This is a genomic window from Thermoactinomyces sp. DSM 45892, from assembly GCF_900107305.1.
Classification (GTDB): Bacteria; Bacillota; Bacilli; order Thermoactinomycetales; family Thermoactinomycetaceae; genus Baia.
The window spans coordinates 173,015-222,946 of sequence record NZ_FNPL01000004.1 but is presented as its reverse complement, the minus strand read 5'-3'; the positions used below and the strand labels follow the sequence as shown (position 1 = coordinate 222,946).

General features: G+C 43.8%; 54 protein-coding genes and 1 riboswitch (1 of these 55 running past the window's edge). Of the genes, 5 read left to right on the top strand and 49 right to left on the bottom strand.

From position 1 onward, the window contains the following. Positions 1 to 343: 343 nt before the first annotated feature. The 24 genes from BLU58_RS04985 to prfA all read right to left on the bottom strand — a co-directional run bounded on the left by BLU58_RS04985 (position 344) and on the right by prfA (position 19,515). A complete protein-coding gene (locus BLU58_RS04985) occupies positions 344 to 1,687 on the bottom strand; it encodes an Nramp family divalent metal transporter (protein ID WP_093291117.1) in 1,344 nt (447 codons plus the stop codon). Positions 1,688 to 1,888: 201 nt separating this feature from the next. Continuing rightward, a complete protein-coding gene (locus BLU58_RS04980) occupies positions 1,889 to 2,278 on the bottom strand; it encodes a F0F1 ATP synthase subunit epsilon (RefSeq protein WP_093291131.1) in 390 nt (129 codons plus the stop codon). An 80-nt stretch (positions 2,279 to 2,358) separates the two neighbouring features. After that, positions 2,359 to 3,765, bottom strand: coding sequence for a F0F1 ATP synthase subunit beta (atpD, locus tag BLU58_RS04975; protein ID WP_093291116.1), 1,407 nt, complete (start codon positions 3,763 to 3,765; stop codon positions 2,359 to 2,361). Positions 3,766 to 3,809: 44 nt separating this feature from the next. Beyond that, positions 3,810 to 4,676, bottom strand: coding sequence for an ATP synthase F1 subunit gamma (atpG, locus tag BLU58_RS04970; protein WP_093291115.1), 867 nt, complete (start codon positions 4,674 to 4,676; stop codon positions 3,810 to 3,812). Between the two features lie 86 nt (positions 4,677 to 4,762). Next, positions 4,763 to 6,277, bottom strand: a complete 1,515-nt coding sequence (atpA, locus tag BLU58_RS04965; protein WP_093291114.1) for a F0F1 ATP synthase subunit alpha — start codon at positions 6,275 to 6,277, stop codon at positions 4,763 to 4,765. Between the two features lie 33 nt (positions 6,278 to 6,310). Next, positions 6,311 to 6,856, bottom strand: coding sequence for a F0F1 ATP synthase subunit delta (locus BLU58_RS04960; protein WP_093291113.1), 546 nt, complete (start codon positions 6,854 to 6,856; stop codon positions 6,311 to 6,313). Next, positions 6,853 to 7,341, bottom strand: coding sequence for a F0F1 ATP synthase subunit B (gene atpF, locus BLU58_RS04955; RefSeq protein WP_093291112.1), 489 nt, complete (start codon positions 7,339 to 7,341; stop codon positions 6,853 to 6,855). The genes BLU58_RS04960 and atpF overlap by 4 nt, the downstream gene beginning before the upstream one ends. A gap of 80 nt (positions 7,342 to 7,421) precedes the next feature. Then, the gene (atpE, locus tag BLU58_RS04950) at positions 7,422 to 7,646 is read right to left on the bottom strand and encodes a F0F1 ATP synthase subunit C (protein WP_093291111.1); all 225 of its coding nucleotides are present in this window, start codon (positions 7,644 to 7,646) and stop codon (positions 7,422 to 7,424) included. A 54-nt stretch (positions 7,647 to 7,700) separates the two neighbouring features. Beyond that, positions 7,701 to 8,438, bottom strand: coding sequence for a F0F1 ATP synthase subunit A (gene atpB / locus BLU58_RS04945; protein ID WP_093291110.1), 738 nt, complete (start codon positions 8,436 to 8,438; stop codon positions 7,701 to 7,703). 26 nt (positions 8,439 to 8,464) lie between these two features. Further along, positions 8,465 to 8,845, bottom strand: a complete 381-nt coding sequence (locus BLU58_RS04940; RefSeq protein WP_093291109.1) for an ATP synthase subunit I — start codon at positions 8,843 to 8,845, stop codon at positions 8,465 to 8,467. A gap of 7 nt (positions 8,846 to 8,852) precedes the next feature. After that, the gene (locus BLU58_RS04935) at positions 8,853 to 9,068 is read right to left on the bottom strand and encodes an AtpZ/AtpI family protein (protein WP_093291108.1); all 216 of its coding nucleotides are present in this window, start codon (positions 9,066 to 9,068) and stop codon (positions 8,853 to 8,855) included. 244 nt (positions 9,069 to 9,312) lie between these two features. Continuing rightward, positions 9,313 to 9,942 (bottom strand): uracil phosphoribosyltransferase, encoded by a 630-nt coding sequence (upp, locus tag BLU58_RS04930; protein WP_093291107.1) that lies wholly within the window; start codon positions 9,940 to 9,942, stop codon positions 9,313 to 9,315. A gap of 126 nt (positions 9,943 to 10,068) precedes the next feature. Then, a complete protein-coding gene (gene glyA, locus BLU58_RS04925) occupies positions 10,069 to 11,316 on the bottom strand; it encodes a serine hydroxymethyltransferase (protein ID WP_093291106.1) in 1,248 nt (415 codons plus the stop codon). A 142-nt stretch (positions 11,317 to 11,458) separates the two neighbouring features. Continuing rightward, the gene (locus BLU58_RS04920; RefSeq protein WP_093291105.1) at positions 11,459 to 12,010 is read right to left on the bottom strand and encodes a TIGR01440 family protein; all 552 of its coding nucleotides are present in this window, start codon (positions 12,008 to 12,010) and stop codon (positions 11,459 to 11,461) included. Then, positions 12,007 to 12,453, bottom strand: a complete 447-nt coding sequence (gene rpiB, locus BLU58_RS04915) for a ribose 5-phosphate isomerase B (protein WP_093291104.1) — start codon at positions 12,451 to 12,453, stop codon at positions 12,007 to 12,009. Before rpiB ends, BLU58_RS04920 begins: the two co-directional genes overlap by 4 nt. 69 nt (positions 12,454 to 12,522) lie before the next feature. Further along, positions 12,523 to 13,002: a low molecular weight protein arginine phosphatase gene (locus tag BLU58_RS04910; protein WP_093291103.1), complete on the bottom strand. Its 480-nt coding sequence runs from the start codon at positions 13,000 to 13,002 to the stop codon at positions 12,523 to 12,525. Positions 13,003 to 13,027: 25 nt separating this feature from the next. Further along, entirely contained in the window at positions 13,028 to 13,768 is a 741-nt protein-coding gene (locus BLU58_RS04905) for a ZIP family metal transporter (protein ID WP_093291102.1), read from the bottom strand. Continuing rightward, entirely contained in the window at positions 13,759 to 14,322 is a 564-nt protein-coding gene (locus BLU58_RS04900) for a manganese efflux pump MntP (protein ID WP_093291101.1), read from the bottom strand. Before BLU58_RS04900 ends, BLU58_RS04905 begins: the two co-directional genes overlap by 10 nt. Positions 14,323 to 14,388: 66 nt before the next feature. Further along, on the bottom strand, positions 14,389 to 15,054 hold the full coding sequence (locus BLU58_RS04895) for an HAD family hydrolase (protein WP_072335215.1): 666 nt from the start codon (positions 15,052 to 15,054) through the stop codon (positions 14,389 to 14,391). A gap of 29 nt (positions 15,055 to 15,083) precedes the next feature. Further along, on the bottom strand, positions 15,084 to 16,145 hold the full coding sequence (locus BLU58_RS04890; protein WP_093291130.1) for an L-threonylcarbamoyladenylate synthase: 1,062 nt from the start codon (positions 16,143 to 16,145) through the stop codon (positions 15,084 to 15,086). A gap of 28 nt (positions 16,146 to 16,173) precedes the next feature. Beyond that, a complete protein-coding gene (locus BLU58_RS04885) occupies positions 16,174 to 16,638 on the bottom strand; it encodes a GNAT family N-acetyltransferase (RefSeq protein ID WP_093291100.1) in 465 nt (154 codons plus the stop codon). Positions 16,639 to 16,739: 101 nt separating this feature from the next. Then, positions 16,740 to 17,459 carry a stage II sporulation protein R gene (gene spoIIR / locus BLU58_RS04880; RefSeq protein ID WP_093291099.1) on the bottom strand — a complete coding sequence of 240 codons (720 nt, stop codon included), beginning with the start codon at positions 17,457 to 17,459 and terminating at the stop codon, positions 16,740 to 16,742. An 85-nt stretch (positions 17,460 to 17,544) separates the two neighbouring features. Continuing rightward, positions 17,545 to 18,420: a peptide chain release factor N(5)-glutamine methyltransferase gene (gene prmC / locus BLU58_RS04875; protein WP_093291098.1), complete on the bottom strand. Its 876-nt coding sequence runs from the start codon at positions 18,418 to 18,420 to the stop codon at positions 17,545 to 17,547. 21 nt (positions 18,421 to 18,441) lie between these two features. Beyond that, positions 18,442 to 19,515, bottom strand: coding sequence for a peptide chain release factor 1 (prfA, locus tag BLU58_RS04870; RefSeq protein WP_093291097.1), 1,074 nt, complete (start codon positions 19,513 to 19,515; stop codon positions 18,442 to 18,444). A gap of 152 nt (positions 19,516 to 19,667) precedes the next feature. Here prfA and BLU58_RS04865 point away from each other — a divergent pair, with 152 nt between their 5' ends. Beyond that, positions 19,668 to 20,639, top strand: a complete 972-nt coding sequence (locus tag BLU58_RS04865) for a CPBP family intramembrane glutamic endopeptidase (RefSeq protein WP_176786495.1) — start codon at positions 19,668 to 19,670, stop codon at positions 20,637 to 20,639. 126 nt (positions 20,640 to 20,765) lie between these two features. Here the strand turns inward: BLU58_RS04865 and BLU58_RS04860 are convergent, their stop codons facing one another. The 11 genes from BLU58_RS04860 to BLU58_RS04810 all read right to left on the bottom strand — a co-directional run bounded on the left by BLU58_RS04860 (position 20,766) and on the right by BLU58_RS04810 (position 29,667). Further along, positions 20,766 to 21,524: a hypothetical protein gene (locus BLU58_RS04860; protein WP_093291095.1), complete on the bottom strand. Its 759-nt coding sequence runs from the start codon at positions 21,522 to 21,524 to the stop codon at positions 20,766 to 20,768. 100 nt (positions 21,525 to 21,624) lie between these two features. Further along, entirely contained in the window at positions 21,625 to 22,203 is a 579-nt protein-coding gene (locus tag BLU58_RS04855; protein WP_369813683.1) for a thymidine kinase, read from the bottom strand. Between the two features lie 111 nt (positions 22,204 to 22,314). Continuing rightward, positions 22,315 to 22,515, bottom strand: a complete 201-nt coding sequence (gene rpmE / locus BLU58_RS04850) for a 50S ribosomal protein L31 (RefSeq protein ID WP_072335194.1) — start codon at positions 22,513 to 22,515, stop codon at positions 22,315 to 22,317. A gap of 150 nt (positions 22,516 to 22,665) precedes the next feature. After that, positions 22,666 to 23,691, bottom strand: coding sequence for a LysM peptidoglycan-binding domain-containing M23 family metallopeptidase (locus tag BLU58_RS04845; RefSeq protein WP_093291093.1), 1,026 nt, complete (start codon positions 23,689 to 23,691; stop codon positions 22,666 to 22,668). A gap of 98 nt (positions 23,692 to 23,789) precedes the next feature. Continuing rightward, entirely contained in the window at positions 23,790 to 25,070 is a 1,281-nt protein-coding gene (rho, locus tag BLU58_RS04840) for a transcription termination factor Rho (protein WP_093291129.1), read from the bottom strand. A gap of 66 nt (positions 25,071 to 25,136) precedes the next feature. Then, positions 25,137 to 26,102 carry a class II fructose-bisphosphatase gene (gene glpX / locus BLU58_RS04835; protein ID WP_093291092.1) on the bottom strand — a complete coding sequence of 322 codons (966 nt, stop codon included), beginning with the start codon at positions 26,100 to 26,102 and terminating at the stop codon, positions 25,137 to 25,139. Between the two features lie 221 nt (positions 26,103 to 26,323). Next, entirely contained in the window at positions 26,324 to 26,971 is a 648-nt protein-coding gene (gene fsa, locus BLU58_RS04830) for a fructose-6-phosphate aldolase (RefSeq protein WP_093291091.1), read from the bottom strand. A 143-nt stretch (positions 26,972 to 27,114) separates the two neighbouring features. Beyond that, entirely contained in the window at positions 27,115 to 27,969 is an 855-nt protein-coding gene (gene fba, locus BLU58_RS04825; protein ID WP_093291090.1) for a class II fructose-1,6-bisphosphate aldolase, read from the bottom strand. Positions 27,970 to 28,038: 69 nt separating this feature from the next. Then, entirely contained in the window at positions 28,039 to 28,842 is an 804-nt protein-coding gene (locus BLU58_RS04820; protein WP_093291089.1) for a 3-keto-5-aminohexanoate cleavage enzyme, read from the bottom strand. Between the two features lie 65 nt (positions 28,843 to 28,907). After that, positions 28,908 to 29,279 carry a 3-aminobutyryl-CoA ammonia lyase gene (locus tag BLU58_RS04815; protein WP_255404591.1) on the bottom strand — a complete coding sequence of 124 codons (372 nt, stop codon included), beginning with the start codon at positions 29,277 to 29,279 and terminating at the stop codon, positions 28,908 to 28,910. A gap of 22 nt (positions 29,280 to 29,301) precedes the next feature. Then, entirely contained in the window at positions 29,302 to 29,667 is a 366-nt protein-coding gene (locus BLU58_RS04810) for a response regulator (RefSeq protein ID WP_093291088.1), read from the bottom strand. 153 nt (positions 29,668 to 29,820) lie between these two features. Between BLU58_RS04810 and BLU58_RS04805 the strand changes: the two genes are divergently transcribed. The 4 genes from BLU58_RS04805 (at position 29,821) to BLU58_RS04790 (ending at position 34,383) form a co-directional block, all read left to right on the top strand. Continuing rightward, positions 29,821 to 30,744 carry a ketopantoate reductase family protein gene (locus tag BLU58_RS04805; protein ID WP_093291087.1) on the top strand — a complete coding sequence of 308 codons (924 nt, stop codon included), beginning with the start codon at positions 29,821 to 29,823 and terminating at the stop codon, positions 30,742 to 30,744. Between the two features lie 84 nt (positions 30,745 to 30,828). After that, a riboswitch (FMN riboswitch) is annotated at positions 30,829 to 30,966 on the top strand. Between the two features lie 210 nt (positions 30,967 to 31,176). Beyond that, positions 31,177 to 31,731 (top strand): ECF transporter S component, encoded by a 555-nt coding sequence (locus BLU58_RS04800; RefSeq protein ID WP_093291086.1) that lies wholly within the window; start codon positions 31,177 to 31,179, stop codon positions 31,729 to 31,731. Positions 31,732 to 31,992: 261 nt separating this feature from the next. After that, positions 31,993 to 33,783 carry a phospholipase D-like domain-containing protein gene (locus tag BLU58_RS04795; protein ID WP_093291085.1) on the top strand — a complete coding sequence of 597 codons (1,791 nt, stop codon included), beginning with the start codon at positions 31,993 to 31,995 and terminating at the stop codon, positions 33,781 to 33,783. A gap of 171 nt (positions 33,784 to 33,954) precedes the next feature. Continuing rightward, positions 33,955 to 34,383 (top strand): hypothetical protein, encoded by a 429-nt coding sequence (locus BLU58_RS04790; RefSeq protein ID WP_093291084.1) that lies wholly within the window; start codon positions 33,955 to 33,957, stop codon positions 34,381 to 34,383. 156 nt (positions 34,384 to 34,539) lie between these two features. Here BLU58_RS04790 and BLU58_RS04785 read toward each other — a convergent pair whose 3' ends face one another. The 14 genes from BLU58_RS04785 to BLU58_RS04720 form a co-directional block, all read right to left on the bottom strand. Beyond that, positions 34,540 to 35,184 carry a hypothetical protein gene (locus BLU58_RS04785; RefSeq protein WP_143123704.1) on the bottom strand — a complete coding sequence of 215 codons (645 nt, stop codon included), beginning with the start codon at positions 35,182 to 35,184 and terminating at the stop codon, positions 34,540 to 34,542. Between the two features lie 89 nt (positions 35,185 to 35,273). Further along, complete coding sequence (locus BLU58_RS04780) at positions 35,274 to 36,488, bottom strand: Tle-like phospholipase domain-containing protein (protein ID WP_093291082.1); 1,215 nt, start codon at positions 36,486 to 36,488, stop codon at positions 35,274 to 35,276. A 122-nt stretch (positions 36,489 to 36,610) separates the two neighbouring features. Next, positions 36,611 to 36,883 (bottom strand): WXG100 family type VII secretion target, encoded by a 273-nt coding sequence (locus tag BLU58_RS04775; protein ID WP_093291081.1) that lies wholly within the window; start codon positions 36,881 to 36,883, stop codon positions 36,611 to 36,613. A 239-nt stretch (positions 36,884 to 37,122) separates the two neighbouring features. After that, positions 37,123 to 38,745: a CTP synthase gene (locus BLU58_RS04770; RefSeq protein ID WP_093291080.1), complete on the bottom strand. Its 1,623-nt coding sequence runs from the start codon at positions 38,743 to 38,745 to the stop codon at positions 37,123 to 37,125. A gap of 284 nt (positions 38,746 to 39,029) precedes the next feature. After that, a complete protein-coding gene (rpoE, locus tag BLU58_RS04765; protein WP_093291079.1) occupies positions 39,030 to 39,536 on the bottom strand; it encodes a DNA-directed RNA polymerase subunit delta in 507 nt (168 codons plus the stop codon). 127 nt (positions 39,537 to 39,663) lie between these two features. Next, the gene (gene icmF, locus BLU58_RS04760; RefSeq protein ID WP_093291127.1) at positions 39,664 to 42,924 is read right to left on the bottom strand and encodes a fused isobutyryl-CoA mutase/GTPase IcmF; all 3,261 of its coding nucleotides are present in this window, start codon (positions 42,922 to 42,924) and stop codon (positions 39,664 to 39,666) included. 7 nt (positions 42,925 to 42,931) lie between these two features. Beyond that, positions 42,932 to 43,564 carry a TetR/AcrR family transcriptional regulator gene (locus tag BLU58_RS04755; RefSeq protein WP_093291078.1) on the bottom strand — a complete coding sequence of 211 codons (633 nt, stop codon included), beginning with the start codon at positions 43,562 to 43,564 and terminating at the stop codon, positions 42,932 to 42,934. After that, entirely contained in the window at positions 43,564 to 44,523 is a 960-nt protein-coding gene (gene meaB, locus BLU58_RS04750; RefSeq protein ID WP_093291077.1) for a methylmalonyl Co-A mutase-associated GTPase MeaB, read from the bottom strand. Before meaB ends, BLU58_RS04755 begins: the two co-directional genes overlap by 1 nt. A 12-nt stretch (positions 44,524 to 44,535) precedes the next feature. Beyond that, positions 44,536 to 45,678 (bottom strand): acyl-CoA dehydrogenase, encoded by a 1,143-nt coding sequence (locus BLU58_RS04745; protein ID WP_093291126.1) that lies wholly within the window; start codon positions 45,676 to 45,678, stop codon positions 44,536 to 44,538. A gap of 55 nt (positions 45,679 to 45,733) precedes the next feature. After that, positions 45,734 to 46,873, bottom strand: coding sequence for an acyl-CoA dehydrogenase (locus tag BLU58_RS04740; RefSeq protein ID WP_093291076.1), 1,140 nt, complete (start codon positions 46,871 to 46,873; stop codon positions 45,734 to 45,736). Between the two features lie 20 nt (positions 46,874 to 46,893). Next, positions 46,894 to 47,748 carry a 3-hydroxybutyryl-CoA dehydrogenase gene (locus BLU58_RS04735; protein ID WP_093291075.1) on the bottom strand — a complete coding sequence of 285 codons (855 nt, stop codon included), beginning with the start codon at positions 47,746 to 47,748 and terminating at the stop codon, positions 46,894 to 46,896. A 17-nt stretch (positions 47,749 to 47,765) separates the two neighbouring features. Then, positions 47,766 to 48,944 (bottom strand): acetyl-CoA C-acetyltransferase, encoded by a 1,179-nt coding sequence (locus BLU58_RS04730; RefSeq protein WP_093291074.1) that lies wholly within the window; start codon positions 48,942 to 48,944, stop codon positions 47,766 to 47,768. Between the two features lie 598 nt (positions 48,945 to 49,542). Then, positions 49,543 to 49,713: an AbrB/MazE/SpoVT family DNA-binding domain-containing protein gene (locus tag BLU58_RS04725; RefSeq protein ID WP_083426531.1), complete on the bottom strand. Its 171-nt coding sequence runs from the start codon at positions 49,711 to 49,713 to the stop codon at positions 49,543 to 49,545. Positions 49,714 to 49,762: 49 nt separating this feature from the next. Further along, positions 49,763 to 49,932, bottom strand: the final stretch of a protein-coding gene (locus tag BLU58_RS04720; protein WP_093291073.1) for a (Fe-S)-binding protein. Its footprint extends 1,900 nt past the window's final position; the window shows 170 of its 2,070 coding nt (coding positions 1,901–2,070); the start codon falls outside the window, past its right edge — the gene reads right to left on this strand; its stop codon occupies positions 49,763 to 49,765.

Genomic DNA, 49,932 nt, shown 5'->3' with positions numbered 1-49,932 from the left:
TAATTAACAGGTCTTGGTTCATTCACTCTTTAGTTTTCAAGGAACACTTGCTTATTTGTTTGTGCCACCGTATCGCGGCGACATGTAATAATATATCATGCTCTACAAAAGGAGTCAACAACTATTTTACACTTTTATTTTATCCACAAAACCCTTCTAATTATCCACAGCTTATCCACAGATTTTAGCATACTCATCAGACTATCAAAAGTGAATGCGAACTGCTAAACGTGAGGTGGAATCACAATCTGTCTGCTTTACATGAGCAGCCAGATACATTGTATAAACAGATCCTCTATTAACATCTCTGATAATGAGACGACCCAAAAGAAAATCTCTCTTATCAGTCGATAAATGTCCGGACCAACAGATACACGTTTAGAATCGCTATAACCACAGCGACAAAGTATGCCAACACTTTTGTAATCATGGAATTTACAAACAATCCCATCTTCTTCTTATCACTTGTAAAAAGGACAAGTGGGAATACTGCAAATGATAATTGGAAAGACAGGATCACTTGGCTAACAATGAGAAGTTCCATCGTACCCTTTTCTCCATAGAGCACTATCACAATAACAGCAGGAATAATAGCAATGATACGAGTAATTAATCTCCTAAGCCATGGCTTTAGGCGGATATTCAAGAAGCCTTCCATAATGATCTGTCCTGCTAATGTACCCGTCAGAGTGGAATTTTGCCCTGATGCCAATAAGGCGACCCCAAATAAAATACTTGCCATGGATGAACCAAGTAGTGGGCTTAATAGCTGATACGCTTGATCAATATCATCTACTACCTTGCCAGAACTAAAGAAAGTGGCCGCTGACAAGATCAAGATAGACGCATTGATAAATAGCGCAAAAAATAGGGCAACTGTAGAATCAATCGTTGAAAATTGAATAGCTTCCTTCTTCTCTTTCACTGTGTTTCCATATTCTCGAGTTTGAACGATAGAAGAGTGTAAATATAAATTATGTGGCATGACTGTTGCCCCTAAAATACCGATCGCAATATACAGCATCTCAGGATTCGTCACAATCTCCTTCTTTGGAACAAAGCCTTTTAATACATCCGAAATGACAGGCTGAGATAGAAACAATTCAACAGCAAAACATCCACCGATGATGACGATCAAGGAGATGACTAGTGCCTCAATATAACGAAATCCTTTATTTTGCAACATAAGAATAATGATGACATCCAAAGCCGTTATAAGCACACCATAGAGAAGCGGAATCCCAAATAAAAGGTTTAACGCAATGGCAGTGCCAACTAACTCGGCCAAATCACATGCGGCAATCGCAATTTCAGCAAAAACCCAAAGAACAAATGAGACAGGCTTACTGTAATGATCTCGGCAAGCTTGTGCTAAATCACGTCCTGTTACAATGCCTAGCTTTCCAGCCAATGCTTGAAGTAACATAGCCATTACATTCGAAATCAAGATTACAAATAGGAGATCGTAGTGAAATAATGAACCACCTGCCAAGTCGGTCGACCAGTTCCCAGGGTCCATATATCCTACTGCTACTAGATAACCTGGTCCTATAAAAGCTAACATCTTTCGAAACCATGACCCGTTTTTGGGAACCGGCATCGAACGATACACTTCCAATAAGGATGGCTGGACACGCTCTTGTTTCCATCCACTTGTTATAGATTGACCTTCTTTTGTTGAATCCATTTATTTTCACCTCACAAAAGAAAATTGGTTTAGGGAAAGAAATTAGGTAAAAAAATCCAAAAAGTGAGCATTCCATCAATAATATTGTACAGTATACCCCAACAGAATCTAAAAATCTACTTGATCTTATAGCGCGAAAACAGCCTCTACTCTCTGATTTTCACAGAGGGTAGAGGCTGTTTTGTTGCAAAACTGTTATCGTTATTTCGCAATCCGAAGTCGATTCATTGAACGTATCAAAGCGGCTTCTGCGCGGATGAGATCCCCTTCAGCAGAGTGAATCCGTCTTTCAGCACGTTCTTTGGCTTGCAGTGCACGGTTCTTATCGATCTCGCTCGCTGTCTCAGCTGATTCAGCTAAGATAGTCACCTGATCGGGACGTACTTCCAAGAATCCGCCACTCACTGCAATCTGTTCTTCTTGTCCATCATTCTTAACACGAACGATAGTAGCTTGAAGGGGAGAAACGAGCGGAGCATGCTTTGGCATAATCCCAATATCTCCGTTTGCTGCACGAGTGATGATCATGTCTACGTCTTCCGAGTACACTTTTTTCTCCGGAGTTACGATGTCGAGATGAATTTTACTCATAAACATCTCTGCAATCCACTTCTATCTTCGAAAATGGAAAGCAGGTCTTCACCTCCCTAATCGGTTTCAATCAGGATCTATTAAGCTCCAGGTTTCCAACCAAGCTTCTTCGCTTTCTCGATCGCATCGTCGATATTTCCGACCATGTAGAAAGCTTCTTCTGGCATGCTATCATGCTTACCATCTAGAACTTCACCGAAGCTACGTACGGTTTCTTTAACAGGAACATATACACCTGGTTGACCTGTAAATTGTTCTGCTACATGCAAGTTTTGAGCAAGGAATTTTTCGATCTTACGAGCACGTAGAACGAGCAATTTATCTTCGTCAGACAACTCGTCAAAGCCGAGGATGGCGATGATATCTTGTAGCTCATTATAACGTTGCAATAATTGCTGTACGCCACGAGCAACGCGATAATGTTCGTCTCCTACGATAGCAGGAGTCAAAATACGAGAAGTAGATGCCAATGGGTCTACCGCTGGGTAAATCCCTTTTTGAGTCAAACGACGCTCCAAGTTCGTAGTTGCATCCAAGTGAGAGAATGCAGTTGCTGGAGCTGGGTCGGTATAGTCATCCGCAGGAACGTAGATCGCTTGGATCGAGGTTACAGAGCCTGTTTTCGTGGATGTAATACGTTCTTGCAATTGACCCATTTCAGTCGCAAGGGTTGGTTGGTAACCTACCGCAGATGGCATACGACCGAGAAGCGCAGATACTTCAGAGCCTGCTTGGGTAAAACGGAAGATGTTATCTACGAAGAACAATACATCTTGTCCTTCAGAGTCACGGAAATACTCAGCCATCGTCAAACCAGTCAAAGCAACACGCATACGTGCACCTGGTGGTTCGTTCATTTGACCAAATACCATCGCGGTTTTACTGATTACACCAGAGTCTTTCATTTCGTGGTAGAGGTCATTTCCCTCACGGGTACGCTCTCCAACTCCAGCAAATACAGACAAACCTCCATGCTCTTGAGCGATGTTGTTGATAAGCTCTTGAATCAATACGGTTTTACCTACACCCGCACCACCGAAAAGTCCGATTTTACCACCTTTTGCGTATGGAGCTAATAAGTCTACAACTTTGATACCTGTTTCAAGCATCTCTTGTTGGGTAGATTGTTGGTCATAACTAGGTGCTGGACGGTGAATTTCGTATTTTTCTTTAGATTCTACAACACCAGCTTCATCGATTGGTTCTCCCAATACGTTGAAGATCCGGCCTAAAACTTCACGGCCAACTGGTACGGAGATACCAGCTCCTGTGTCTACTACTTCCATATCACGAACAAGACCATCGGTGGATTCCATCGCAATGGTACGAGCCGAGTTATCACCAAGATGAAGAGCTACTTCTAACGTGAGCTCACTTCCATCGGCGCGAGTCACTTTCAATGCGTTATTGATTTCAGGAAGGTTGCCTGCTGCGAACTTTACGTCGACGACAGGACCCATAACCTGAAGGATACGCCCAGTGTTCATATGATTCCCTCCTTAGCGTTTTGTATAGTATAAGTGCCATAATTCTATGATAAAGCTGCTACGCCACCCACGATTTCCGCGATCTCTTGGGTAATTGCAGCTTGACGAGCACGGTTAAATTCCAAGGTAAGACGTTCAATGATTGCAGTTGCATTATCAGTTGCGCTAGTCATCGCAGTCATACGAGCTGCAAACTCAGATGCTTTTGCATCAAGAAGTGCACTGTAGATCAATGTCTCGGCGTAACGTGGTAACAAATCCGCTAAAACCTCTTCTTCTGATGGTTCGAATTCATAAGGAGTTTTATTTGAAACTCCTTCGAGTTCATCGCTTGCTAGAGGAAGTAGGCGCTTGACAACAGGACGTTGCACAACTGGGTTTACAAACTCATTGTACACAATATACAACTCATCGAATTTCTCCTCTGCGTAGAAGTTCACTGCTTCATTCGCAATGGCTTTTACATCGGAGAATTGAGGACTATCTGATAAGCCAACAATACTGCTAATCAGTGGAGTATTACGCTTTTTGAAAAAGTCCAATGCCTTACGACCGATGCTGAATACAACGTAATCATCATTTGAAGCGTGACGCTCTTTAACCGTATTGGTCATTAAACGAAGAAGGTTACTGTTGTACCCACCAGCTAAACCACGATCGGACGAAATGACGAGATAACCAGTTTTCTTCACCGGACGCGATACCATCATCGGATGATTGATATTACTTGACCCGGATGCGATACTCACGATTACCTCTTTCATTTTCTCCGCGTAAGGACGAGCTGCCGTAGCTTGCTCTTGGGAGCGACGCAATTTAGAAGCCGATACCATTTTCATCGCTTTCGTAATTTGCATAGTCTTATTCTTGGAGCGAATACTCTCTTTAATATCCCGCATACTAGCCGCCATGTATGTTCACCATCCTTTCTCACATGATTCCTGTAGGACTAATTAGTAGCCCTACAGTTCTCAGGAAGGTTAAGGTTCTCAATTTATTAAACCGTTACCGCAAAGGTCTTTTTGAAAGATTCGATCGTTGCTTTTAGGTTTGTTTCGATATCTTCTTCCAATTTCTTGCGATCACGAATGCTTGCAAATAGGTCTGCATGGTTTGCATCGATGAATGCATGAAGCTCCGATTCAAAACGACGAACATCCGTTACTGGAATATCATCCACATAACCACGAGTTACCACATAAAGCGAGACAACTTGCTTCTCTACAGGCATTGGTTGATGCTCAGGTTGCTTCAAGATTTCGATGGTACGCTCACCACGAGATAATTTCGCACGGGTTGCATCGTCAAGGTCAGAACCGAATTGCGCAAATGCTGCCAACTCATTGTACTGAGAAAGATCAAGACGCAAGGTACCTGCTACTTTGGACATCGCCTTAATTTGCGCTGAACCACCTACACGAGATACAGAGAACCCTGTGTCGACCGCTGGACGAACCCCAGAGTGGAACAGACGGGACTCAAGGAAGATCTGACCATCTGTAATCGAAATTACGTTGGTTGGAATGTAAGCCGAGATATCTCCCGCTTGAGTTTCGATGAATGGGAGAGCAGTCAAGGAACCGCCGCCTCGCTCATCCGAAAGTTTCGCTGCACGTTCTAGTAGACGAGAATGTAGGTAGAATACATCCCCTGGATATGCCTCACGACCTGGAGGACGACGAAGCAAGAGAGAAAGCTCACGATAAGCTGCTGCTTGTTTAGATAAGTCATCATATACACAGAGAACGTGTCCACCGTTGTACATGAAGTATTCACCCATAGCTGTTCCTGCATATGGAGCTAAGAACAAGAGTGGAGCTGGGTCAGATGCACTTGCTACTACTACAATCGTGTAGTCAAGAGCGCCATGACGACGTAGTTTTTCTACTACGTGTGCAACGGTTGATTGTTTTTGTCCAATCGCTACGTATACACAAACCATGTCTTGATCTTTTTGGTTAATGATTGCATCGATCGCAATCGTGGTTTTACCTGTTTGACGGTCTCCAATGATCAACTCACGCTGACCACGGCCGATTGGTACCATTGCATCAATCGCTTTGATTCCCGTTTGCATCGGTTCGTTAACCGATTTACGATCAATTACACCTGGAGCATTTGATTCAATTGGACGGAATTCTGTTGTCTCGATTGGCCCTTTGCCATCAAGTGGTTGACCGAGTGGGTTTACTACACGTCCGAGTAGTGCTTTGCCTACTGGAACTTCCATCAAGCGACCTGTACGTTTTACTTGGTCTCCTTCACGGATCTCTTGGAATGGTCCTAGGATTACTACACCCACTTGACTCTCTTCCAAGTTTAATACCATACCCATTACGCCATTACTAAATTCAACGAGCTCACCAGCCATTACGTTGGTTAAGCCATGTACGCGAGCAATACCGTCCCCTACTTGGATTACGGTACCAACATCGATCACTTCTACATCAGCGCTGTATTGTGCGATGCGATCCTTAATCAGGGAGCTAATTTCTTCTGGTCTAATGCTCATTGAGTGTCACCCCAATCCTTCGCTTGTATTGATCTATCCGACTCTGGTTTCTTTCAATGTATCTTGAAAGCGTTCCAGCTTGTTTTTAACGCTACCATCATATAGACGGTCTCCTACTTGTACAACCAAACCACCTAAGAGGCTTTTGTCTACTTTTTCTTGAATCCGGACTTGTCGGCCCAAAATTTTTGAAAAAGCATCTGTTACTCCATCGCGCTCTGCATCATCAAGAGAGGAAGCAGAGGTAACAAATACTTCTAGTACGCCTTTTGCATCGTCTGCAAGCTTCGTATACTCCTTCGAGATTTCCGCTAGAGCCTCCTCACGGCGACCTTCTACGATTACGTTAAGAAAGTTCTTCGTGATGGATTGAACTTGGGTAAAGGCACTTGAGATCAATTCTTTCTTTTCCTCAAGAGCTACTTTAGGAGATTGCAACAGCGTTACAAACTCAGGTGTCTTCGCAAGTGTCTCACTAACTAATTGGAGGTCTGCTCCAACTTCATCAACAAGACGGTTTTCGTTGGCTACTTGATACAGTGCACTGGCGTAGCGTTTCGCCACGATTACGTAACTCATTGTAATCGTCCTACTTGATCGAGATAAGCATTCACAAGGTTTGCTTGTTTCTTCTGATCTAAGGTTTCGCCAACCAACTTCTCAGCCAACTGAACACTTAATGCGCCTACTTCTTCACGCAAGCTAGCCAAAGCTTTCATTTTTTCCAACTCGATTTCTTTCTTCGCATCTGCAAGCATTTGATCTGCTTGAGATTTCGCTCTATCCATGATCTTATCTGCCTCAACCTCTTTTTGAGCTTTGGCACGATCGATGATTTCTTTTGCTTCAGCACGAGTCGCGATCAACAATTCTTTTTGCTCAGCGACTAGCTTTTCTGCATCTGCACGGTTCTTCTCTGCGGTAGAAATTTGACCCTCGATATGTTTGGTACGCTCATTCATGGTAGCCAACAATGGGCGTAGGGCATATTTGGAAACCAATAACACCAGGATGAAGATGATTGCTAATTGCACTAAGCTGGTTCCTAGACCACTAAAGCTCACGACTAGTCACTCCTTCCGGATTGAAAATAAAGCGGGGCGATCGTACTCCCCCGCGGAATGCAGATTTTGAAGAAATAAAATTACTTACCAACGATTCCGAACAACACAAGAATACCAAAAGCCACACCGATAATTGGAAGTGCCTCAATCAAACCGAAAAGAATCATGGTTTGGCCAAACAATGTACCACGAGCTTCTGGTTGGCGAGCGATTCCTTCAATATATTTAGCAAAAAGATTCGAGTTACCAATAGCAGCACCAAGTGCAGCAAGACCGATCATGATAGAAGCAGCTAGAATAGACATTAATATTTCCTCCTTAAAAGGTTGAAAGTTTTATTTTTTGTTCAATGGTAAAGACTAGTGTCCACCCGCATATTTTTGTCCGATATAGACGTTAGTCAATACGGTGAAAATATATGCTTGGATTATTCCTACGAATAAAGAGAAAGCAATCCAGACAGCGACTGGGACAAATGTGATATATAGCGGGAATTTCGTCATCAGGATCGTAATAAGTACCTCACCTGCGAAGATATTCGCCCATAGACGCATTGCATGAGTAGCTGGTTTAGAGATTTCCTCAACCCAATGAAGCGGATTAATGAATGGTTTTAACCAAGAACCTAAGCCATTTTTAATTCCTACGAAGTTCGCGAAAAGTGCTACAGAAATTGCCATGGTAAAGGCAAAACCAAGGTCTGCTGTTGGTGACTTCAATAAGGCCACATGTGCTGTTCCATGGTGTTCATCGAGTGCCTCTTGTGTAATTCCTAGCCACGGAATGGGCTCATGAACTTCTCCCGTGATCATTAAGATAACACCAAGTTGATTTGCAACTAAAATAAACAAGAACAACGTAAAAGAAAATGCCAGATATTTCTCTGCTCGCTTACTGTTATAGGTCATCCCTGTGATTCCACGGATCATATCAATCAACATCTCAATCCCTACTTGGAGTCCACGTGGAACCATGCTCACTTTTCTAGTTGCAAAGTAAATCAGCCCAAATACAATCGCAGCCGCAATAATCGTCCCTAAGATAATCGTTAGGTCGAACTTTAGGCCTGCCACTGTGACTTGTGGGGTTAGCTCCATTTTGTTGTTTCACCCCCTTCTTCGGATCAATTTTTTCGGTTGGCTGGTAGTGAGAGATATACAAAAAGAGAGAGGATATAGCAAACTGGTGCTCCTAAAGCGATCCCTCTGCCATCGATTTGCTCTGGAAATCGCACAGCGATTAGCACAGCAAACGTGACCATAAGTATCCTTTGGATAAATCCAAGACCCCTACGGGCTGTACCTGTTTCAATAACAGACTCGCCTGCAAGTCTCACTCTTCTTGCGAGGTGGAGAAAATTGTACAAACTAACAGAAAGGCCTAAGGCAACGCCAGCTAGTAAAGGTTTGTGAGGAGTAAGGAGCCAAAAAGTTAAGAGTGTGATGAATAGCACAAGTGTGATCACCACTACACGGTAGTAAATGGGTTTTGTTGTGGATTCCATGTGGAGGTCAATCCTTTATAAATGCTCGTAACGTGTACCCCGCCGCTACAAAGCCAGCGGTTAACCCGATAAACACCCCAATGATAAGTAGGGTAGGTTCGGTTTGAAAGTATGTATCGAGATACTTTCCAAGATAAGCCCCACCTACTGTCGTCAGAATCACTTCCATACCCAATGAACCAACCAATGCAAGTGCATGCAAGGGGCTCCTTTTTTTTGTCATCACAATTCATCCCCCATATTTTTATAGGTAATATGGAATCTGTGGGTAGTGTGATTTCAGGCGTTTCCCATGCTTATACTAATAGAACCATCCGATGATTGTCAACGCTTTCTTCATTCAATCATATAAAAGTTTCCGGAAATGGCCACTTTATTAAATCGCAGATTCCTTGACATCCATGCTCTCACTATCGTATTCAAAAAACACGAAAAAATTATTAAGCTTGCATGAAAGGTTTCAAGAATTACTTCGTCCCAAATAGACGATCTCCTGCATCACCTAGTCCGGGGATAATATAACTCTTTTCATCTAGCCTTTCATCGACTGCAGCTGCATAGATATCGACATCTGGATGTTCCTCTTGTAGATGTGCAATTCCTTCAGGGCACGAGATGAGACACATAAACTTGATATGCTTAGCACCCATATTTTTGATTTGTTGGATAGCGGCCGCGGCAGATGCGCCTGTTGCTAGCATTGGGTCAATGACAATTAGCTCGCGCTCTCCGATGTCGGATGGCATCTTCGCATAGTAGTTGATTGCTTTCAATGTCTCTGGGTCACGATACAGTCCGATATGGCCCACTTTTGCTGCTGGAATCAGTCGAAGCACGCCATCTACCATGCCCAAACCTGCACGCAGAATTGGAACGAGTCCCATTTTTTTGCCTTCTAGGACTTGGCAGGTAGCGGTGGTGACTGGGGTCTCGATCTCTACTTCCCGAAGCGGTAGATCACGTGTGATTTCATACGCCATCAACATCGCTACTTCTTCCACTAACTCACGGAATTCTTTGGTTCCTGTACTTTTATCACGAATGATGCTCAATTTGTGCTGAATTAAAGGGTGATCAAATACGTAGACATTGCTCATATGTTTAAAACTCCTTTATCTCGATCATAGCTACATTATTTACCAAAATCTTTACATCTATATGCGTGCGAAAAACCACTACCCAATATAGTGGTTTTTCACCTTTTCTCATCATACATCTTACCCTTACTCACTATATTCTGGATAAAGGGGAAATTTCGCCGTTAACTCTGCTACTCGGCGACGGGCTTCACTTTGAATCATCTCATCTTCTGGATTCTTAAGTGCAAGGCCCATGATCTTCGCAATCTCATCCATGGCCTGCTCATCCATTCCACGGGAGGTAACGGCGGCTGTACCGATACGAATCCCGCTCGTTACAAACGGACTTTCTGGGTCGTTTGGAATCGTGTTTTTATTCGTGGTAATCCCGATTTCATCTAGCAAGTGCTCGGCCTTCTTACCAGTTAAACCAACCGTTCGAACATCAATCAACACAAGATGATTATCGGTTCCATCGGAAACGAGTTTCAGTCCCTCTGCTTTCAATCCTTCTGCTAGGCGGTGGGCATTCCGAACAACACTCCCTGAGTAAGTACGGAACTCTTCGGATAGTGCCTCTCCAAAAGCAACTGCTTTCGCAGCGATCACATGCATAAGAGGACCGCCTTGGATACCAGGGAAAATCGCTTTATCAATCTTCTGTGCGTACTCTGCTTTACAGAGAATCATGCCCCCGCGTGGTCCACGTAGCGTTTTATGCGTTGTGGTCGTCACAAAGTCGGCATACGGAACTGGATTAGGATGATGACCTGTGGCTACTAGTCCTGCAATATGGGCCATATCCACCATAAAGATAGCCCCAACTTCATCGGCTATCTCGCGCATCTTAGCAAAATCAATGATACGTGGATACGCGCTCGCTCCAGCAACGATGCACTTTGGCTTATGCTCTAACGCTACTTGGCGCACTTCCTCGTAGTTAATGCGGTGGGTATTCTCATCGACTCCATAAGCAACAAAGTTATATAGCTTCCCCGAAAAGTTAACAGGGCTTCCGTGAGTGAGGTGCCCTCCGTGAGCCAGATTCATCCCTAGTACAGTATCGCCATACTCTAACATCGCATAATAAACAGCCATATTAGCCTGGGCGCCCGAATGCGGTTGAACGTTTGCATGCTCTGCACCAAACAATTTCTTCGCACGATCGCGAGCTATGTTCTCTACGACATCAACATGCTCACAACCGCCATAATATCGTTTGCCCGGGTACCCTTCGGCGTATTTATTCGTTAAGATACTCCCCATTGCTTGCATGACTGCAGGGCTGACGAAGTTTTCGGAAGCAATCAGTTCGATATTGTGTTGCTGGCGATGCAGTTCTGCTTTCATTGCCTCTACTAACTCTGGATCTTGATTTTTTAAGTATTCCACCGCGCGTTTCCCCCTTCTGATCAAAAGCCATTCACTCTATTTTAACAAAGGAACTTTTATCTGACAGCATTGATTTTTACTCTGATAAACAGGAAACATGGACGTTAACCCGGGCTATGTATCTTCTCGTAAGGGCTCCACTTTATTTTTCCAGCACATAAACCGCTCGCGCCCCTCCAATCAGTTTGGGACGGGTGATCGCCATGGTGACATGCGCCTCGCCAATGTGACTTTGGACCGGTCTCACGGGGACGGCTACCGGTTTTAAATGCATGCCGATTAAGGTATCACCGATATCGATCGCCGCGTCAGCTTGCACAGCTTCGACGAGTACTGGGTCTTGTAAGTGATGAAAGGCATAAGAAGCCATAGCGCCACCTGCGTGTGGTACAGGAATTACGGATACTTCAGGGTAATGGTATCGTTCTTGGGTAGATCGCTCTATCACTAAAGCACGATTTAAATGTTCACAGCACTGGAAAGCAAGCTGAAATCCATGCTCCCCTTGCCCTTCTCTCAAAGCTGAGAAAATCTCTGCCGCTACTTGATCGCTCCCCCCCGTTCCGATCTGCTTTCCAATCACTTCACTCGTACTTACTCCGATGACAAGCAGATGCTTCTCCTGAAGCCTAGACGCCTTCATAAGCGACTGGACTACCTGCTTGGTTTGCTCATAAATCGCCTCTGCCATCATTCCTCAGCTCTTTCGAGTTCAGCAATTTTGTTTACCCGACGCAGGTGACGATCCCCTATAAATTCAGTGGTCAACCAAGTGTGTGCGATGGATTTCGCTAGGTCTCCACCTACAACACGTTCACCAAGCGCTAACACGTTTGCATTGTTATGCTCGCGACTCATTCGGGCAGAGTATTCGTCACTTACCACAGCACAACGAATCCCTTTTACTTTATTAGCCGCAATCGACATCCCAATGCCTGTACCACAAACCAAGATACCACGATCAAATTCACCGTTTGCAACTCGTTTCGCAACTGGCTCGGCATAGTCTGGATAGTCGACCGACTGATCAGACGTACACCCTATGTCCTCAAACTCCATATGTAAATCCGCTAGCAGGCCTTTTAATTCTTCTTTTAGACGAATGCCCCCATGATCGGATGCAAGAATAATACGCATAAAAAACCTCCTCCTCTTCATTTATGTCATCCTTAGTATACCCTGTTATAAAGAGGTGGAGGGAGTATTCTATTCATTTTCGGAATTGGAACTCCACTTACCTAGCAGTTGTCGTATGGCTTGTTCGATCTCATCTCTCGTCTCTTGATACATTTTTGCCGAACCACCGTAAGGATCTGCGATATCCTGATCACCGTCTTGGGCTCCGTACGCTAAATTTTTGAGGGTATAGATCTTCTCATTCGCTTCAGGAAACATCTGCCCCAAGATACTCTGATGACCCACTGTCATCGTGAGAATGAGGTCTGACCAATGAATCAATTCAGATGTGATCGCTTGTGATCGGTGGTCGTGGTCGATTCCTTTTTCTTGTAATGCCATGATGGAATGTTCTGAAGCCTGCATGCCATCGTAGGCGTGTGTACCTGCTGATCTTACCTCTAGATTGATATGAAACTCTTTGCTTAGATTGCGGAGTAATGCTTCTGCCATCGGGCTTCTACAGGTGTTTCCTGTGCAGACGAACAAAATTCGTTTCTGAATCAACATGATCCCCCGTTTCTTCTCTAAGTTGTTAATGCATACCATGTAATCCTTGAAAGTGAAAAAGATGGATCACATACATCAAGATCATCCCACAACCGATTCCGATAAGAGCGTTCCTCTTAGACAGCTTCCATGATCGAAGTAGCACTTCCCACGCCACCCAGACCATCGTAGTTGCTGCAAATACCAATGCAATCGCAATCCATCGGGGGGAGTAAATAAATCCGCCTAGCCACGTCCCTAGCGGGAGAACAGCCCCACTTAGCAGCCCGATTAACCCGACCAGTCTTTTAGAACACCCAGCCGCAAGCAATGGAGCTCCTATGCTAATCCCTTCAGGAATGTTATGGATGACCATCGCCAAGCTAATCGACATCCCCATCTCTCTCATCGTGCCAAATCCGATTCCAATCAACGCACCCTCTGGAATATTATGCAACGCTATAGCAGCAAATAAATACATTCCTAGTTTTGCATATTCTTGATTTCCCTCTTGTCCTCCTACTTTACCGAATGGCATTTGATGAATCAACACCAAGATAAGTCCAGCTAATCCCATCCCTAAAAATGCTTCTGTCCAATTTCCATATTGAAACGAGACTGGCAATAGAGTCCCGTAGGTAATCCAAAGCATCACACCTACTGATAAACCAAGTGAAAAAGCGAGAACCCGTTTGTTAATAGGGAGAAAACAAACGAGAACGGCACCGATAAACGTAGATACTCCTGTTAATGCGCTATATAAAATAGCTTCGTTGATCAACCCCATAGAAATGTTACACCTAGGACAAACAAAATGACGCCACCTAAGATTTCTCCATATCTGCCCATCCAGCTTCCCATCGACTTCCCGATCATCAGTCCAAGGACAGTCAAAATGCCCCCTGATAACCCAAATAAGATAACAGCAAGCAGACGATCCGCTGAAAAAAGCCCCATGCTAAGTCCTGCCGACAGACTATCGAGACTTACACTCATCGACATCATCGTCAAACCCATAATCGTCCCACTTCGGATCAATACCTCTTCCGAATTCCGGAAGCTATGAATGACCATATTGCCACCTAGAAAACAGAGCATGCCTCCCCCTACTAAGGAGGCAATCTCTTTTATGTATACACTTAAATATTCACCTATATAAATTCCACATAACGGCATCACAATATGAAAAAAAGCAACAAGGATACAAAACAACACCATTTTTTCAAAGGAAGGATGTTTCATCCCCAAGCCGATTCCGATCGAGAGAGCATCCATCCCAAGGGCAATCGCTATAATCGTAAGTGTAAGAATCTGACCGACATCTGGTATGGACTCTAACATGAGTAGCCCCCTCCTTGTCCCATCTATGATGTAACCTATGCTTGGACAACACAAAAAAGAACCGGCCTACTTGACCAGTTCTTTCGCTTGAATCCCTAGAAAATGGGGGATGATATGTTCCGCACCTACACGTATCAATTTTTCTTTTTGTTTTCCTTGAGCAACACCCACAAATAGCAAATCTAAATGACAAGCTGTTTGATAATCCCAGACACCATCCCCAATGGAGATGATTCGTTCAAAATGGTCTACCTGATATGTATGTTTCGCTTTTTCAATTGCGCTCCTTACAATCTCCTCCCGCGTCTCTCCTTCCGTTGCGGTGGAGAGTACAGGGACACAATCGATACCAGAAAAAATAGCTAACTTATCTTCAGCCGCACTTCTGAGGGAGCCGGTTGCAAAACAAAATGGAATTCCTTCCACGGATAAATGATGTAGAAAATCACCCGCACCTGGAATTTCCTGTATTTCACTATGTTTTCTATATTCTACATAAATTTGATGAAATTGACGTTCAAATCGGACTAGATCATCTGGTACTACTTGCACCTGATTGTACCGACCATTCTCATAAAAAATATGAGAATCCGTAAAGTGCTTGTAAGCGCCCAAATCAGGATTAATCTTTGGATAACCAAATGCTCGTAACGACTCCAGATACACACGCTGGTGTAAATCAGTTGACTCTGTTAACGTGCCATCAATATCAAATACAAAAAGCAAAGACATTAGAATTCCCCTCTCCACCCTAGCTCCCACTAAACTCGGATCATTCGTCCTTCAGTAGCTTTTCTCATTCGGTTCATCACAGAGGTGAATATTCCGCGTTCGGGAAATGTCTCTGCATAGATGACATCGATCTTCTCTTGATCAAATGTACGGAGGGCATCATACAAACCTCTAGCTACAGACTCAGGATCAGAGCGAGAGCCACAAGCGATCACGAGATTCGCCTGTTTAAAGTAATGTTTTCGTTCCTCCGTTGTTAACACTCCTACCCTTTTTCCTTGGCGAATATCCTCTTTCACCATACGGTTCACACGTCCGACTACTTTCAAGGGTTCCCCATGTACGAGAACCATCTCTCCTGACGGAGCATAGTGCCGATACTTCATCCCCGGAGAACGTGGCTTTGATTTCTCGCTGTGCAAGTTGGGATCTACTTCTACATCCCCTAAAACATCTCGCAATTGCTCTAGCGTCACACCACCAGGACGTAGTAACATCGGCACATCCCCTGTTACATCTAGCACAGTCGACTCGATTCCTACCCCTGCATTCCCACCATCCAACAAGATGTGGAACCGGCCAGACAAATCATGCCAAACATGCTGAGCCTGTGTAGGGCTGGGCTTACCTGATCGATTGGCACTGGGCGCCGCTACCGGGATGTCGGCCACTAGTAACAATGCCATCGCAACAGGATGCGAAGGGAATCGTACGGCCACGGTGTCTAAACCAGCCGTCACGTTATCCGCGATTTTTCCATTATGGGAGAATACCAGCGTAAGAGGGCCTGGACAAAAATGTTCCATACAGATTTTCGCTACAGACGGAACTTTTTCAACCCATTTCGCTAATTGCTCGGGCGAACCTAAATGAATAATCAAGGGGTTGTCCGATGGACGTCCCTTCGCTTCAAAGATCTGTGCAACGGCGGCCTGCGAAGTCGCATCCGCACCTAGTCCATAGACGGTTTCTGTCGGAAAAGCAACCAATCCACCTTCTCGGAGAAGTTGTGCTGCACGAATGATTTCTGGTTGTCGTTTTAACCCCTCTATGGTATCTGCGGAATCAACTTCCCACCAATGGGTGATCACTTGTTGCACACATCATTCTCCTTTAAATCTAATGATACAGGCATGATTCCCTTCGAAAAACTAATGGGGAGCCTTTATCTTTTAGCTGATCTACATGTGGTAATTCTTGAATTTCATCTGGCAATTGGTCAAACGAAACGCTTTCAAAACCAATTTCTTGTAGCCACGGAGAAGCACCGTTAGCAAACAAGTATACTTCTTCCAGATCGAGATGTTCTGCATAGGACAGCAAGATCTGCATCAATTTCCAGCTCACTTCTCCATTCCAACTTGCTCTTGCCACGACTAATGAACGCAATAAAGCACACGATTCATAGATCTCCATCCCTGCCGCCCCCACCATCTGAGCGGTTTCATCATCTGCTGGGGGAATCTCCACCACAAAAAAGTGTTCTAAATGCTTGTCCACCCCATCATCGTCCAAGCTAGCTTCCCGAAGCAATCGTTCAATTTCCCCTTGATCCTCCGGTTTGGCACGACGAACGATAACCATAAATTCATCCTCCTCCATCTCTTTGCTATTGTTTCAACATCTATGTAGGGATGAATCGTTTTAGAACAAAAAAACCCGGAACAAACCGGATTTTTGCTTTATTAATCATTCCATAGACTACTTAAACGTTCAAGTAGATAAAATTTAACCTCAGGATTTTTTTTCTTATGTGAAGTATTCTTCTCGACCTTTGGTTCATACACTTGATGATCTGACGCAATAGAAGCAGACAATGTAGCAGTTGGATCCGAAACTTCTTTTGGGATGGCCTCACCACTACTCATATCTATAAAGCATAAAGGCGGGAATAAAACACACCACCAGTTTTCACCCTTACCTTCGCCAATCGTAACACGAAGCGCCTCATACTCTCCAGCAGGATATACTTGGTCACCATACAGTTTAGTAGGAAAGGGTACTTTTGCAAAGGTTACATCCACTGAATCCTGAATTCCATAGGTACGTAATGTATTTTGAGCAATTTGTTGAAAGGAAGAAAGCTTCGACTGAATCAACTGACGAGCTTCGTCGATATGCTTGGGTTTCATAGCCCAGCGCTTCATCTCGGCTACGATTTCATCTCGCACTTTTCGCTTGATCCACTGATCCGCCGAAGAGTCACTATTCGCTATCACGCGAAGGCGAATCGCTTCTTCCGGAATGCTTTTTAGGTCGTTGGCATTAGCGTTATGGTTATCATTTTCATTTGCTAAATGTGGGAGCACTTTCTCTCCACGTAATTGTTCAACAAACATAAATCCTGTAAAACCAATCGATAAGAGCAACAATCCTATAAATAAAAAAGTATAAGTCCGTTTCATATCAAGATTTCCCCCTCATCATCCTACTTTCAGTATGGACAAGTTACGGGGGATTTAATCTGTTTTTTATGAAAAATTTTACCAGTTACACATGGCGCCATCCGAAGACCATTCGATCCAAACCAGCATAATCCCGGCGAATTTCAGTCTTTGACATACCCGGAATCGATTGAACCAATCTTTTAACCTCTTCTCCCTGACTAGCACCAATCTCAAAAGCAATCAGCCGGAGATTCGGCCACGAACCTAAGTCACGACAGAGCAGTCGATAGAGATCTAGTCCATCACTCCCACCGTGTAACGCTAAATGTGGCTCAAAGGATCGAACTTGCTTTTCTAAGCCTAACATCTCATCACTTGAAATATAAGGTGGATTGGAAACAAAAATCTGAAACCGATCTTTTTTTGAAATAAGGGGCTCCACTAAATTCCCCTGTATAAACTCCACCCGCTCTAGAACGTCGTAAGAGGCCGCATTTCGGCGAGCAACACCCAAGGCTTCCGAAGAGAGATCAACGGTCGTCACAGTCCAATCAGGAGCCTCTAACACCAAACTAATCGAGATGCAACCGCTTCCAGTCCCTACTTCTGCCACCCGAACCTCTTCCTCACCAAACAGACGCTTCCCTTCTCGAAGAACCCCTTCGACGAGTAGCTCCGTTTCGGGTCTTGGAATCAAGACGGACGGATTTACTTCATACATTCGCCCATAAAACTCTTGATCCCCTATGATGTATTGGATCGGTTCCCCTTCTACTCTACGTTCTAGCCACTTACTCCACTCCAATGCTACATCAGCCGGAAAAGGCTCTGCCATCTTCATAAACAATTGTGTTCGATTCATTCTTAACAAACGGCGCAATAACAACTCTGCTTCAAATTCGGGTGAATCGCTTCCTCTTTCTCGTAAAAAAGAGGAAGCCCCTGCAAATGCCTCCCGAATCGTTTGACCGGTATGCATTGGGATTCCTCCTGATCCACATTAACCCTCTGTGGTAGATTGTAACATCTCTTGCTGATACGTCATAATCAAAGCATCAATTACTTCTTGCAAATCTCCATCTAAAATCGCGTCTAGACGGTGAAGTGTTAAGCCGATGCGATGATCCGTTACACGGCTTTGCGGGAAATTGTAGGTACGAATTCGTTCACTACGATCTCCAGACCCTACCGCACTTTTACGTGCACTTGCTTGTTTCGCTAATTCTTCTTGTTGCTTCATATCATATAAACGGGCGCGAAGAACACGCATCGCCTTATCTTTATTACTAATTTGCGATTTCTCATCCTGACAAGACACAGCGATCCCTGTTGGAATATGAGTAATCCGAACCGCAGACTTCGTCGTGTTTACACTTTGTCCACCGGGTCCACTGGAACAGAATGTATCAATCCGCAAATCTTTTTCGTGAATTTCAATCTCTACTTCCTCTGCTTCTGGCAAAACAGCTACAGTAGCCGTAGAGGTATGAATTCGTCCGCCCGATTCAGTAGAAGGGACACGCTGAACACGGTGCGCACCGCTTTCAAATTTCAAGCGGGAGTAGGCACCATTTCCTTGAATAGAGAAAACTACTTCTTTCGTGCCGCCCAGACCGGTTGCACTCAGTTCCAATATTTCTACTTTCCAGCCTTGACGTTCCGCAAATCGGGTATACATACGATAAAGATCAGAGGCAAATAACGCAGCTTCATCTCCTCCTGCCGCACCACGAACCTCAACGATTACGTTCTTATCATCATTCGGATCTTTCGGCAGTAGGAGAACTTTAATTTGTTCCTCTAACTCTTTTTTACGAGGCGTTAACTCTTCCAGTTCCATCTTGACTAGCTCACGCATCTCGTCATCTAATTTATCTTCTAACATCGCTTTTGCGTCTTGGTATTGTTCAAGTACTTGTTTATATTCTAAATAAGCTTGATTTTGCTCTTCAATCGAGGATTGCTCTTTTGAATAGGTACGCAATTTATTAGAGTCGCTAATTACTTCTGGTGTACAGAGTAACTGACTTAGCTCTTCATAGCGGCGATGAATCGCTTCCAGACGATCCAGCAATGGGGCTCACTCCTTATTCAGTAGACAAACTTAACAATATATCGGAATTTATAGCATAAGATTTATTCTAACACAACTGATGAGAAATGAGAAAGATTCCTCATCGAATATGGTACCATCAAGATATATTCTTTATAAAAAGGAGCATATTCATGAACGACTATACGGAAATCATTTTCTTAATCGCATCATTTTCACTCTTGATCTTATTTGCATATCTCGTAAACAAAGTGGATTACACAATACAAGTGAAAGGAACCAACAGTTGGAGTAGCGTCTCTCACATCATACAAGCTCTGTATGCATGTATGTATCTCCTTGTAATCCTCATTGCATTGCTGGCTACTACTAAAAACATCTATACTATTGCGGTAATCCTTGCCTCTATCCTAGGACTTTCCTTCCTCATTCCTGCTGTAAGAAAAGGGTTAGCCAAACTGATTCCCATCAACCCAAATTCACATGTACATACATTTGCGTTGCTAACAAGCATCTTAATTCCTACTACACTCTTTCAATCCTTAATCATGCCCACAAGCCTGGCAGACGTACAACAAAAAACGATTACATTATTCTCTTCCCTCTCCAGCCTCTGGGCTCAAAACATTTTATGTGCTGCACTTGCAGTCATAGGTGTAGGTTATCTGACCCGAAGAAATTGGCAACAAACCAGAGAACGCCTCGGACTCTATCGCCTTTCCTTCAAGCAACTTTTAGGTGCGATTGCCGTAGCCATTGTATTTGTGTTCTTACAGTCGGGACTTACCATGGTTTATACCCAGCTCGGTCTATCTGGAGAACAAGAAGTATTAAAGGTAAACGAAGCGCTTATGGCTCCACTATTTAACAGTGTGATCGGCATTATCTCCATCGGCCTCGCAGCCGCTTTAGGAGAAGAATTAGTATTCCGTGGAGCCTTGCAACCTCGTTTTGGGATCATTCTAACCAGTATTCTTTTTGCCCTGACTCATTCTAACTACGGTCTTAGTATTGGTACGATTGTGGTTCTGGTTTTAGGCTTTGGTATGGGGTATTTCCGCAAACGTTGTTCTACTACCTATACGATGGTCATTCATGCTTCCTATAACATCATGGTAGGAGCCTTAGGCTATTTTTTCCCGTAGAAGACCCGATCTATATAAGGCCCTTCGTCTATCCAAAAATATGCATAAGCTGTGCTCGTCCTTTTTGTCATAGGAGCATGTTCCATCAGCATATGATGAAATGAAATAAGAATTCTCCTCCAAGCGCTACTTATCACCCGATAAGGGAGCTTGGAGGGCTTCTGTGGAAAGTCGAACCCCTTTCGCTTCCACAATTTCATTTGTATGGTAGAAGAATATGCTCGTCTTTCCTTGTGAGTCCTTCGTTTCTTCTCTCCGTTCAACCTTCTGTACTTGATGACTTCCCTTATTTAAAAACAATCGGTATGAGATCGTCTCTTGATGATTAGCCGTTTCTAACTTATCACGGCTTCGCTTGCCTAAATAGTTTTGAAATACTTCCGTATCTTGATCGCTTACTTTCACATCGATAATCCAATCATCGCCTTGCTCAGTAAGCTGAAACTTGTTTTTATGGTCTTTTGCAAGCCCTTGTAGCACATAGGTAGGGTTGACCAATTCGCATAACATCTGAAAGTTTGCAGAAACGGCATCTGATCCAACTGTCTCCTTGCTCCACCTTCCACCTGCCTTCACAAACAGATACGGTGCTTTCTCTTTCACAAACACCATCTCATATTGCTGTGTGGGAACATCATTTATATACCGAATACTTACATCTTCCTTTACACAAGTCACCTCTAAATTCTCTTTTTTATCTGCATTTTCGATATATAATCTTGCCTGCCACCCTGCATTGTTTTGAACTGCTTGTTGTGCTTTTCCTACTAACGCACGGGCTTGTTTCGTTGCACGATCGGTTGATACACCGGGCTGTCCGAATAATTCCCAGCCAGTACACCCAGTCATTAGAACACTACACAGAATCAAGCTTACCCATCTCATTTATACCGCCCCCATTCATCTACTATTATGAAAACATAATTTGGTATAAATTTCCATATAAAAAGAAAAAGCCCGATGGGGGCTCTATGTATGTATCCACTTATATTTCCCTTTCCTTAGGTACTTCGTGGCAATGCCTGCAACGGGCTTCGTACTGCTCATCGGCGCCAACCAAAATAATCGGCTCATCTTTTCCAGCAGGTTTCCCATCAATCAGACGTTGGGTCCTAGCTGCTGGCTGACCGCATTGTACACAGATAGCTTGTAGTTTCGTCGCGTATTCAGCAATAGCAAGTAAATGAGGAGTAGGTCCGAAAGCTCGTCCTCGGAAATCTTGATCCAGACCAGCACAGATGACTCGCATGCCACGATCTGCTAATGTTTGACACACCTCTACGATCTCTTCGGAGAAGAATTGAACTTCATCAATCGCCACAACATTTGTTGTACTTTTAACCGCTGATAAAATTTCATACGGATCCCGAATCGCTTTCGCTTCAGCCATAAGACCGTTGTGCGAGGCTATCGACTCCGCATGATATCGATCGTCGATTGCTGGTTTAAAGGCCTGAACTTCCTGCTTGGCAATCCTCGCTCTTCGAATACGTCGAATTAACTCTTCACTCTTCCCTGAAAACATCCCACCACAGATAACCTCAATCCAACCTTCTTTATGCATCAATTGCAAAGACCGTACCTCCCATACTATGAATGTATCGCTTAAAGAAAATGAAAAGGCAAGCGGGTGATAGCTCGCTTGCCCATGGGAAAACCCATCCAATTTATCATATTAACCAATGTTATATTTCTTTTTGAAACGATCGACACGCCCACCAGCGTTTACCATTTTTTGTTTACCTGTATAGAATGGATGACAAGCGGAACAAATATCCACTTTCAATTCTGCTTTGGTCGACCCAGTTTCAAAAGTGTTACCGCAAGCACAACTTACAGTAGCGGCTTTGTATTCTGGATGAATAGCTGCTTTCATCGAGTTCACCTCTTCCTTAATCCGATCCTAAACGTTTTCGAAGTTGAAAACTACTGATGTATTATAGCATGAACGCTTTAGGACTGCAAGATGAGGGACTGACTCAGCTACGTCCATTTCTCTTTTTCCAAAGTGAAGAGGGCTTATGGCTTATTTAGGTAATACTTGCAATGGATTTAATACAGAACCGTTTTTGTGTACTTCAAAATGAAGATGATAGCCGGTCGCATTACCTGTTATTCCCATAAAACCTATTTGTTCCCCTCGGGAAACTGTACTTCCTTTTCCGACCAATATTCGACTCAAATGTGCATAGTACGTGACCCAACCGTCCCCATGGTCGATCACAACCAAGTTTCCATATGCGCCTGAATATCCTGCTTTTACGACCGTTCCACTCGCCGCAGCAAAAATGGGTTCCTTTGACTTCTGCTCACTCCAGATGTCCACCCCTTTATGCTGACGTCCATTTCGCCAACCAAAGTTACTTGTCACTCTACCGTTAACGGGCCAGATAAACCGCTCATTACCTAATCGAGGGGGAGCTACCTGCTTAACAGATTTTTTGTTCGCAGGAGTCGTTTTGCTTACTTTCATCTTTTGCTTTTTGGGGGCTGATTGTTTTGGAACATCTTGTTTAGCCTCAGGCAAAGCAACCAACTCTTCTTTTGGAACGAATAGTAAGCTATCGACAGATAAAACGGGTGATTCTCCGAGCGACGGATTTAGGTGAAGAAGTAAATCTTTAGTCGTTCGATACGTACTGGCGACGGAATCGATCGTATCTCCAGAACGAACAGCGACCAACTTCACCCTGAGCGGAATGGTGAGATTGCGCCCAACTGACAATAAGCGTGGATTCTGCACTTCATTTTGATTCGCGATCTCTGGATGTGGCACTTGGAATAGGGAACCGATCTCACTTAGTGTGTCACCTCTTTGCACTCTGTACAAGATCGGTTTCCTTTTGAGTTCTGCAAGACTACCTGCGTAATACGTGAGCTTCGGAAGGACATTGGCTGTATTCCGCATGGTAATCTGCAACGGCTCACCATCGCCATCCGTCTTTCCCAGATTCTCACCGAGTATCGAATGAGAATCGGTGCCTATCGCCCAAGCAGTAGATGCAGAACAAATGGCCAATGAAGAAGCCAAAAGCGCTTTTTTGCGGGACATTTCATCAACACCTCAGATCAAGGATTGGTTAGGGTAAGTACCCGAAACATTCTTATGTGCTTTGAGAGTGTTGTATGTCAAAAAAAGAAATATGCATGTTAGGAAACAGTAGTAGGACGCCCGGAAGTTCTCGGTTTCTCTTGATCTAAAGAGGCTAAAAACTCTTCGTTCGATTTCGTTTTTCTTAACTTGCGGATGAATGCTTCTGTATAATCATGGTGCTCCGAAAGAGTATTCCGCATAGACCATATTTTCTCTAGTTCCTGCTTCTCCATCAATAACTCTTCACGACGCGTTCCCGAACGGCGAATATCGATCGCAGGGAAGATTCGGCGCTCCGCTAATTTCCGATCCAAATGTAACTCTAAGTTGCCCGTACCTTTAAATTCCTCATAGATCACATCATCCATACGGGAACCGGTATCAACAAGAGCCGTCGCCAAGATGGTTAAGCTGCCGCCTTCTTCAATATTCCGCGCCGCTCCAAAGAAGCGTTTTGGACGGTGAAAAGCCGCAGGATCAATCCCACCTGATAATGTTCTACCACTCGGAGGAATTACTAGATTATAAGCACGTGCGAGCCTCGTAATGCTATCTAATAAAATCACAACATCTTTCTTCGATTCTACTAAACGTTGTGCCCTTTCTAGGACAAGCTCCGCCACTTTTATATGGTTCTCTGGCAACTCATCAAAGGTCGAGCTTACTACTTCGCCTTTGACAGAACGCTGCATATCGGTTACTTCCTCCGGACGCTCGTCAATTAACAGCACAAATAACTCAATCTCCGGGTAGTTTTCCGAGATACTATTTGCTATCTCTTTCAGTAACATCGTTTTCCCAGCTTTGGGTTGAGCGACAATTAATCCACGTTGCCCAAGACCTACTGGAGCGATTAAATCCATCGTACGAGTCGAAATTCTTTCTGGCGTTGTTTCCAATAGAAGTCGATTTTGAGGATATAACGGAGTAAGTGCAGGGAAATGAAGGCGTTCAGCAGCTACTTCGGGGTCTTGCCCATTTACAGCTTCCACATGTAGTAGGCCAAAAAAACGTTCATTTTCTTTGGGAGCACGTACTTTTCCAGTAACTAAGTCCCCAGGGCGGAGATCAAAGCGACGAATCTGGGAAGCAGATATATAGATATCTTCGGAGGAAGGCAAGAAGTTAATCGGGCGTAAGAAGCCGTACCCTTCTGGCAAAACATCTAACACGCCACCCATAAACATCAATCCATCTTTTTCTGCTTTTGCTTTTAGAATCGAAAAAATCAATTCTCTCTTTTTGAGTTGACTATAGTATGGAATCTGGTATTCTTTTGCCAATTTATACAAATCTGTGAGTTTCTGATTCTCTAAATCACTTAATGTATAATCCATAAGCATGTATCACCACTTTTTTCAGGCTCGAACGTTTGGCCTGTTCCAGTGTGGGAACAGGTCCATCTATTCTAACACGTAATTTGGTTTCTTTTCTAATCTGTGCGTTCCTTCCATAAAACGAATTGTACCTGTTTTTGCCCGCATGACCAAAGAATGAGTTTGAACCTTATCCCCTTTGTAGCGAACACCACGTAATAATTCCCCATCTGTCACGCCTGTTGCGGCAAAAATAGCATCTTCCGTACGAACGAGATCGGCCATGCGCAGCACTTTCTTCGGATCTTCAATCCCCATTCGCAGACAACGCTCGAACTGTTCGTCATCCTCTGGTAAAAGTCTACCTATCATTTCTCCACCAAGGCACTTTAACCCTACTGCGGCTAACACACCTTCTGGGGCACCTCCCGAGCCGAATAATATATCCACACCCGTATCATAAAAGCCCGTGTTTAGAGCGGCGGCTACATCTCCATCAGGTATTAGTTTAATTCTCGCACCCGCCTGGCGAATCTCTTCGATAATCTTAGCATGACGAGGACGATCCAATAATACAGCTACTAGGTCTTCTATATCTTTGCCGTTAGCTCTGGCGACAGCCTTTAAATTATCAATAACAGGTGCATCTATGTCAACCTGTCCAACTGCTTTTGGGCCCACTGCTATTTTATCCATATACATGTCAGGGGCATGTAGCAAGCCACCTTTGGGAGCCAACGCAACAACAGCGAGCGCATTCCATAGACCATTGGCAACAATATTGGTTCCCTCTAATGGATCAACAGCCACGTCTACTTCAGGTAGATAGCCGAGTCCGAGACGCTCCCCGATATAGAGCATAGGCGCTTCATCCATTTCCCCTTCACCGATGACAACGGTTCCACGCATGGGAATGGTATCAAATACATGTCTCATAGCGGAAGTAGCCGCTGCATCAGCTTCGTCTTTCTTACCCGATCCGATCCAACGGCCGGACGCAATAGCCGCGGCTTCTGTGACACGTACAAGTTCCATTGTTAAACTTCGTTCCATTCTACCCATCTCCTTTATTCGTTCATGACTATTTATGTAATTAGCATAGCATATCTTTTAATTAGTGTATTATATTTGGCGTAAATGTAACACATAGTGTAAAAAGATGGAAGAATTGTTTGAATTAGCTGATGTAGGCACCACAGCTCAAATAGAGAGCTTACAAAGAAACGAAGAAGGACCCCTACAGGGGCCCCTCTAATAGATTAACTCATATTTATTTACTTCGACTTCGCATTTTTCCAGTCTGCTTCAAACTTCGCAATCCCTTGCGTGGTGAGTGGATGATTCACCATTTGAGTAAGGATTTTATACGGAAGCGTCGCGATGTCAGCTCCAGCCAGAGCCGCTTGAGTCACATGAATGGGGTGACGAACACTAGCGGCGATAATTTGTGTATCGAGACCGTGGGTGTCAAAGATATCACGAATTTGTTGGATGAGCTCCACACCGTCATGACTAATATCATCCAAACGCCCTAGAAACGGACTAACAAACGTCGCCCCTGCTCGTGCCGCCATCAAAGCTTGGTTAGCAGAGAAAATCAAGGTAACGTTTGTCTGAATACCTTTTTTAGCAAAGTGACTAACTGCCTTTAATCCTTCTAAGGTCATCGGGAGCTTTACATTTAAGTTAGGAGCAATCTTCGCAAGACGTTCTCCTTCTTCGATCATGCCTTCATGGTTAGGAGACATCACTTCTCCACTCACTGGGCCCTCTACAAAGCTAGTGATTTCAGCAAGTACCTCTTCAAACACACGACCAGAACTAGCAATTAAACTCGGATTGGTCGTCACACCTGATAGTAATCCTAATGAATGAACTTCACGAATTTCTTCCACAACTGCTGTATCTAAAAAGAACCTCATCTATTTCCCACTCCTTTATGTAAGAAAGAAAAGGTAGACAGATAAGGCACCCTTTCGCACCTATCTATCTACTCTTTACTTGTGCAACTACTGCCCATTGTACCCGATTGCCCTCAAACTATGCATCTTCGACAAAGGCGGACTTATGCTTTTCCTTCACTACCAAAGAGACGAATTTTATCTTTCACTGTCTCCTTAATCGCGTCACGCGCTGGACCTAAGTATTTACGTGGATCAATCATTTCTTGATTACTTGTAAGAAGCTCACGTACTAACTTCGTACTGGTTACTTGGTTTTCTGTATTCACGTTAATTTTACCTACACCGCGAGTGATGGATTGACGAATCGCTTCATCCGGTACACCTGAACCACCATGGAGAACGATGGGTGCATCGATTGCATTGGCTACCTCTTCGATAATATCGAAACGAATCTTAGGCTCACCTTTATAAATCCCGTGTGCAGTTCCTACAGCAATGGCCATCGCATCTACACGTGTCTCTTGCCAGAAACGAATCGCATCTTTCGCATTCGCGAGAGTTGCATCTTCATCCGCTACATCTAAATCATCTTCTACACCACCGATGGTTCCAAGCTCACCCTCTACAGATACACCAACAGCATGAGCCGCTTCCACAACCTTTTGGGTTAGACGAATATTTTCTTCAAGAGGATAATGGGAACCGTCAAACATAACCGAAGAAAACCCTTCACGAATACATTGCATAACCACTTCAAAGCTACTTCCGTGGTCTAAATGAAGCGCAATCGGCAAACCGGACTCTTCTGCCGCGATCTTCGATAATGCTACAACATTCTTTAAGCCCATATAGCGAATAGCACCTTCACTGGCACCAAAGATCAAGGGAGAGTTCAACTCTTTCCCTGCCGCTACAATGGCTTGAACATATTCTAGGTTGTTAATATTAAACTGACCTACCGCAAACCCTTCTTTTTTGGCTCGTGGTAAAAATGCATTCATAGACACTAATGCCATATGTACAACCCCCTCAATTAACTTCAACAAATTCATCTTAGCAGAAGAGCCCTTCTTCTGCGAGAGGGATCATGAAATTTGCAAGATCTTCCTCGCCTCGTCAGGAGTCGCAATTTCCCGACCTATTTCCCGGGAAATCCGCACCACTCTCTCTACTAATTGTCGATTTGTCGCTAATTCACCTTTTCTATAATATATATTATCCTCTAAACCAACGCGAACATGCCCACCTAATAAAATAGCCATGGTAGACATTGGCAACTGTGCACGCCCCACTCCAGCAACGGTCCACGTCGCTCCTTCTGGAATCTGTTTCCTCACAAATAACAACTGTTCAGGTGTTGCTGGCATCGCTACTCCCATCACAAAATCATAATGTAGGTGCCCGCGAACATAACCGTCTCGAACTAATTTGTAAGCGTTTTCAATCATCCCTGTATCAAAAATCTCAAATTCTGGACGAACCCCATGTTCTTTCATTTCTAACGCAAAACGGCGGATCTGTGTGGCTGAGTTCATAAACACTTCTTCTCCAAAGTTAACCGTTCCCGTCGTTAAGGTAGCCATCTCTGGCTTTAGGCTTACGGGCTGAATCCGCTCATCATCTGTCATGCCTACCGCTCCCCCGGTAGACACTTGAATGATAATCGGGCATCGCTCTTTAATCTTTGCGATGATCTCCCCGTATATTTCCCTATCTTGTGTCGAATTACCCTCTACATCCCTTGCATGAATATGAACGATGGAGGCACCTGCTTCGTACACTTCTTGTGCTTGCTCCGCTATTTCATCTGGGGTAATCGGTAGATGAGGCGTATCCTCCTTTCGAACCTCTGCACCTACTAAAGCAACTGTAATGATCAACTTTTGCATAAATATACTCCCCTGCTATATATGAATTATTTTATCTTTTTCTCAATGCAAAAAAGGCCCTTGTTTTACCTAGGAGGTACCACACAGGTGCCGGATGCTTTGGTAACCAGTTTTGGCTCTTCTAATACAAATGCTTTATAAGGACACTTTGGATCACGACTTGCTTCGATCACTTTATACGCTTCAAAGCTCATTTTCCTAGATGTATTCCCGATCTTCGTAATCATTCCTACTGCCTCTATGTAGTCGCCAGCATAAACTGGACCCGTAAATACCACTTCGTCATAAGCCACAAACAAGCCTTCATCGCCATCATTTCGGATCAGTAACTCCGTCGCTACATCTCCAAACAGAGCTAACATTCTTGCACCATCCACTAAATCTCCACCATAATGAGCATCCGCTTGGCTCATACGTAATCGAATTTTCACTTCCACGTCGATTCCTCCTGACTTTCATTCATGATGCTAATTGACGAATGACTTCGTTACATAGGTCCTGAATATCAAATGGTTTTGTAAAATGAGCCAACGCTCCTAGATGAGTAGCCTTTTCGACCATATCTAACTCTCCATAGGCCGTCATCATAATTACCTTTAGTGTTTCATCCATCTTTTTTAGTCGACGTAAAATCTCTAATCCATCCATACCCGGCATTTTCATATCTAATAATATCAAATCCGGACGATCACTCTGCACAATTTCAAGTGCCTGCATTCCATTGGCTGCTTGAAGTACCTGTAATGGATATTTGGAAAAGACTTCTTTGACTAAGATTCGGATTCCGTATTGGTCATCCACAACGAGTACTTTTTTGCATTCCATTCACTGCCCTCCGTTTTCCTAGTAGTCCATTACCTACGTGTACTTAATTTCGTTTTAACAGGATCTTTTCCTTCTTTTTAGCGACTTTCTTTTTTCTCATCCTTTAGGGAAGAAGTGTTACTATAGAGAAAAATGCTTAAGGGGGAAGGGAATATGCGAGTACTCGTAGTTGGAGCAGGAGCAGTAGGTGGCTATTTCGGAGGAAGATTATTTGAAAAAGGGGCGGATGTTACGTTTCTCGTTCGTCCGAAGCGGCAAGAACAGTTGAACAATGAAGGCTTGATCATAAAGAGCGTTCACGGTGATGCTACATTAGCCGTACCGACGATTACATACGGACAATCAGCAGAGCCCTTTGATCTCATTATATTATCTGTAAAGGCATACCACTTAACGGATGTATTATCTTCCTTAGATCCTTACGTATCATCCAATACAGCTATCCTTCCTCTATTAAATGGCTTTGCTCATTTCCCTCTTCTACAGGAGCGTTATGGAAAAGAGAAAATATTAGGCGGACTTTGTGTGATCGAATCTACGGTAAATGCAGAGGGGCATATTGAACAATACAGCCCTTTTCACGATCTAGTGTATGGAGAATGGTCCAAGCAAGCAAGCGAGCGAATGGATCAGATGGCGCAGTTGTTTGCAGGTGTAACATGTAACGTGACTCAAAGCCCGCAGATCAGGCTTGATGTGTGGAAGAAATATGTGTTTATCTCCACTATGAGCGGCATGACATCGCTTACTCGTAGTAGCATCGGAACAATCTGGAATACTCCTACAGGTGAGCAAACGTATCGACGCCTTGCGCAGGAAGTGATCCAGATTGCCCAATCTCGAGAACCACAACTTGATTTTGACGAGGTTTATCAACAAGTCATGAAGAGGTCCCTCCATTTGCATGGGAGTATGAAATCATCGATGTCCCGAGATATTGAAAAGGGGCAACCGATTGAGACAGATCATTTTCACGGATACTTGTTACAAGTAAAACCGGAGCATATAGAGGCACCTACGCTTGAAACAATTTATGCTGCATTGTCCGCATATAATTTTAAATATAAGGTAAGTTGACCTATCTCCCGTAACATTTTATATTTATATAGTATGGAAAAATGAATATGTTTCATGATAGTGTGGAAAAATGAATATGTTTCATGGATCCTTCGGGGCAGGGTGTAATTCCCGACCGACGGTGATGGTAGGTCGCACTACCTCAGCCCGTGACCCGCATATAGCGGTTGACTCGGTGAAACTCCGGGGCCGACAGTATAGTCTGGATGGGAGAAGGATGATAACTCGTACGACTGTTGAAAAAACAGAGTATCTACGGGCTTTTTTGAGTATAACTTTTTATCTTAAGTTACGAAAATCCTGTAGTTCGTATTTGGCGTACACACAACCCCGAAGCAAGGAGAACGCACTCCTTTTTGCTTCGGTTTTTTATTGCCATGATTCGTACGGTTGTCATCAGAATTCACAAATCACTAGAGGAGTGTTGTTCTGATGCAACAGAAAAGCAAAGTAACCAAGATGGTTTTACTTGCACTATTAGGTGTGATCTCATTTTTAATTGAAAATATTAGTTTTCCCATTCCTACTCTGCCACTCTTTCTCAAGGTAGACTTTAGTGAGCTTCCGGCTCTCGTAGGAGCCATTCTCTTCGGCCCCTTAGCGGGCATCGTAATCGAGTTTATCAAAAATGCTTTCCACCTCATGTTTACCGGGGGCGAGATAATCGGAGTCACTGCTAATTTCCTAGCTGGGAGCATCTTTGTCTCTATCATCTCCGTCATCTATCGTACATTTCAGGGCTGGAAGGGCTTTGTATATGGCTTCATCGCTGCTACTCTCATGATGACACTCTTTATGGCAATTGCTAATTTCTTTGTCTTCCTGCCACTCTATGCAGCCATTACCGATCCTACAGCGAAAACTACCTTTATTCTCAATATCATTACGCCTTTTAATATCATAAAAGGGATTTTGGTCTCCATTGTATTCGTACCATTTTATTTGAAAATCGTTCCTTATTTGAGAAGCCGTAGCTCGATTTTGTGAGTTCTAACGAAAACAATTTGGGGATTTAATTGATATATTGATCAGTATAGTTAGAGGATGAATCGATTCGAGCAACAAAATCGATTCATCCTCTTTTTATCTTCACCCTCTATTGGTTGCTTAGCAACAAGCTCTATCGATAGCCGATCACGATATATTTACATTATTTTAACTTAACAGATAGTAAATAATATTTACACACTAATACATAAACTATATGATAACGTAGTACTCCAATTCCATCATAGAAGGGAACTATCTATGAAAAAGTTATCTATTCTGTTTGTATCCGTTGTTATGTTCGTTAGTGTCTTATTTCCTAGTTCGTCCGTCGTCCAAGCTGCCCCTGATCACTTGTTAATCACAGAAGTGTATGTAGACACCAACCTTCCGAGTGAGCCAGAAGAGTACATCGCGGTGACGAATCCGACTCGTGCTTCGGTGAGAATCGCAGGTTGGCGGCTCACTAGTGGGAAGAATAGTATGTCATTTCCGAGTGGCACCTCTATTTCCCCGAATCAAACGTTGTATATCACGAAAAATGCGAGTAAGTTTCTGCAAGAATTTGTCACGATCACCCCAGACTTTGAATACGGGGCAGATAGTAGTCCTAGCACTCCACAGATGAATGCAAGTATCGGATCACTGGCCAATAGCGGTGGGGAAGTCATCCTACAAGATGGGAGTAACGTTGTAGATGCAGTGATTTATGGTAACTCGTCCTATAAGGGAACAGGCTGGTCAGGAGAATCGATTCCCACGAAGCCGTCTGGAGTTATGACTGTCCGGGATCGCACAGAATCTAGCGGCATCTGGGAAGACACCAATACCCGTGCTGACTTCAACCAACTCCGCGTCTATCAAGCTGGGCAATCACGGTTTGACTTAGACAGCTTTACATTCAGCGGAACCGTAACCCCCTATACCTCTCCCGATAGCAGTTTTAGCACATTAGAAAAATATCTAAATAGTGCTAAAAAAACGATCGATATAAATGTCTATGAGTTTCAAAACACCTATCTGCTAGAACCGATAAAAAAAGCACTATCACGCGGGGTAAAAGTACGCATCTTCCTCGAAGGACAACCGGTAGGAGGTCTCCTTGATCAATCGAAATACGTAGCACAACAAATCACAAAGGCAGGCGGACAGGTACGATTTATCATAAGCGATACGGCAAATGAACGATATAAACGATACCGATTTAATCATGCCAAGTATGCCATCGTGGACGGGGCTCGAGTCTTGATGCAAAGTGAGAATTGGAAAAGTACGGGTGTTCCAACTACCAACACGTATGGGAACCGGGGGTGGGGAATCATCATCCAAAACCCAAGCTTTGCTTCTTACGTAAAAAAAGTGTTTGAAGCAGATTGGAATCCATCATTCCGAGATAGTTTCCCTTATACGCCTGGCACCAAATACGGTGAGCCATCAGCAGGCTTCGTTCCAGATACAAGTAATCCAACTGGCAAGTATCCAGCCCCTTTCCCAGCCAAAAATATAACCGGTTCCTTTACCGTAACCCCTATCTTTGCTCCAGACGCTACGCTGCTTCAGGAAAAAGCCATTCTGGGGATGATACGAAGTGCCAAATCAGAGCTATTAGTGGAACAACTCTATATTCATAAGCACTGGGGCAATACCAAAACTGGCTCCCCTGAAACGACCCCGAATATCTATCTAGAAGAGATGATCAATGCGGCAAGGCGCGGAGTAAAGGTACGCGTGGTACTAGATGCTTCCTTCCTCGATGCGTCAGATCCACGAGATAATCAATACACAATCAAATATATCAACGAAATCGCATCACGCGAAAAGCTCGACATGGAAGCAAAACTCTTTAATCAATCCGCCATCCGTGTAGATAAGATTCATAACAAAGGAATCATCGCCGATCAAAAAGTGCTTGTATCTAGCATTAACTGGTCGCGAAATAGTCCAGAAAACAATCGAGAAGCGGGTGTCATCGTCGAAAACGCAGAAGTAGCGAGCTTCTATAAGGATGTTTTTTGGTGGGATTTTATGGACGGAGCTAAGAAGCCTAATTAACATACTATCTACTTTTCGGACACCCGACAAAACCAAAAACGTTAACACACCATGTGATTCTGCTGTGCGAATATTGTTGAATGTATAAATAAATGATACTCTATGTTAGCACCTCTCTCGACTTCGAGAAGGGTGTTTTTATAATGAATCCATAGAAAGAGGAGTTTTTTCATGAACACACTAAGTAATTGGGCAGCATTACGGAAAGGTGTAGTAGCATTTATTTCCTACGTCATTTATTATTCGATGTTTATTGGTCCTGACATCGTCCCAGGTGCAGGCGGATTTGTTTTGATCTTCACTGCTCCTATTATTACGATCGGGTATATGACTTTTTCTTATCTCATTGACTATATCATCATGAAAAAACAATACCCTTACCCATCGATATCCTTTTTGCTACATATTGCACTCGGTTTAGTAACCTCTGTCTTCCCAGGAAATTGGATTAGGGTAGACCAAATCGGATTAGAACACATAGTAAAATGGGTGATGTACGCACTCTTTTTTTGGTTCATTGACTTCTTAATAGCCTCTGCTCTCATGAAATTCAAAAATAATAAAAGTAAATCAAGTCCAAATGAAAGCGAAAAGGCTTAGTATTAGTTGCCCTTGTCCCAGTTGTAAAAGCAAGGGATGGGTGAACATTCCGAACAAGGGTGTGTAGAACATGAGCTACATACCCCCCAGAGCTAGAATCATTAAGAGCCCTAAACAATCCCCTCGAATTGCTGGAATCCGAGGGGATCAGTAAATTTATTTCTTGATTACGGTTTTATATGATTCAAGATTATTTATATCCATTGTCTGTACATCGGTAAATATATTGTACCTTTCTAATAAGTACTTATCGGAGTCTTCTTTCTTTGACGCTGACTTAAGGCTGTCATCATAGACATAAACCACAATCCCTATGTCGTTAAAATTCATCTTTTTTAATTCGTGCAGAAACTGGGAAATCACTTTTTGGGCTTGTCCTGCTTGCTGATAGACACTAAGGTCTACATGTAATACCAAATCCTTATCTCCCTTTTTTAAAACATCAAAGACTGAAGGGATCTGACCAGTATACTTTCTTTCTGCATCTTTCTTATATCCATAAGTAAAGCGATCGACCATTCGTAAGTCGAATGTCCTATTTGCCAACTCCTTCATAGAAGGTTCCAATTCATCCGAGAACAAACTCTTCACATAGGAGTCATGAAATCCTTTTGGCGGCTCTGACACAATCACAACAGGGGTGTTTTTCCCATCTTTTATAGTCCCCTCAATGCCATAGTCACCAAGAATACGCCCCTTGGTTACCTTAGTAATAACTAATTCCTTTTGATACCTTTCCTTGATATATTGAACAGCCGACTCTCTTATCTGTTTGTCTTCATCCGATGTCATCTTAGACACATCATTACACCCTACTAACATCAATATCACTAGAATCGATAGAAGACTTGTCCTCCATTTATTAAACATATGCTACACATCCTAACTCATCATTTTCTAGGAACAATATTTCCATTGCTTTTCTCAAAAAGCTTTGTTGCTGGTGTATTCACTTGGACCTCTTTTATTGGCGTAACGTTGCTATGGAAGTCTCGAAGATAGTTCTTGTTCGGATCTTCCGTACGCCCTGTAAACTTGCTAATGCTATGATTGAAGAAGGAATCGCCTTGAATAGTAACTGTTTCACCCGGTTTTGTTCCCGTATTAGCCACTGTATCGCCACTAAAATCAATATTTCGGATTAATCCATTGTAAGCTCCCTTCTTCTGATTGATCATTACCTTCTCTTTTGAAGTAAGGGACCTTTCTCTTTCTGGCAATGGGTGCAAACCGTATCTCCCACCTGTCTGTATCGGTGGGTTTTGAACATCTCCTGGAGCATTAAAAGTAATAGTTGGAATGAGATATGTTGTCGCCACTTTATTCGCAAGGTAACCACCCAATGAATGGCCCGTTGCACCAAATTTATATCCAGCGTATTTAGGGCTATTAATAATATCTTTTGCAAAATTGATGGCAGGTCCCACTTGAGGCGTGGGTAAACCCAATACAAACATGGCGTCTGAATAAAAATCTCCAGACTCCTGTGTTCCACGATAAGTAATGATTACTTCTTGGGTATTTTGATTCACAAAAGCTATCGCTTGTAGACTATTTGGAGAATCAATTCTAGGACCTATTTTCCATTCATCCCCCAACAACTCTTGTAATCTTTTTTCTGTAAGGTCATTCTCATACACCAGCTGCGACAAAAACGCCATCTGTTGGTCAGTCGTCTTTAAATCCTTAATCTCACCATACGGTCGATTATTAGCATTGATCTTAGCAGAATCGAATATCCCAATTACATCACGCTTCCACCATACTACCGTTGCAGTTACTGCTGATAGAACAAATGCAAAAATAGCTGTACGCATACTATTAATTACCTTAGCTAATTTATCAAGAACTCCCGATACAAAAGATGTGATTTGTTTCCATTTTTCAGCACACCAGTCTGTAAAGGAATCCCATTTGTTTGAAACCCAATCAACTCCCTTGTCCCAAAGACTCTTTTCCTTAACGGTTGAAGTACCAGCGATATCTTGCTTGAACTCCCCATTTATAGGTGTGTTATCAATATTAGCAAAAACCAAACTAGGACTGATAAAGAATAGTCCGATTATAACCACTAAGAGGGCTGAGATGTATTTACTTCCTTTCATTACAGTTGATCCCCTTTATTCTAAAAATACTTATTATTGTTGTGGTACATTTTAAGCGATATAAAAAGGGCAGTTTCGACGTGGAAGTCAAACTGCCCCTTAACAAATCTATAGCAAATAAATTACATACCGTCTGTTTCACGGAATTTCTTAGCGATTTGATCAAGAGATGTAGAGATACTTTCTAACAGAGTGGTAAACTGTTTCATATTGCCTTTACATTGCTCAAATTCGCTGATAAATTTTTGTTGTGTTTGACCTTCCCACTGCCCTTGCAAGCTGGAAATCTTAGAGTTAAGTAGGTTAATCATTGCATCACTTTCGCCACGTTTTTGTTTGAATACTGCTGATACTCCTTCAATTTGTTCAGGTGTAATCTGAATACGTCCTGCCATTAGTAAAGCCCCCTAATTATTCTATATATAATACTATGTCACTTATATATTATACACTATACTATAATTATTTTCAATATTGTTTTCGTTAAAAAATAATCATATTAAATGAGACTAATCTGTTTTTTATCTTTATTTTTATATATTATTCTCATTAAGTCTAAGCATTCCATCATGGAGCAGAAAAGCCCACTTTTAAGATATATCTTAGAAGTAGGCTTTTCTGTAAAACGATAAGACTATACCTCTACTCCGCTCGATTTTTTTACATGTAGTGTCGCAGCTACGAAGTCGCGGAATAGGGGTTGTGGGCGGTTGGGACGGGAGGTGAATTCTGGATGGAACTGGGCGGATAGGAACCATGGGTGATCCTTATACTCTACGATCTCTACCAGACGACCGTCTGGAGAGGTTCCAGAAAATACGTATCCGGCTTGCTCCATCTGTTCACGGAATTCGTTGTTAAATTCATAACGATGACGATGACGCTCATAGATGAGGTCTTCCCCGTATGCTTTATGGGCCAGTGTGCCTGTGCTTACTTTACAAGGGTATAGGCCTAGACGTAATGTACCACCTAGATCTTCTACTTCTTTTTGTTCTGGTAGTAGGTCGATCACTGGATATGGGGTATTCAGATCAAACTCTGAGCTATCAGCAGACGGGAGCCCTGCCACGTTCCGTGCTCCTTCTACACACATCATCTGCATACCTAAGCAGATTCCGAGGAATGGGATTTTTTGCTCGCGGGCAAAGCGAGTGGCGATAATTTTCCCTTCGATTCCACGATCGCCAAAGCCACCTGGAACGAGGATTCCATCGACTTCTTCTAAGAACTCTGTCACGTTTTCATCTGTTACATCTTCCGAGTTTACCCATTTGATCTCGATTTCAGCATCGTTTTCAAAGCCTGCATGACGCAAAGATTCAGCAACACTCATATAGGCATCTTGTAGAGCAACATATTTGCCAACGATCGCGATTTTGGTTCGGCGTTTCAAGTTTTTCACTTTTTGTACTAAGGCGGTCCAGTCTTTCATATCAGCTTCTGGCACATCGAGGCCAAAGTGTTTGACAACGATCTCATCTAAGCCTTCTTCTTGCATCATGAGAGGGATTTCATATAGTGTTTCTGCATCACGAGCTTCAATGACTGCTTCACGATCGATATCACAGAAGAGAGCGATTTTACGCTTCATGGATTCGGTCAATGGATATTCGGTACGCGTTACGATGATGTTTGGTTGAATCCCAATACTGCGTAGTTCTTTTACACTGTGCTGGGTTGGCTTCGTTTTCAGTTCCCCACTCGCACGTAGCATCGGAACCAGTGTACAGTGAATGTACATCACATGCTCACGACCTACATCGCTTTTAATCTGACGAATGGCTTCTAGAAAAGGAAGACTCTCGATATCACCAACGGTTCCCCCGATCTCGGTGATCACGACATCTGGTTGGGTTTCACGAGCCGCACGAAATACCCGATCTTTGATTTCATTGGTGATGTGAGGAATAACTTGTACCGTACCTCCTAAATAATCACCACGACGTTCTTTCTTAATAACGGACTGATAAATTTTACCTGTTGTCACATTGCTGTTTTGACTTAAATTGATGTCAATAAAGCGCTCATAGTGCCCTAAATCTAGGTCCGTCTCTGCTCCATCATCTGTTACAAACACTTCGCCATGTTGATAAGGAGACATCGTACCGGGATCGATATTTAAGTACGGATCAAACTTTTGAATCGTTACCTTTAGGCCACGGTTTTTTAACAACCTCCCTAAAGCAGAAGCGGTAATCCCTTTTCCTAACGAAGAAACGACCCCACCTGTTACAAACACAAATTTCGTTTTCATCTCCATTTTCCTCCTATATAAGAAAGCATTCCCTTTTTAAAAAACATTCTTCCAGAAAAACAGAAAAAGCGCCCCTAAATAAATAGAGGCGCTCGGTTGATTTCGTCATCATTGTGTACCCATTTTTAATGAGCCCAAAAAATATTCTAACCAAATTCACCACGACTGTCAATAAACTCATTAGTCAAAAGTATTATTTTATTTTCTATCAATAAAACCGACATTCCCTCCTGTAAACAGGCATGTCGGTTTTATCATTTCCTTGGATACCAACGAAAACGTTCTTAGAGCTCGTCTTCATCTTCGAGATCTAACTCATCATTTTCGTCTTCGTCCTCTTCCCCATCAATGTCTTCCTCGGTAAAACCATCCGCTGTATCGTCGTCTGGCTCATCTGCGTCTTCAGCACCAACGGTGTACAATGGATCTTCTTCGATTGGCTCTGGAGCGAAGTCATCACTTTCATCTTCATATAGGTCATCACCAAAGTCATCATCGTCCAAAATGTTACTTGCAATCGCGGAATCAGTGGCTTGATCGGTTGGATACCACTCTCGTAGACCCCATAAGCTACGACCTACACATACAAAACGTCCATCTACGTTTAAATCGGTGTAGAATTGGGCGATGTATTGGGTTACCTCTTCTTCGGTATATCCTTTCACCTTCGAGGCATATTCGATCAATTCACGATAGAGCATCGGCTGACCATTATTCTGTTCTAAAGCTATGTACGATAAATCGACCATAGCTATTTCTTTAATTTGCTCAAGAGTGAGGTTGTCGCTCAATCTGGACACATCCTTCCAATATAGGTAAACGATACAACTACATGTCTACCTTCTCGTCATTATTTTATCCAAAAAACGGTTGAAGTCAACGTGTAGAGGTATAGATGACGTGGAAAGATTTATTTTTTTACATATTACGACGATACTGGCCGCCTACTTCATAGAGAACAGCGGTAATTTGCCCGAGGGATGCCACTCGAACGGTGTTCATGAGTTCCGCGAAGATATTTCCATTGTGTCTGGCTACTTCCTTGAGACGTTGTAGGGCGATTGCCGCCTCAGGAGTATAACGTTTCTGAAATTCTTGTACGTGAGCGACTTGTAATTCTTTTTCGCTAGCATCTGCACGGGATAGTTCAATCTCTGTCTCTTCGGGTGGATGAGGGTTTTCGAATGTATTCACGCCGATGATAGGAAGTTCTCCGGAGTGCTTTTTCATCTCGTAATACATCGATTCTTCTTGGATTTTGCTACGTTGATACTGCGTTTCCATCGCTCCCAACACTCCACCGCGGTCGCTAATTCGTTCAAACTCCTGCAGTACGGCTTCTTCTACTAAATCCGTCAGTTCGTCAATGATAAAGGCACCTTGCAATGGGTTTTCGTTTTTAGCCAATCCCAGTTCTTTGGTAATGATCATCTGAATCGCCATAGCACGGCGAACGGATTCTTCTGTAGGCGTAGTAATCGCTTCATCGTACGCATTGGTATGAAGGGAGTTACATTGGTCATAAATCGCCATCAACGCTTGCAGAGTGGTGCGAATGTCGTTAAAGTCGATTTCTTGGGCATGAAGTGAGCGTCCCGAGGTCTGGATATGATACTTTAACTTCTGGCTACGTTCGTTTGCACCGTAGAGACGTTTCATCGTAATCGCCCAGATCCGGCGAGCCACACGGCCAATAACGGTATACTCTGCGTCCAGTCCATTGCTAAAGAAGAATGAAAGATTATGGGCAAAATCATCTACATTCATCCCGCGACTCTTATAGTACTCAACATAGGTAAATGCATTGGCGAGAGTGAATGCGAGCTGTGAGATGGGATTGGCGCCTGCTTCGGCAATGTGATACCCACTAATGCTGACTGAGTAATAGTTGCGCACTTGGTTTTGAATGAAAAACTCTTGCATATCGCCCATCATTTTCAGTGCGAATTCAGTGGAGAAGATACAGGTGTTTTGACCTTGATCTTCTTTTAAGATATCCGCCTGCACGGTTCCTCTTACTGTGCGAAGCGTAAATTCACGAATCTGATTCTGTTCCTCTTCGCTCGGATCTCTGCCTTCCCGCTCTGTAAACAGGGTAACTTGTTGGTCTATCGCTGCATTTAGATACATCGCTAAGATAATCGGTGCAGGGCCATTGATCGTCATCGATACACTGGTGTTCGGCGCACATAGGTCAAATCCAGAAAAGAGTTCCGCCATGTTATCTAAGGTACAGATACTAACACCCGATTCGCCTACTTTTCCATAAATGTCTGGACGCTCTGCTGGATCTTCACCGTACAGCGTCACACTGTCAAAAGCAGTCGAGAGGCGTTTAGCTGTATCATTTTTAGATAAGTAGTGGAAACGGCGATTCGTACGTCCAGGGGACCCTTCTCCAGCAAACTGGCGCTTCGGATCTTCGTCAGCTCTCTTTAGAGGAAATACACCTGCTGTAAAAGGGAACTGACCTGGTACGTTTTCCCTTAACAACCAACGCAAACGCTCTCCCCAATCCTGAAAGCGTGGTAAGGCGATCTTCGGAATTTTACTACCGGATAGGGTTTCATTATATAAAGGAGTGCGGATTACCCGCTCTCTCACTCTGGACTCTAGGAAGTCCTGGCGATACATCGACTGGAGCTGATCCCACTCGTCGAGCATTTTTTTATGATAGGGTAACAACTCTAGCTCTTTTTGCTGGGTAACCTGCTCGATTCTTTGCAAGACTTCTCTTTCAATCGAGTGGGTGGCTAGTAGATTTCGCGCTCCATATAGCTGATAGAGTTCGGTTGCTATTTTTGCTTGTTGTTCAACGTCTTCATAGTACTTACGAACAGTTTGGGCTAAATCCCGAAGGTAGTGGGTTCTCTCTGGTGGGATAATGTATTCTAATTGACTGGTGCCAACAGGTATATCGATTGTCGAGATCCAATCTACTTCACACTTCACAGCGATCGACTCGACCATCTTTTTATAGAATAAATTGGTTCCGGGATCATTATAACGAGAGGCCATTGTACCGTAGACGGGAATCTCTTCATCTGATGCATGAAAGAGGTTATGGTTTCGTCGATACTGTTTCTTCACATCACGTAATGCATCTAAGGAGCCTCGACGGTCAAACTTATTAATCGCGATGAGATCTGCATAGTCTAGCATCTCAATCTTCTCTAGCTGAGATGGGGAGCCAAACTCTGCCGTCATCACATAGATGGATAGATCACTGATCGGAACGATATCGGCATTCCCTTGCCCGATCCCGCTTGTCTCGACGATGATTAGGTCATAACCCGCACTCTTCACGACTTGAATCGCTTCTTGAATCGCTCCACTTAGCTCCGTACGTGTCTTACGTGTTGCCAAACTGCGCATATACACTCTCGGGTGATGGACCGCATTCATGCGAATTCGATCGCCGAGTAGTGCGCCACCTGTCTTCTGTTTCGATGGATCGATCGAGAGGATCGCCACTTTCTTATCCGCGAAATCCTCGAGAAAACGACGTACCAACTCATCGGTTAATGAGCTTTTCCCTGCTCCACCTGTACCTGTGATTCCGATAATAGGGATCCGCTTTGCAGTGGATGGCAAGTCAGCTAACCAGCTTTTCGATAATGTCGCCGCCGATTCATCTAACATATTCCGTTGCTCAAAAGTCTGCTCTACATATGAAATCGCTTTAGCTACCGCCCGGAAGTCACCTTGTACGAGAGATTCTTTTGACCCATTCGGCTCTTGAACAGAGGGATAATCCGTCTCGCGAACCATGAAATTGATCATCCCTTGTAGCCCTAGGACCCGGCCGTCTTGAGGAGAGAAGATTTTCGTTACTCCATATGCTTCTAGCTCCTCGATCTCACGCGGGATGATGACTCCACCGCCACCACCAAACACTTTAATATTTGCATTTTCTTCTCTTAACAAGTCAATCATGTATTTAAAAAATTCGATATGCCCGCCTTGATAGGACGAAATCGCAATCCCCTGCACATCTTCTTGAATCGCCGCTCGGACAATCTCCTCTACCGAACGATTATGACCCAGATGAATCACTTCCACCCCTGAATCTTGAAGCAAACGACGCATTAAATTAATCGAAGCATCATGGCCATCAAATAAACTGGCAGCTGTTAGGAATCGGACAGCATGCTTGGGACGTACCACTTCTGTTTCCATCATCGTCTCACCCCTTGTTTAGTATCTCTATCATTAATAGGGAAACTTGCTTTTCTGTATATTCTTCGAGTGTATACATTTTTCTTAGTGCCCAGTAGCGAAAAGCCCACATCTGTCCTAGTACGACGATATTGTGTGCTGTTAGTCGAACAGAAGAGACAGGAATCTGGAACGAGCCATCTTCGATCCCCTGCACTAGCATTTTCTCAAAAAAAAGCGTGATCTCTTCCTCTCTCGCTAGCACTAGTTTCATCTGCTCACGGGGAAGAGATTTGGTTTCTTGATAGATTAAGACTACGTAGGGACGCAGTTCATCCATGATTTGAAAATATTGGGCGAGGCTCGATGAAAGCATTTCTTTAGCCGTCAGATGATGTGAGGAAATGGAATGGAGTTTCTCTAGTAATAAGGAATGAATATAGTGACAAACGAGATAGAGAACATCCTCTTTAGACTGAATGTATTCGTACATCGTTCCGATCGACAAACCACACTCACGAGCGATCTCGCGGGTGGTTGTTTTATGGAATCCCTTCTCGATAAATAGCCTAACCGCCCCTTCTACAATCTGTTGTCGTCGCTCTTGTACAAGTCTCTGGTTTTTAATCATAGAGGGAATCACTTCCTGCTTCTTAGTCACTACATCCCCTCCCGATCCTGTCTAATCAGGTGACTCTTGATCCATTCACGAGCCAATTGATGAGGCAACTTCTTGCCATGCCAAATCTCTTCCATCTGCTCTTGGAAAGCAGGTTCTTGGGTACATTGCTGGAGATATGCATCGAACTCAGCGTTTATTCTCTCTTTTACCTCACGAACCGTCTGCTCCTTACGGCGACGAATCCCTTCACCACTTTCTTGTAAAAAGACTCGATGATGCTGAAACTGCTCCCATAATTCAACGATCCCTTTTCCTTGTATCGGAATCGTTTGGGATACCGTCGGGTTCCACTCGCTATGATCATGTGTTAAATGTACATACTGTTCAATCTCAGCAACCATCTTCGCCGCTCCAGAGATGTCCGCTTTATTCACCACATACAGATCGGCGATCTCCATCACCCCTGCTTTAAACACCTGTACCACATCGCCACTATGCGGATGAACAACTAAAGCCACACTATCTACTAAGTGCATGATCTCTAGCTCCGATTGCCCCACACCCACAGTCTCTACGATGATCACATCAAAGCCTGCCGCATCTAGCACACGAACCGCATCTTTGGTAGCGCGAGAAAGACCGCCCAGACTACCTCGACTCCCCATACTACGAATAAATACACCCTCATCCAGCGCATGCCGAACCATTCGCACACGATCTCCGAGGATCGCTCCTCCCGTAAAAGGGCTTGTTGGATCTACTACGATGACCCCCACGCGTAGTCCCTTCGCTCGGAGTGTCGTGATCAAACAGTCAATGAGTGTACTTTTTCCAGCTCCAGGAGGACCTGTAATCCCAATGACATAAGCTTTTTTTTCTAGTCGTTCCAACTCTTGCAATAAAAACTCTGCGTCTGAATGATCATTTTCTAAGAAGGTGATCACTCGCGCTATCGCCCTTCTTTCCTGATTTTTAACGCCCTCGATCCAGTCCTTCATCTGTTATCACTCTTATTCATTCGAAATATATTTCGCGATGACAACACGTTGGATTTCATTGGTTCCTTCATAAATCTGAGTAATCTTCGCATCCCGCATCATACGCTCCACTGGATACTCGCGAGTATAACCATACCCACCAAACACCTGAACCGCTTCGGTCGTCACTTCCATCGCCGTATCTCCTGCAAATAACTTGGCCATTGCAGATGCTTTGCCATATGGAAGCCCCTTCGCTTCTAGCCACGCCGCTTGATACGTAAGTAGACGGGCCGCTTCGATCTTCGTTGCCATATCAGCAAGTTTGAATTGGATGGCTTGCAGTGCGATAAGTGGCTTACCAAACTGTTTGCGCTCCTTAGCATAAGCGAGTGCTTCCTCATATGCCCCTTGAGCAATCCCCACTGCTTGGGCCGCAATCCCGTTTCGTCCGCCATCTAGCGTCTTCATCGCCACCTTAAAGCCTTCTCCCTCAGCCCCGAGGCGCTGACTAATCGGAATCCGGCAATCTTCAAAGATGATCTCCGTTGTAGCGGATGCACGAATCCCCAGTTTCTTCTCCTTCTTCCCGATTGAAAAGCCTGGAGTTCCTTTTTCTACGATAAATGCCGTAATCCCCTTATGTTTGAGCGAAGCATCGGTAACGGCAAAGACGACATAGATCTCTGCATCTCCACCATTGGTAATAAAGATCTTACTTCCGTTTAAAATGTAATCGTCTCCATCTCGGACAGCTGTCGTACGCATCGCAGCCGCATCTGAACCTGAGCCTGGTTCTGTTAAGCCGTAGGCACCTAGCTTCGTTCCCTCTGCAAGTGGTCTGAGATACTTCTGTTTCTGCTCTTCGGTCCCAAACGTGAAGATTGGATAGCTAGCTAGGGAGATGTGTGCCGATAACGTAACCCCTGTAGAACCACATACACGGGATAACTCTTCCACTGCGATTACATAGCTAAGATAGTCCGAACCAGCACCGCCATACTCCTCTCCCCACGGGATTCCTGCCATGCCCAATTTGCTCATCTTATCAAAGATCGAGCGATCAAAAATCTCGTGCTCGTCACGTTCTGCGGCACTTGGTTTTACTTCTTTTTCAGCAAAATCGCGGACCATTTGGCGCATCATTTCATGTTCTTCTGATAGGCGGAATTGCATGTTGTCTTCACCCTTTTTGTTAGGTTTTATCGTTTCAAGTGACCACAGCTCAAATCTACTTCCCAATCTCATTCCCAATCACAATCCGCTGAATCTCATTCGTTCCCTCATAGATCTGAGTAACCTTCGCATCCCGGAAGAAGCGCTCCACTGGATATTCTCGAGAATAGCCGTATCCACCAAACACCTGAACCGCTTCCGTTGTAACTTTCATCGCAGTATCTGTCGCAAACATCTTCGCCATGGACGCTTCTTTTTTACAAGGTAACTTCTGTGAGACTAGTTCCGCGGCACGGTAGACTAACAAACGTGAAGCCTCTATCTGAGTCGCCATATCAGCTAATTTAAATTGAATGGCTTGTATCACATTAAGTGGTTTTCCGAACTGTTTCCGCTCCTTCGCATAGGCATTTGCCGCCGCATAAGCACCTTGTGCAATACCCAATCCCTGCGCCGCGATTCCGACACGACCGCTTGCTAAATTCGCTAAGGCGATTTCATATCCTTGTCCTTCACGACCGATCAGATGATCTGCTGGAACCCGTGCTTCTTCTAATATCAGCTCACATGTATTGGAACCGTGAAGCCCCATTTTCTTCTCTTTTTTCCCAACCGAAAATCCAGGGGTATCCCTATGCACAAGGAAAGCAGAGATTCCGTAACTCCCTTTATCTGGATCGGTTACGGCAAAAACAGTATACAAATCGGCCGCTTCTGCATTGGTAATAAACATTTTGTTGCCTGTTATAATATACTCATCTCCCACACGCTTAGCTGTCGTGCGAAGTTGACTGGCATCAGACCCCGATTGAGGCTCGGTCAGCCCAAATGCGCCGATATACTCCCCACTGGCCAATTTAGGGATATAGCGTTTTTTCTGCTGTTCGGTTCCATATCTAAGAAGAGGAAGTGTTCCCACTGAGGTATGCACAGATAGGATAACCCCTACAGTGGGACTCACTTTCGAAATCTCTTCGATCGCTAGAATATAAGAGATAAAGTCGGCCCCAGATCCACCCCACTCCTCCGCAATCGGGATCCCCATTAGGCCAAGGTCCCCCATCTTACGAATCAATTCACGTGGAAAACGGTCCTCCGTCTCCATCCGCTCGACTTCTGGAGCTATTTCTTTCTGAGCAAAATCGCGTACCATCTGCTGTAATAAAATCTGTTCTTCCGTAAACGAAAACCGCATCCGACCCACTCCCAACTAACCTACTGGTATACGTAAAACCCGCGTCCGCTTTTTCTTCCCAACCAGCCAGCCTTCACATATTTGCGAAGAAGGGGGCATGGACGATACTTCGAATCTCCAAATCCTTCATGTAAGGTTTCCATAATGTATAAACAGGTATCAAGCCCAATGAAATCAGCCAACGTGAGCGGGCCCATCGGATGATTCATTCCTAGTTTCATCACATCATCTACTGCTTCTGGTGTCGCCACCCCTTCATAAACGGTATAAATCGCTTCATTGATCATCGGCATCAGGATTCGATTCGACACAAAGCCTGGAAAATCATTTACCTCAACTGGATGCTTACCTAGTTCCCTTGATAACTGTTCAATCAAGTCATAGGTTGCTTGATCCGTCGCAAGCCCGCGAATAATCTCTACTAGCTTCATCACTGGCACTGGATTCATAAAATGCATGCCAATGACTTTCTCAGGACGCTTCGTCACCGCGGCTATTTCAGTGATAGGGAGAGAAGAAGTATTAGAGGCAAGCACGGTATGTGCCGGGCAGAGTTCGTCTAATTGCCTGAATAACGAAACCTTTGCTTCCATTTGTTCAATAATGGCCTCTATCACTAAATCCGCTTTCGTAGAAGCTATTTCCAGCTCTGTCGTACCTGCAATTCGGCTCAAAATGGAATCCATTTCTTCTTTCGAACTGCGCTCCTTCTCCACTTGACGAGTAAGGTTCTTTTCGATCGAAGACAACCCTTTTTGTACAAATGATTCCTGTTGATCTAATAGAGTCACTTCAAACCCTGATTGAGCAAACACCTGAGCAATTCCGCTTCCCATCTGGCCTGCACCAATGATTGTCACATTTTTTATCGACATAATTGCCCCTCCTCCACTTAACCAACTCGAACCAATACAGCATCTCCCTGCGCCGCACCGCTACAAATCGCCGCTACTCCCAGACCTCCACCACGACGTTTTAGCTCCTCAATTAATGTAAGGATAATACGGGTTCCGCTAGCTCCAATCGGATGACCGAGGGCAACAGCCCCTCCATTTACATTAATCTTGTCAGGGTTTACACCAAGGATTTTAGCATTCGCAATAGCGACTACTGAAAACGCCTCATTCATTTCAAATAAATCAATCTGATCAATCGTGAGATTATGTTTCTTCAATAATTTCTGAATGGCATACGCCGGTGTAATCGGAAAATCAGGTGCCTCTAGACCAATCGCCGCATGTCCTACTAATGTTGCCACTGGCTCCATGCCTAACTCGTTTGCCTTCTCGCGAGATGCCAACACCATTGCCGCAGCACCATCATTCACACCAGGTGCATTTCCCGCTGTAATCGTACCGTCTGTCACATAAGCCGGCTTTAATTTAGCTAACGCATCGATACTGGTATCACGACGAACCGCCTCATCCTGATCGACCACAATCATTTGCTTGCGAGACTTCACATGAACAGGCACAATCTCATCCGCGAATTTACCTGCATCCATCGCCGCCGCGGCTAACTGATGGCTTCGAACCGCCCATTCATCTTGCTCTTCTCGGCTCACTTCATACTTCTTCGCAATGGCGCTACCATGCACAATCATATGGACATCGTGAAAAGCACACCATAGTCCATCATGCACCATAGCATCTAAAACTTGGCTATTTCCCATACGCATCCCGAATCGACCTTGTGGAAGCAAGTACGGGGCATTGCTCATACTCTCCATACCACCTGCCACCATGATCTCCGCATCGCCTACGCGAATGATCTGATCGGATAAGGTTACACTTCTCATCCCGGAAGCACATACTTTATTAATCGTCTCGGTACGCACTTCCCAAGGGAGATTTGCATGGCGAGCCGCTTGACGGGACGGAATCTGTCCAGCGCCTGCTTGTAGTACCATTCCCATAATCAGTTCTTCTACTTGATCCACCGTTACTCCTGAGCGCTCAAGCGCACCTTGAATCGCCACTCCGCCTAACTGAGCAGCCGTTTGATCTTTTAATGCCCCACCAAATTTACCAAATGGAGTACGAGCCCCACCTAAGATTACTGTTTCTCTCACAAACATACACCTCCAGATGAATTCCCAATGGCTTCCATTGACCGAGCGTTCGTTCATTTTTGGATTGCAACAAATTTGCAAACGCTTACAAGTTAAGAATACAGGATTGAATTTGTATTTACAATAGTATTTCATTTCGGTCTAATAAGGATTGGATGACTTAAAAAGAGAAAGAAAGGAAAGGAAAAAGTAACTTTGGCAGGTTGGGTAATAGAGGGCCGGAGGGTCTATTCGATCACTGCTCTAATACCGATCCGCAGAGATGTAGAAAAGCAAATCCGCTCCTCCATAAAGCTTTTATCCCTTCATAAGAAAGCAATTTAGAAAAACATCTGATTAGCACCAAATGAGAACAAACTAGGAGCAATGTGTCTAGCCACTGCGAGGTTAGTAAGCCTACTTAGCGTAGTCCTTCGTAGCAAGGGCGTTTTGTGGCAATGTCTGAGCGTTTTTTGCGAGTTTTGCCACTTGCCCGAAGCGAAGAAGGATGGAGCGGACTTGCTTTTCCACATCTTCGCAGACTTACTATTTGAGCTGTGGATAGACACATGCCCCCGGATTGTCCCAACAGGCTAAATCATTTGTGCCTAACTAACGATCAAAGCTCTTGAACCTCATCAATCATAATCTTATTCACATTTACCAACAAAAGATTACCTTTTTTCGTCTCGATAAACGCGATCTGATCCCCCTCGTTCATCTCTAACTTTCGGCGAATCTCACTCGGAATCACGATTTGACCTTTATCAGAAATTTTGCGTACATGCATCGGTGTTCACCCCTAACGTGTGCAGATTTATCAATGGTCTATAGTCTTATTAGGAGGCCTGCTCTTCTTGATCAATCGTAAATTCAATAGAGAGAGCAAGTATTTCCGCAACATCAAGTGTTTGAACCGACTCCTCTACTTCTCTTGCTTTCGTTCCATCTGACAACATGGTTAAGCAGTATGGACAAGCACTACCAATCATCGTCGGCTTGGTTTCAA

What these genes read in the sequence shown, in the direction of transcription:
- BLU58_RS04985 (WP_093291117.1), bottom strand. Translation starts at nt 1,687, where the DNA reads ATGGATTCAACAAAAGAAGGTCAATCTATAACAAGTGGATGGAAACAA.
- BLU58_RS04980 (WP_093291131.1), bottom strand. Translation starts at nt 2,278, where the DNA reads ATGAGTAAAATTCATCTCGACATCGTAACTCCGGAGAAAAAAGTGTAC.
- atpD (WP_093291116.1), bottom strand. Translation starts at nt 3,765, where the DNA reads ATGAACACTGGGCGTATCCTTCAGGTTATGGGTCCTGTCGTCGACGTA.
- atpG (WP_093291115.1), bottom strand. Translation starts at nt 4,676, where the DNA reads ATGGCGGCTAGTATGCGGGATATTAAAGAGAGTATTCGCTCCAAGAAT.
- atpA (WP_093291114.1), bottom strand. Translation starts at nt 6,277, where the DNA reads ATGAGCATTAGACCAGAAGAAATTAGCTCCCTGATTAAGGATCGCATC.
- BLU58_RS04960 (WP_093291113.1), bottom strand. Translation starts at nt 6,856, where the DNA reads ATGAGTTACGTAATCGTGGCGAAACGCTACGCCAGTGCACTGTATCAA.
- atpE (WP_093291111.1), bottom strand. Translation starts at nt 7,646, where the DNA reads ATGTCTATTCTAGCTGCTTCTATCATGATCGGTCTTGCTGCACTTGGT.
- atpB (WP_093291110.1), bottom strand. Translation starts at nt 8,438, where the DNA reads ATGGAGCTAACCCCACAAGTCACAGTGGCAGGCCTAAAGTTCGACCTA.
- BLU58_RS04940 (WP_093291109.1), bottom strand. Translation starts at nt 8,845, where the DNA reads ATGGAATCCACAACAAAACCCATTTACTACCGTGTAGTGGTGATCACA.
- BLU58_RS04935 (WP_093291108.1), bottom strand. Translation starts at nt 9,068, where the DNA reads ATGACAAAAAAAAGGAGCCCCTTGCATGCACTTGCATTGGTTGGTTCA.
- upp (WP_093291107.1), bottom strand. Translation starts at nt 9,942, where the DNA reads ATGAGCAATGTCTACGTATTTGATCACCCTTTAATTCAGCACAAATTG.
- BLU58_RS04920 (WP_093291105.1), bottom strand. Translation starts at nt 12,010, where the DNA reads ATGATGGCAGAGGCGATTTATGAGCAAACCAAGCAGGTAGTCCAGTCG.
- rpiB (WP_093291104.1), bottom strand. Translation starts at nt 12,453, where the DNA reads ATGCGTATTATTCTTGCATCCGATCATGGGGGCATTCGTCTAAAAGAA.
- BLU58_RS04910 (WP_093291103.1), bottom strand. Translation starts at nt 13,002, where the DNA reads ATGTTGATTCAGAAACGAATTTTGTTCGTCTGCACAGGAAACACCTGT.
- BLU58_RS04905 (WP_093291102.1), bottom strand. Translation starts at nt 13,768, where the DNA reads ATGGGGTTGATCAACGAAGCTATTTTATATAGCGCATTAACAGGAGTA.
- BLU58_RS04900 (WP_093291101.1), bottom strand. Translation starts at nt 14,322, where the DNA reads ATGTTAGAGTCCATACCAGATGTCGGTCAGATTCTTACACTTACGATT.
- BLU58_RS04895 (WP_072335215.1), bottom strand. Translation starts at nt 15,054, where the DNA reads ATGTCTTTGCTTTTTGTATTTGATATTGATGGCACGTTAACAGAGTCA.
- BLU58_RS04885 (WP_093291100.1), bottom strand. Translation starts at nt 16,638, where the DNA reads ATGGTTATCGTTCGTCGTGCCAAACCGGAGGATCAAGGGGAAATTGAA.
- spoIIR (WP_093291099.1), bottom strand. Translation starts at nt 17,459, where the DNA reads ATGAAACGGACTTATACTTTTTTATTTATAGGATTGTTGCTCTTATCG.
- prmC (WP_093291098.1), bottom strand. Translation starts at nt 18,420, where the DNA reads ATGCATACCGGTCAAACGATTCGGGAGGCATTTGCAGGGGCTTCCTCT.
- BLU58_RS04865 (WP_176786495.1), top strand. Translation starts at nt 19,668, where the DNA reads ATGAACGACTATACGGAAATCATTTTCTTAATCGCATCATTTTCACTC.
- BLU58_RS04860 (WP_093291095.1), bottom strand. Translation starts at nt 21,524, where the DNA reads ATGAGATGGGTAAGCTTGATTCTGTGTAGTGTTCTAATGACTGGGTGT.
- BLU58_RS04855 (WP_369813683.1), bottom strand. Translation starts at nt 22,203, where the DNA reads ATGCATAAAGAAGGTTGGATTGAGGTTATCTGTGGTGGGATGTTTTCA.
- rpmE (WP_072335194.1), bottom strand. Translation starts at nt 22,515, where the DNA reads ATGAAAGCAGCTATTCATCCAGAATACAAAGCCGCTACTGTAAGTTGT.
- BLU58_RS04845 (WP_093291093.1), bottom strand. Translation starts at nt 23,691, where the DNA reads ATGTCCCGCAAAAAAGCGCTTTTGGCTTCTTCATTGGCCATTTGTTCT.
- rho (WP_093291129.1), bottom strand. Translation starts at nt 25,070, where the DNA reads ATGGATTATACATTAAGTGATTTAGAGAATCAGAAACTCACAGATTTG.
- glpX (WP_093291092.1), bottom strand. Translation starts at nt 26,102, where the DNA reads ATGGAACGAAGTTTAACAATGGAACTTGTACGTGTCACAGAAGCCGCG.
- fsa (WP_093291091.1), bottom strand. Translation starts at nt 26,971, where the DNA reads ATGAGGTTCTTTTTAGATACAGCAGTTGTGGAAGAAATTCGTGAAGTT.
- fba (WP_093291090.1), bottom strand. Translation starts at nt 27,969, where the DNA reads ATGGCATTAGTGTCTATGAATGCATTTTTACCACGAGCCAAAAAAGAA.
- BLU58_RS04820 (WP_093291089.1), bottom strand. Translation starts at nt 28,842, where the DNA reads ATGCAAAAGTTGATCATTACAGTTGCTTTAGTAGGTGCAGAGGTTCGA.
- BLU58_RS04810 (WP_093291088.1), bottom strand. Translation starts at nt 29,667, where the DNA reads ATGGAATGCAAAAAAGTACTCGTTGTGGATGACCAATACGGAATCCGA.
- BLU58_RS04805 (WP_093291087.1), top strand. Translation starts at nt 29,821, where the DNA reads ATGCGAGTACTCGTAGTTGGAGCAGGAGCAGTAGGTGGCTATTTCGGA.
- BLU58_RS04800 (WP_093291086.1), top strand. Translation starts at nt 31,177, where the DNA reads ATGCAACAGAAAAGCAAAGTAACCAAGATGGTTTTACTTGCACTATTA.
- BLU58_RS04795 (WP_093291085.1), top strand. Translation starts at nt 31,993, where the DNA reads ATGAAAAAGTTATCTATTCTGTTTGTATCCGTTGTTATGTTCGTTAGT.
- BLU58_RS04790 (WP_093291084.1), top strand. Translation starts at nt 33,955, where the DNA reads ATGAACACACTAAGTAATTGGGCAGCATTACGGAAAGGTGTAGTAGCA.
- BLU58_RS04780 (WP_093291082.1), bottom strand. Translation starts at nt 36,488, where the DNA reads ATGAAAGGAAGTAAATACATCTCAGCCCTCTTAGTGGTTATAATCGGA.
- BLU58_RS04775 (WP_093291081.1), bottom strand. Translation starts at nt 36,883, where the DNA reads ATGGCAGGACGTATTCAGATTACACCTGAACAAATTGAAGGAGTATCA.
- BLU58_RS04770 (WP_093291080.1), bottom strand. Translation starts at nt 38,745, where the DNA reads ATGAAAACGAAATTTGTGTTTGTAACAGGTGGGGTCGTTTCTTCGTTA.
- icmF (WP_093291127.1), bottom strand. Translation starts at nt 42,924, where the DNA reads ATGGAAACAGAAGTGGTACGTCCCAAGCATGCTGTCCGATTCCTAACA.
- meaB (WP_093291077.1), bottom strand. Translation starts at nt 44,523, where the DNA reads ATGAAGGACTGGATCGAGGGCGTTAAAAATCAGGAAAGAAGGGCGATA.
- BLU58_RS04745 (WP_093291126.1), bottom strand. Translation starts at nt 45,678, where the DNA reads ATGCAATTCCGCCTATCAGAAGAACATGAAATGATGCGCCAAATGGTC.
- BLU58_RS04740 (WP_093291076.1), bottom strand. Translation starts at nt 46,873, where the DNA reads ATGCGGTTTTCGTTTACGGAAGAACAGATTTTATTACAGCAGATGGTA.
- BLU58_RS04735 (WP_093291075.1), bottom strand. Translation starts at nt 47,748, where the DNA reads ATGTCGATAAAAAATGTGACAATCATTGGTGCAGGCCAGATGGGAAGC.
- BLU58_RS04725 (WP_083426531.1), bottom strand. Translation starts at nt 49,713, where the DNA reads ATGCATGTACGCAAAATTTCTGATAAAGGTCAAATCGTGATTCCGAGT.